Below are 57,671 nucleotides of genomic sequence, written 5' to 3' on the forward strand. Positions count from 1 at the left end.
TGTAAGGGGCTTTTTTTATACCCTAAAGTGAAAGTAACCGGGGTAATATAAGTATTACCCTATCTTCATACGGACTGTTATACTTCTAGTGCAATTATAAGTAAGTAGTTATACGTGTATCTCTTTGAATGCCTAAGGGCTAGTTCTGCGGTTTCATTTAGGTTTAAAAGATGTAATGAGCCTAATAATGAGTACAGAAAAACATCTATTATTGATATTATGAGCTAATATTTCATGAATTTGGATATTGATAAGTGAAGTGTAGCCAAATAGATAAAAAAAATCCGCAACCTTAACAGTTGCGGATTTGTAGTTTATAGGTAGTTAATAATTATACCCTAGGTAAATCACCTTCACCTTTTAATGGTAAAGCAGTTTCTCCCATTAAATATTTATCTACATTATGTGCAGCTTGTCTACCTTCTGAAATGGCCCAGACAATAAGAGATTGTCCTCTTCTTTGGTCACCAGCTGCAAAAACACCAGGAACATTTGTTTTATAATCATTTTCAGAGGCTTTTATATTGGTTCTTGCATCCATTTCTAAACCTAATTGGTTCGCAACGGTATTTTCAGAGCCGGTAAAGCCTAAAGCTAATAAGGCCAAATCACATTTCCATTCCTTCTCAGTACCTTCAACTTCTTTTAACTGTGGTCGTTGTCCTGGAGTTTTAATCCATTCTACTTCAGAAGTTATTAAGCCTGTAAGGTTACCATCTTGATCACCAATAAATTTTTTGGTGGATATACTAAAGAAACGCTCAGCTCCTTCTTTGTGAGAAGAACTAGTTCTTAAACGCATAGGCCAAAACGGCCAAGGCTGACCTTCGGGTCTTTCTGTAGTGGCCATTGGCATGATCTCGAAATTTGATACTGAAATTGCTCCATGTCTAAAAGATGTTCCAATACAATCTGATCCAGTATCACCACCACCAATAACAATTACATTTTTATTGGTTGCTTTTATTTCTTCTCCAAGTTCTTTGATACCATCTACTCTTCTGTTGTTCTGTCCAAGAAAATCCATGGCTTGAACAACCCCTTTTAAGTCAGACCCTTCAATGGGTAAATTTCTTCTGATAGTAGCCCCACCGGTTAAAACAATAGCATCAAAATTTTGTTTTAATTCATCAGCTTTTATATCTACTCCAATATGTACACCACAATTGAAGTTTATACCTTCAGCTTTCAGAATTTCTAAGCGACGATCTATGACGTTCTTTTCCATCTTAAAATCAGGAATTCCGTAACGTAAAAGTCCACCTGGTTTTTCATCTCGTTCAAAAACAGTTACGTTATGGCCTGCTCTATTCAATTGCTGTGCCGTGGCTAGACCTGCAGGTCCCGATCCAACGATAGCTACTTTTTTGCCGGTTCTGGTAAGTGGCGGTTTAGCAGATATCCAACCTTTCTCAAAGGCAGTTTCTACAATATTTTTTTCAATATTTTCAATACTTACCGGATCTTCATTAATACCCAAAACACATGCCTCTTCGCATGGTGCCGGGCACAATCTACCGGTAAATTCTGGAAAATTATTTGTTGAATGTAATATTGAACTTGCTTTTTCCCATTTACCACGGTATACAGCATCATTAAAATCTGGAATTAAATTACCCAATGGGCAACCACTATGGCAAAATGGTATTCCACAATCCATACAACGCGCACCTTGATTTTTTAATTCATTTTCTGGTAACGGTACTGTAAATTCCTTGTAATTTTTTAAACGTTCCTCAACCGGTTCGTATGCTTCAATTTTTCTGTCGAATTCCAAAAATCCTGTTGTCTTTCCCATGTTCCGATCTTAAATAGTTTGTAAATTTTCTTTTTCTAATCTAATTAGAGCTTGTCTGTATTCTTCAGGTAATACCTTAACGAATTTTGGCAGGTATGATTCCCAATTTTCAAGAATACGCTGAGCTAAAGGACTTGAGGTCGAATTATAATGGCTTTCGATTAAATCTTTAAGCTGCTTAATGTCTGGAGCTTCTGTAACTTCTAACAGGTTTAAACCTTCTAGACTACAACGTTGTTTAAAAGTTTTGTGGTTATCTAAGACATATGCAATACCACCACTCATTCCTGCTCCAAAGTTTCTTCCAACTTCACCAAGAATGACAGCAACACCACCTGTCATATACTCACAACCATGATCTCCTATACCTTCAACAACTGCTTTTGCACCTGAATTACGAACACAGAAACGCTCACCTGCTTTTCCATTAATATATGCTCTACCGGCGGTAGCACCATAAAGTGTTACATTACCGGTAATTACGTTATCTTCTGGTACAATTGTAGACTTTTCAGGTACTTTTATGACTAGTTTAGCACCAGAAAGTCCTTTACCTAGGTAATCATTAGTATTACCATTAACGACCATTGTTAGACCTCTTGTGGCAAATGCCCCGAAGCTTTGACCTGCTGATCCAGTAAAGTTCAAGCGTAATGTATTAATAGGAAGCCCTTCTGCGCCATAAGTTTTAGATATTTCGTTACTTATTATGGCACCTACCGCACGATCCGTATTGCAAATAGGATAGTCTAACGTTAATTTTTCCTTTCTAAATAAAGATGGATTCGCTTTTGCAATAATATCAAACTCTATAGATTTATCTATATCGTGTTTTTGCTTTTCAGTATTATAGAACTTAGTTCCTTTTGGTACATCAACTTGGTGAAGTATCGGTGTTAAATCGATACCAGCTGCTTTATAATGGTCAATTGCTTTTTTACGATCTAGTTTCTGTACCTGGCCTACCATTTCGTTAATAGTCTTGAAGCCTAATTGCGCCATTATTTCACGCAATTCTTGTGCAACAAAATACATGTAGTTAACCACATGTTCTGGCTTACCTTTAAACTTCTTTCTAAGTTCAGGGTTTTGGGTTGCAATACCAACTGGACAAGTGTTTAAATGGCAAACTCTCATCATTATACATCCTGAGGCTACTAAAGGTGCAGTGGCAAAACCGAATTCTTCAGCACCTAAAAGACAAGCTACGGCAACATCTCTACCAGTTTTTAATTGTCCGTCACATTCAAGAACAATTCTATTTCTTAAATCGTTTAATACAAGGGTTTGTTGGGCTTCGGCTATACCCAGTTCCCATGGTAAACCTGCATGCTTTAATGAAGTTAAAGGAGATGCTCCGGTACCTCCGTCAAAACCGGAAACCAAAACTACATCTGCTTTAGCTTTTGAAACACCTGCTGCAACAGTACCTACACCTACTTCTGAAACAAGCTTTACATTTATTCTTGCTTTTCTATTTGCTGATTTTAAATCATATATAAGTTGTGATAAATCTTCAATAGAGTAAATGTCATGATGTGGTGGTGGCGAAATTAGACCAACATAAGGTGTTGAGTTTCTTGTTTTGGCAATTTCAGGATTTACTTTAGGTCCAGGTAATTGACCACCTTCACCTGGCTTGGCCCCTTGTGCCATTTTAATTTGAATTTCTTTGGCATTGGTCAAGTAATTTGAGGTAACTCCAAATCTACCGGAAGCCACTTGCTTAATAGCACTGTTTCTCCAATCACCTGTTGCATTTTTGTAAAATCTATTTTGATCTTCACCACCTTCTCCAGAATTACTTTTTCCGCCAATACGGTTCATTGCAATTGCAAGGTTTTCGTGTGCCTCTTTGCTGATAGATCCGTAAGACATTGCCCCGGTTTTGAACCTTTTGACAATTTCTGTCCAAGGCTCAACTTCTTCTATTGGAATAGGGTCATAGTTAGAGAATTCAAAAAGACCCCTAATGGTCATTAAGTTTTTTGATTGCTCATTAACCATTTTAGAATACTCCTTATACGTATCAGGCTCATTATTACGTACTGATTTTTGAAGCTTGGCAATGGATAGTGGATTGAACATATGCTTTTCTCCATCTCTTCTCCATCTATATTCACCACCAATTTCCAAATCTAAATTGGCATCAATTTGTTTTTTGCTAAAGCTCTTGTGATGACGAAGGGCAATTTCTTTTTCAATTTGATAAAGCCCTATACCTTGAATACGTGTAGGTGTATTTGGGAAATACTTTTCAACTACCTTAGTGTTGATTCCTATACATTCAAATAATTGAGAACCACGGTAAGAGTTAAGGGTAGATATACCAATCTTGTTCATCACCTTTAAAATTCCCTTGCCAATAGCTTTATTGTAATTTTTTATTGCTTCATCAAAAGAGAATTCCGTGATGTCATGCTCTTCTATCTGCTCGGCAATAATTTCATTTACCAAGTAGGGATTTATGGCACTTGCACCAAAACCGAATAATAATGCAAAATGATGTACTTCACGAGGCTCTGCAGATTCAATGATAACACTAAGCTTAGAGCGTTTACCTAATTTTTGTAATCCGCTATTTACAAAAGAACAAGCCAATAGGGCGGGTATGGGCGCCATTTCGTCATTGACATTTCTATCTGATAGGATAATAATATTAGCACCATCATCTACTGCCGCAGAAGCTTGGTCCAATACTGATTGTAAAGCATCTTCTAGTCCGTTGTGCCCTTTTTGTATAGAATATAAAATAGGTATTGAAACCACTTTATAATCTGGACTGACGTCGTAATTTTTAATTTTATCTAAATCTTCTTTAGATATAACTGGATTCTGAATTTTTAGTTTTCTACAGTGATATTCTGAAAATTCAAATATGTTGTGATCGCTACCTAATGTTAAACTAATATCCGTAATCAACTCTTCACGTATACCATCTAACGGAGGGTTGGTAACTTGAGCGAAAAGCTGCTTGAAATAATTGTAAATTAATTGAGGACGTTGAGATAAAACGGCTATTGGAGTATCTGATCCCATTGAACCTATAGGTTCTTTACCAGACTTTGCCATTGGTAAGATAATGGTGTTGATATCTTCTATGGTATAGCCAAATACAGATTTTCTTTTTTCAAGCGTTTCTTCTCCAATAAATAAAGGACAATCATTATATGGTATATCCTTTAAATGTACCAAATTATCATCCAGCCATTTTTTATAAGGGTATTTTTGTGCGATGTTTTCTTTAATTTCTTCATCATTTACAATTCTTCCCTCTTCCATGTTTACCAAGAACATTTTACCCGGTTGTAACCTTCCATGAAAATCTACATTTTCAGGAGTGATATCTACAACACCGGTTTCAGAAGACATTACTACGTAATCATCTTTAGTTACCGTATATCTAGAAGGTCTTAGTCCATTTCTATCCAAAACGGCACCAATGTAGTTACCGTCTGTAAATGGTATTGATGCTGGACCGTCCCAAGGTTCCATCATACAAGAATGATATTCGTAAAATGCCCTTTTAGCTTCTGACATCTCAGGGTTTTTCTCCCAAGCCTCAGGTACTAGAATCATCATGACTTCAGGTAAAGATCTACCGGTCATCAATAATAGCTCAACCACCATATCCATAGTAGCGGAGTCAGATTTTCCTGGTAGAATTATTGGAAGTATGTTTTTGATTTCATCTCCGAACATATCACTTTGTAATAGTTCTTCTCTTGAAAACATACGGGTAACGTTACCTCTTAAGGTGTTTATTTCACCGTTGTGGCACATATATCTAAACGGTTGTGCCAAATCCCAAGTAGGGAAAGTGTTTGTGGAAAAACGCTGGTGTACCAAGGCTAATCTAGTTACTACTCTTGAATCCATTAGGTCTGAGTAGTATAGGCTTATATCTAAAGGCATTAAAAGTCCTTTGAATATAATTATCTTAGTGGATAGACTGGGAACATAAAAGAATTTATTCTCAGATAATTTTGAATTGATTATCGTATGCTCAGTAATCTTTCTGGCAATGAAAAGCTTTAAGTTGAAATCAAAATAATCTTGCTCATTACTTTCTTTTGCAACAAAAATCTGTTTTACAAAAGGTTCTGTTTCAGCAGCTATTCTACCAGGTATTGATCTATTAACGGGAACATCTCTCCATCCTAATAATTTTAAGCCTTGTTTTTTTATATTTTCTTCAAAAACTGAAATACAGAAATTACGTTGGTTTTCTTTTCTAGGGAAGAAAATATTACCAACTGCATATTCACCTGCTTCTGGCAGATCAAAACTACATACAGCCTGAAAAAAATCATGAGGAATATCAACTAATATTCCTGCTCCATCTCCTGTTTTACCGTCGGCACTAACAGCACCTCTATGCTCTAAACGTTCAAGTATTTCCAACGCTTTATGTATAATGTCGTTGGATTTTTTTCCTTTAAGGCTGCATATAAAACCAGCCCCACAGTTATCATGTTCAAATTCCGGTAAATATAATCCTTGCTTCTTCAGTGTCATAATTTGTGGTATTTCTTCAAAAATATCAATTTAATTGAATTATATTCAATGATTGGAATAAATTCAAATATTAAATTCAACGAAACAAATAAAAGCTTAAAAAATCTATAATTACATATTTTTAAAACCTTCAATTTATCATATTGATAAATTTAAGTTAATAATATGAAAATACAGAGGTGAAGAAGGGGTTAAGTGAGGGTTTGTGCAACTTTCTAACAATTACATCTAACTTTATTGAGAGGGTAACAAAGTGATTGTCTTATTTGTGAAACATCACCCCTATATAAAAAGGGGGTGATGTTTAAAAATGTTGTTTTTTATTTTAGAATACTTCTGGAAATTACAATTTTTTGTATTTCAGAAGTTCCTTCGTAAATCTGCGTAATCTTAGCATCTCTCATTAAACGCTCTACATGGTAATCTTTAACAAAACCGTTGCCACCGTGAATTTGCACAGCTTCAACTGTAGTTTCCATGGCAACTTTAGAAGCGTATAGCTTTGCCATGGCACCAGACAAATCATAATCCTTTCCATTATCTTTATCTAAAGCGGATTGATAAACCAATAATCTTGCTGCCTGAATTTCGGTATGCATATCTGCTAGTTTAAATGCTATGGCTTGGTGATTGCTTATCTCGGTACCAAACGCTTTACGTTCTTTAGAGTATTTTAAGGCTAGTTCATATGCCCCAGCTGCAATACCGAGCGCTTGGGCGGCAATTCCTATGCGGCCACCTGCAAGGGTTTTCATTGCGAATTTGAAGCCAAAACCATCTTCTCCAATTCTATTTTCTTTGGGTACCTTTACATCGTTAAATATTAAGGAATGTGTATCGCTACCTCTAATGCCTAATTTGTTTTCTTTGGGGCCTATTTCAAAACCAGGGGTGCCTTTTTCTATGATCAAGGCATTTATACCTCTGTGTTTTTTGTCCTTATCGGTTTGTGCAATAACTAAATAGGTACTGGCAGTACTGCCATTTGTAATCCAGTTTTTGGTGCCATTAACAATATAATGGTCTCCCATGTCAATTGCGGTTGTTTTTTGTGAGGTGGCATCGCTGCCGGCCTCAGGCTCGGAAAGACAAAAAGCGCCTATTTGTTCTCCTGTGGATAATTTGGTAAGATATTTTTCTTTTTGTTCTTCGGTTCCAAATTTTTCAAGTCCCCAACAAACCAACGAGTTGTTTACTGACATTACTACTGATGCAGAAGCGTCTATTTTGGAAATTTCTTCCATTGCCAATACATATGATAAGGTGTCCAGTCCGCTACCACCATATTTAGGGTCTACCATCATACCTAGAAACCCAAGTTCACCTAATTTTTTAATTTCCTCTTTCGGAAATCTTTGAGCATCGTCTCTTTCAATTACCTCTGCTAAAAGTTCAGTTTGTGCGAAATCTCGTGCCGCTTGCTGTATAAGTTTTTGTTCTTCATTTAATGAAAAATCCATCTAATATGTATAAAAGTTATCTTCTCAAAGATAAAGATATAGAAGTTAAATATTAAACTTTAGAGATGTGTAATGTTTGATTTTTGAAAACCAAATTGCTAGGTTAGGATTGAAAGATGATATTTAACATTTTGTTAAGCGTTAAAATAGTGATGCCGTACATGCGTATTATTTGATAATAGTTTGGTTTAAGTATTTGGATGTCAGATATCTTCGGTATTATTGTGAAATCATTAGGAATTCACAGACTATTTTGAATATATTTGGATGATTTATTTTTTTGTATTTAGAACCTATATTTGACACCTTATCAATAGATATTAAAAAAACCAACGAACATGGAAACCATAATTATTATTGTTTTTTTGGCAGGATATCTTGCCATCACATTAGAGCACAATCTTAAAATAGATAAACTTATTCCTGCATTGGCCATGATGGCTATTCTGTGGGCTTTAATAGCACTTGGAATTGATGGCTATGAAAACTGGTTCGATTCTGTTCAGCAAGGTTTGGTTTCTGGTTTCTCTGATTTAGGGCATTTGGATAAAATGCATATTATGGAAGAATCTCTTTTGCATCACCTTGGAAAGACTGCAGAGATTCTGTTCTTCTTGTTAGGGGCAATGACCATTGTTGAAATCATTGATTATTTTGATGGTTTTGCTACCATTAAAGGTTTTATAAAAACTAAAAAGAAAAGTAAGCTATTGTGGTTGTTCTCAATATTGGCATTTATTTTATCTGCTATTATAGATAACCTTACCGCAACTATTGTTTTGATCACAATTTTGCAAAAAGTAATAAAGGATCGCGAAACAAAATTATGGTTTGCGGGTATGATCGTGATTACTGCTAATGCCGGTGGGGCCTGGTCTCCTATTGGAGATGTTACAACGACCATGTTGTGGATCGCAAACAAGGTGAGTGCAGGTCAATTGGTAATACATGTATTATTGCCTTCATTGGTGTGTATGCTAGTTCCTGTTTTAATAGCTGGAAGATTTAAGATTTTTAAAGGTTTAATAGATGGTGATCTAGATGGTGAGATTTCAAAATCTAAATATGGAGGTACAATGTTGTACTTAGGTTTAGGTGCCATTTTGTTCGTTCCAATATTTAAGACAGTAACACACCTTCCTCCTTACGTTGGTATGATGTTGTCTTTGGCGGTTGTGGCAACTTTTGCTGAGATTTACAGTAACAAAAAATTCAACATTTCTAGTGTTGAAGGAGAAGATGACGATAATGCAGGGCACCATAGTCCTGTTCACCATTCACTATCCAAAATAGAATTACCTAGTATATTATTCTTCCTGGGTATTCTATTGGCAGTAGCGGCAATGGAGTCTTTAGGGATTTTATTTAATGCTGCAGGTGCATTGAACGAGGCAATTCCTAATACCGATATCGTAGTTATGTTATTTGGTGTAGGTTCTGCGGTAATTGACAACGTTCCCTTAGTTGCTGCAAGTATGGGTATGTTCAGTGAGCCGTTAGATAGTCCGTTATGGCATTTTATAGCTTATTCGGCCGGTACAGGTGGAAGTATGTTGATAATTGGTTCTGCGGCAGGTGTAGTTGCTATGGGTATGGAAAAGATTGATTTCTTCTGGTATCTGAAAAAAATTGCCTGGTTGGCTTTAATCGGTTTTGTTAGTGGTGCGATCGTATTTATATTATTGAGAGATTTTGTTCTACACGGATAATTTAATTCGCAATTCATCGTTATAAAGGCAAATTCAATATATAAAGAATACTATGTTATTATTTCAGGATTTGGCTCAAGATGCGAGCGAAGAATTATTATCTGAAGAGAAAACTCTATCGGTTATCGATTTAATATTTAACGGAGGAACGGGAAGTGTAATAATAATTACCGTATTGTTCATAATGTTAGGGGTGGCTCTGTATATCTATTTTGAACGTTTACTTGCAGTAAATGCGGCTTCAAAAATAGATAAGAATTTCATGAATCAAATTCGTGATTACGTTACTTCAGGTAAATTAGATGCGGCTAAAATTTTATGTGCACAGACAGATTCGCCTGTGGCAAGGTTAACTGAAAAAGGTGTTTCCCGAATTGGCAAGCCATTAGATGATATCAATACTGCTATAGAAAATGCCGGTACCTTAGAGGTGTATAAATTAGAAAAGAACGTAAGTATATTGGCTACTGTTGCCGGTGCGGCTCCCATGATCGGATTTTTGGGTACTGTTATTGGTATGATTCTTGCTTTTCATGAGATGGCAAGTAGTGGTGGTCAAGCGGAGATGGGTTCATTGGCGTCTGGTATTTATACAGCGATGACAACAACCGTAGCTGGATTAATTGTTGGTATTATAGCCTATGTTGGTTACAACCATTTGGTGAATAGAACCGATAAAGTGGTGCATAAAATGGAGGCTAATGCCGTTGAATTTTTAGACTTATTAAACGAACCTCTTTAATTTTTTATTATGAAATTAAAAGGAAGAAATAAGGTCAGTCCAGACTTTAGCATGTCTTCAATGACAGATATTGTATTCTTGTTATTGGTGTTTTTTATGCTAACGGCGAATTCTCCTAATGCCTTAGACTTATTATTGCCTAAAGCAAAAGGGAAGTCTACCAATACGCAAAATGTTTCTGTAAGCATAGACAAGAATCTTCAATATTTTGTTAATGACGAAAGAATTAATGGAGAATATATTGAGATAGAATTGAAAAAGGCGCTTGCAGGGCAGGATAGCCCTACAATTATACTTAGAGCCGAAGAAAGCGTAGCAATTAAAGAGGCGGTAAACGTAATGGATATTGCCAATAGAAATAATTACAAGGTAATTTTGGCGGTTCGCCCAAATTAAATGGCATTTTTAGATACTAAACATAAAAAGAAATCACTGACACTTACAACATTGTTGCTAAGTGCATTATTATTGGTTTTATTTTACATAGGTCTAACATATATGGACCCACCTGAGGAAAACGGAATATCTGTCAACTTTGGTACTACTCAGTTTGGTAGCGGAAGAATTCAGCCTAAGGAAAAAATTCAATCTGAACCTGTGGACACTCCTCCTTTAGAGCCTACAAAGCAAGAGGTTGCAGAGGCAATTGAGAATCCTGTTGAAGAAGTGGAAGAAGTTTCGGCGGAGAAAGAGTCGCCTGCAGAAAAGTTGTTAACACAGGAAAATGAGGAAGCTGTTAAAATAAATCAAGCCAAAGAAGCCAAAAGAAAGGCGGATGAAGCCGCGGCTGACGCTAAACGGAAAGCAGAAGCGGCGGAGAATAAGAAAAAAGCGGAGGCTGCCAGAATTGCACAGCAGAAGAAAGAAGCTGATGAGCGCGCACGGAAAGAGCAGGAGGCAAAGAAAAAAGCATTGGACGAGATGATGGGTGGTCTTAATAAGTCTGATGGAACGGCTACTGGAAGTGAAGGAGATGATGATAGGGCTGGTGATAAAGGTCAACCGGACGGAGATCCCTACGCAACTAGCTATTATGGAGGTCCGGGCAGTGGAAGCGGAACAGGTGGATATGGACTAAATGGTAGGTCTTTAGTGAATAAAGGAAAAGTTGCACAAGAATGTAACCAATCTGGTAGAGTTGTGGTGAGAATTACTGTAGATCGCAATGGAAAAGTTATCAGTGCTGAACCAGGAGTAAAGGGTACGACCAATAATGATCCATGTTTGCTGGAACCAGCTAGAAAAACCGCTTTTATGCACAAGTGGAACTTAGATAGTAATGCGCCTAGTAAACAAACTGGTTTTGTTGTAGTTAATTTCAAGCTGGGAGAGTGACCTATAAAGAGACTTTGGATTGGATGTTTGCTCAACTTCCAATGTATCAGAATAAGGGTAAAGTAGCCTTTAATTCAAAACTAGATGGTATAACCTTGTTTGCGTCCCATTTAGGAAATCCTCATACTAATTTTAAAAGTATTCATGTAGCAGGTACCAACGGTAAAGGTTCCAGTAGTCACTTATTGGCTTCGGTTTTGCAGGAGGCAGGCTATAAGGTAGGATTGTATACTTCACCTCATTTAAAAGATTTTAGAGAGCGTATTCGTATCAACGGTAAAAAAATCAACAAAGATTGGGTAGTTGATTTCATTGAGAACAATTCAACTTTTTTTGAACAGCGTAAACTTTCATTCTTTGAAATGACCGTTGGTATGGCATTCTCATATTTTGATAAGGAAAGTGTGGATATTGCCATTATTGAAGTTGGCTTAGGTGGGCGTTTGGATTCTACTAATATTATTCATCCAGAAGTAAGTTTAATTACAAATATAGGTCTGGATCATACCGATATTCTTGGAGATACTATACCTGAAATAGCTAGAGAAAAAGCAGGAATTATAAAACCCAATACTCCTGTTGTGGTTAGTGAGTTTAATGAGGAAACCGCTCCAATTTTCAAGGAAGTAGCGAATAAAATGAATTCTAAGATTTTATTTGCAGATAGTGGTAATTACAATAGAGATTACGAAATAGGTCTTCTAGGGTCTTATCAGAAACGAAATATTAAAGGTGTTTTGGGAACATTGAACCTGTTAAAAGGTTTTGAGATTCGTGAAGAGGATAAAGTTCATGGTTTCAAGAATGTGGTCAAAAATACGGGCTTAATGGGACGCTGGCAGAAAATTGGTGATCAACCTACTATTATTTGTGATACTGCTCATAATAAAGGTGGACTATCTTATGTATTGGAACAATTAAAAAACCAAGAGTTTGATACCCTACATATTGTTATTGGTGTAGTAAAGGATAAGAATATTACTGATATTTTACCTCTATTTCCTAAAAATGCGGTCTATTATTTCTGCAAACCAAAAATTTTTAGGGGGTTGGATGAAAATATTTTGGCGAGGCAATTTTATGACCTGAATTTTAAAGGTGATGTATATAAGTCTGTGAATAAGGCATTTAAAACAGCGAAAAAACAGGCTAAAAAATCTGATTTAATTTATGTGGGCGGTAGTAACTTTGTTGTAGCAGAAGTTCTTTAATTTTTTATTGATTTTTCTTTTGAGAATTGTAAAAGTATTATATATTTGCACACCCTTAACAAGGGCTCTTAGCTCAGTTGGTTCAGAGCACCTGCCTTACAAGCAGGGGGTCACTGGTTCGAATCCAGTAGGGCCCACATAGTAAAAGGCTTTCATGAAAATGAAAGCCTTTTTTCGTTTTTAATATTTAGGTCTTTATTCCTGTATTTAGTCAGAAAAAATGAAGTACGCTAATTAGGTGATCTTAGTGATCTTCTAGATACTTTTTATCTTCTATCATTTTTTAAATCATAATTACTTTAATTCTGTTGAACAGAAGGTACTGTTAAGAAGGTGTTTTATATTCATGCTTGTCAATTTGCTATTTTTGGCTTTTATAAATATGAATATCATAACAGATAAATGTTAAATTTTTTAAATATTGAAATTCACGCTCTGTTTTATCTTAATAGCAAGGTTATTCATATTGATAAATGTTCAACATGTATCTCAATTGCCCATAAAGACTACTATTTTAGGGGTAATGTCATTTTGATAAAGATTCTCAATAATTTTATTGATTACGTAATTTATTAATGAAAATTAGTAGTTAGTGACAAAAAAAAGGTCGATAAATTTTCAAAGTAATTTTTTTTAACAAGATAATAACATATATTTGGTAAACCAGTTTGACGAACCAATTTGGTAAACCAATTAAATGAAAACTAATAATCATCTTATTAATTAAAAAAAAGTGAAATGAGACTATAGAAAAAAGCATAAAAAAAGGACGGGTGCTCGCCCATCCTTTTTATGAAAAAAATTACTCCAAATCGATAGGGAAGTAACAAACATGTAAGTATTGCTATTTACACATTTTATGTAAAAATAAGAATTATCCTTGATTCTTATGTGAAATGTGTGTTATAGTAAATTAATGATTATGATGCGGTGGCTAATATCGCATTTTAAGTAGATCAAAAAGAGGGCTTGGCCCAATTCAATAGAACTAACTTAATATAACACAAATGAATTTTAAATTAAAAGTTTTTATGGTTGCAATGTTGCTGGTCAACATTCAATTGTTTGCACAGGACTCCTATAGTTTATCTGGTACTGTGACAGATGCTAACAATGTACCGATTCCAGGTGCTAATATTGTTGTGGCAAATACAACTAGAGGTACTCAAAGTGATTTTGACGGTAATTTTACCATACAGGTTACAAGTGGTGATTTATTGCAATTCTCTTATATAGGGTATGCTACGCAAACAGTAGCAATTGTCTCTCAAAAAACAGTTAATGTAACCCTTCAGGAAGATGCTAGTCAGTTAGATGAAGTTGTCGTTGTTGGTTACGGTACGCAAAAGAAATCAACATTAACAGGTTCAATTTCTAAAGTAACTAATGAGACCTTAGACCAAATTGCGGTTTCAAGGGTGGATGATGCACTGATCGGACAAGTTTCCGGTGTTAATATTCAGGCCACTAATGCTGAGGCCGGTGGTGCACCTACCATTACTATTAGGGGTGTAGGATCTGTAACTGCAGATTCTGGACCGGCATTGGTTGTTGATGGTATTGTAGTGAGTTCGGAGTTTCTTGCTAACATAGATATGAATGATGTTGAGTCTTTTGAGGTGCTTAAAGATGCTGCTTCAGCTGCAATTTATGGTAGTGAAGGTTCTAACGGTGTAATTTTGATTACTACAAAAAGCGGTAAGGCTGGTAAAACAAAGTTTAGCTATCAAGCCTATACGGGTTTCAAAGATGCACATGGAAGTGATGACTACAAAAAGAGTGTTGCTGAATGGGCTAAGATAGAACAAGCTGCTACCGGAACACTATCTGGTGAAACTTTATACGCACAATTGTTAGTGGCTACAACTGGTGTAGATAGAGATTGGCAAGATGTGTTTTTCGACGGTGGAACTGTAACCAGTCATTCTTTTTCTGCACGTGGTGGTACTGAAGATACTAAGTTTAGTGCATCATTAAGAGCATTGCATGATGAAGGTGTTGTAATTACTGATGATTATAAATTATATACAGGAAATATAAAGTTAGATACAAAATTAGGTGAAAAGGTAAAGTTTGGTTTAAGAGCTACACCTTCGTATACTTCACAAAGAAGGTTGCCAACTTCAATTCATAATCCTACTAGGCAATCGCCATGGTTGCCAATATATCATACGGAGGAAACATTGCAATTTATTAATAGAGATGTTTATCCAGATGTGGGTGTAGGAGACTATTTCTATGAAAACCATTTGGTTAATTTAGATTTGGATAATGATGGTAATACAGAAAGGCCAAGAACATCTGGTGATTCTAACCCGTATGCTCAATATGTGGAAAGAGAGCATTATGAGTTTAATACTAAATTATTTGGGTCTACATATGTGAGCTATGAGTTGTTAGACGGTTTAACCGCTAAAACTTCTTTAGGTGTTACTTTAGAGCATAGAAAACGTACAAGATATGATGGTACATTGCACCATGCTTCTGGTAACAGTAGAGCGGCATATTATTTGGCTAATAGATCTAGAACAAGGTTAATTAATGATAACACTCTAAATTATTCTACAAACTTTGGCGGTGATCATGATTTAAACTTGTTGGCGGGTATGACCATTCAACAAAGAAAATCTGAAGAAAGTATAATGACCGGTGGTGGATTTTCTAATGACTTGTTGAAAAATTTCCAAGGTGCTACTTTAATTGATAACCCTACTGAAATTAATACAGAGCTTAAAAAAGTAGGTTATTTTGCTAGAGTTAATTATGCGTATAAAGATAAGTATTTGGTTAATGCATCTTTTAGACGAGATGGTAGTTCTGTATTTGGTGTAGATTCTAAATACGGTAATTTCCCAGCTGTGTCTTTGGGGTGGAACGTTGCTAAAGAAAACTTCTTATTGAACAGTGACATAGTCAATAACTTAAAGTTTAGAGCTAGTTATGGTTTAACAGGAGCTGAAAATTTCAATGTTGGTGATGATAATGTAAACCTTTACCCATATTTAGCATTACTTCAAAATTCTAATGCGATAACAGATGGTAGTATAACTCCTGGTGTATCGCCAAGAAACATTGCCAATGCCTTATTACAATGGGAAGCTTCAGAAGAAATGACTTTTGGTGTTGATTTCGGATTCTTGAATAATAGAATATCTGGTTCTGTGGATTACTATAAGAGAACAAGTGATGAACTATTATTGGAAAACCCTGTTTCTTACATTACTGGTTTTACAAGCGGTATAGTAAACTTAGGAGAGGTTGAAAATAAAGGTGTGGAAGTTGAAATAAGAACCAAGAATATTGTTGGAGAGAAATTTAGATGGAACTCTACATTGATTGCTTCTACTAACCAAAACGAATTGTTGAGTTTTGGAGATTCTAACAATGCTTTAATAGAAGATGATTATGGTAGAAACTCTCAATGGATAAACAGAATTGGCGAGCCAATATCATCTTTCTGGGGGTATGTTGTTGATACGGATTTATACGATGATACACAGTTTAGAACTACCTATGTAGATAATCCTTGGAATAGAATTAACGGTCAGGCAGATGATACGATCGTTAAGGATTTAAATGGTGACGGTATCATAACAGAAGAAGATAAAACCATTTTAGGTGATCCATACCCAGACTTAGTGTACAGTTTTACTAATGAGTTTCAGATGGGGAATTTTGACTTCTCATTTATGGTACAAGGTAGCTTAGGTGCTCAAGTGAATAATATTGGTGATCAATATTTCTATAACTGGTTTGGTAATAGAACACGTAGTGGAGGAGAGGCACAAGCAGTTGCTGACGGTTTAGTACCACATACATCTTTTATTCAAGAAAAGGTATTGACCAGTGAAGTTATAGCAAATGCAGATTATTTTTCTTTAAGAAATATAAATCTTGGATACAATTTCCCTGATGATGTTACATCTAAAATTGGTATTGGAGGTCTAAGAGTTTATGCAACTGCTCAGAATTTAGTGTATATCACTGCAGATGACTATCATGGTTTTAACCCTGAGCATGTAGATGGTTCTAACCCAAGGGCTTATGGTTCTCAAAGAGCTGGTACGCCAATATTTAGAACATTGACATTGGGTCTTAACATTGATTTTTAATTTTTAAAAGATACTTATTATGAAACATATAAAATATATAGTCTTTATGATCACAGGGGTGATATTCCATTCCTGTAGTGATGATTTTTTGAACCCTTTGCCAGAAACGGCAGTTGCGGTTGAGTCATTCTTTCAATCAGATGCAGATGTTTTAGCCGGTGTAATAGGCATTTATGATGCATTACAAGGTGTAAATGAAAATACGACCACAAATATTGGAGATGCCAATAGAGGGGTTCAGTTTGAGCACTTATTAACAGAGCATAGAACTGATAACACTCGTAACGCTACATTAGAAGGGTCTAAGTCAGATTTTCACAGATATGTGGTAAATGCCAATAACGTAGAATCTGAAGATTACTATCAATCTATGTATGAAGTGATATTTAGAGCAAATAACATATTAGGCTTTATAGAAGTTGCAGATGTAGAAAATCAAGCCAAGTATGCTGCCGAGGCAAAATTTTTAAGAGCTTATGCATATTTTAACTTGGTTAGGTTGTATAGCGACGTTCCTTTGGTAACAGAAGTTGTTGGTCCAACCGATAATGAAGCTTTGTTTACCCGTATTCCTGAAGCACAGATCTATGCTCAAATAGTTGAGGATTTACAAGAAGCTGTGAACGTTTTGGATAATTCAGCTAAGGCAAGAGCTTCTAAAGCGGCGGCACAAGGTATTTTGGCTAAAGTTTACATGACTCAGCCAAACAAAAATTATTCTGGTGCTAGTCAACTTTGTGAAGCAATAATCAATAGTGGAAATTTTTCTTTGGAAAGTAACTATTCAGATGTTTTTTATGACGAGTTGAACGATGAAATTATTTTTGCGGTACAATATGTAGCTGGTAACAGTGCGGAGAGTCAAAGTTTTTCTTCAGAATTCACTTCAACTTTCCGTCAAGGAAGAGAAGATGGGCAGAATATTGTGAATGATAATTTAGTAGCCGATTTCGTTGCCTATGGAGGTAACAGAACAGAGGTTTCTTATGTAACATTCAATACAACTTCAGAAGTTGCAAAATTTCTACCTGAAGGTACAGATCTTAGTGTAACACCGCCAGATTATGGTTTAAGTGCAAGAGATGCAGGTAACGATTATATAGCATTGAGATATGCTGATGTATTATTAATGCATGTAGAAGCGGCAATAGGTGATGGTACTAGTACAACTGATATTGGCGCTTTGGAATCTTTTCAAAAAATCAGGGATAGAGCTTTTCCTGATACAGCTCCAAACACTGTTTCAAGTGTTTCAAAAACAGAACTTTTAAGAGAAAGACGTGTTGAATTGGCATTTGAAAACCAACGTTGGTTCGATTTACTTAGGTTCGGTGTAGCTGATCAAGTATTGAGTGCACATGCTGAGGAAATGGGATACGTTTTTTCTTCTAGAGCTTTATTGCTGCCAATTCCTGCAAGGGAAATAAATATTAGTGGTGGTTTATTAACACAAAATCCAGGATATTAATATAAAAACTATGAGACAGAAAGTAAATATATTTAGTAAGACAAAACTATTGCTTATGGCTATAGTTTCGGCTGGCATGGTAGCTAGTTGTGTAAATGATGAACTTTTTAGGGATGATTTACCAGATACTAATTCAAAGGTAGACACGGTATTTCCAGCGGCTAATTTTTCTTATGCAGCTTCCTCAGATGATTTTAGGATCATCAATTTTACCAACCTAGCTACAGAAGCTACTGTTTTTGAATGGGATTTTGGTAATGGAAACACTTCAACGGAGCAGGATCCAACATTTACTTTTGACGGTGAAGGTACATATCCTGTAACGTTAACCGCAATAGACGGTAATGGTGTTACTGGTTCTACTACTATAGAGGTAATGGTTGTAGAAGGACCCTTTCAACCTATTATTCTTGAAGCTGGCTTTGAAGATGATACCTTGCCAGAAGGAGGAGGAGACGGTCGTGATTCTTGGAGAAATAGTGATTTGGGTGGTGTAATACAAATTACAGGTAGTCCGGTTACTTTTGGAGATCAAGGAGCAAAATTACCGGTACCGGCAGGTGATCGTGTAGGTTATCAGGAAATTACTGTAGAGCCAGATACTAATTATGATTTAAGTTTTTGGTATACTATGTTAAGTGGATCTTCTGATCCTTCATTAACTGTTGCTGTATTGGGTGTTACGGAGAATGGACCTTTTGCAAATAAAGAAGAGGCAAATGATGCAATTATAGCATCTGTAACCGTAACGGACGATTCTGAACCAGATGTTTATGTACAGCAAAAACTTTCGTTCAACTCAGGTATAAATAATACTGTTGCAATTTACTTTACAAACGGAGAGGTTGAGGCTAGACTTGATGATTTTACAATAGAAGTTGGAATACCAGGAGCTGTACCGCCATCGGCAGGATTTGATATAGCACAGAGCGAAACAAACTTCTTAGAGTATACTTTTACGAACTCTTCTGTTAACGCTTCTACTTACGAGTGGGATTTTGGAGATGGTAATACTTCAACAGATGAGTCTCCTACACATGTATATGAAACTGCTGCAGATTATGTTGTGACATTAAATGCTACCAATGATTCTGGTTTATCAACGGAGTTGACTAAAAACATTACCATCTTGGCACCGGTATCAGCAGCCTTTTCTTTCGAAGTAGATGCAGATGATTATAGAACATATTCGTTTACCGATGAATCTGTGGATGCGGTAATGCTTTTATGGGAGTTTGGAGATGGTTACCAATTTACGGGTATGAATCCTACTCACACTTATGAAGAAGATGGTATATATGTAGTTACTTTAACAGCATATAGTCAAACAGGAAATACTTCCGAAGCAACGGAACAGATTACGATAGCAGATGGTTTTATTGTTGAGGTTGTAAACGGTGATTTCTCTGATGGTTCTTCTAGTTGGAAGCCATCTAGTTTTGATGGCAGTAATTCAAATGCCTTTAATACAAGTTCAGACGGAGATTCATTTGACTATACGGGAGCGGATACAGGTTCTAAAACACCTGGAGCAAAGTATACAAGTAGTACTACAATGGTAGGTCCACTTGAAAGTTTGTCAAGAACATCTTCTTCTAGAGCTGCATATCAAGAGATTACCGTAGAACCTAATAAAGAATATACGATAGAGTTTAGCGCAGCTATTACAAATAGTGGTGACGCTGTTTATGTAGAGATATTGGATGGTTGGTTCGATGGCGATGGCGCTGCTGCCTTTGCTAGTTCAACAGGAGCGGGTCCTTTAGGAAGAGCTGTAGTTGATGTTGCTAACGGTAAGGGTAACTTTACAATGGGTACCGATACATTTACTTCTAATGCAAGTGGACAGGTGACTATTTGGATGTATTCTTTGACCACTGCAGATGCATGGGTTGATAATATTAAGGTTTATGAAGCACCATAATTTATTTGATTCTAATGTATAGGATATCACATCTTTTGATATTGTCATTAATGTTTCTCTCTGTAGAGGCTGCCTCCCAAACTATGGGAGGTGACCTCACAGAGTCAGAAACAAAAACGGAGAAACGTAGTAAAAAAAAGAAAAGGAAAAAAACCAAACTTCCAGACATAGATTTATCACATTGGAAGGTTACAATTCCAGAGGGTTCTGGCAAGGGAGGTGCTATTAGTGTTGAACCTCCAGAAATTCTGGACTATGCAAATAATGATATCTTAAAACCATATATGTTTAATGATTCCACTAAAGGGGCGTTAACATTTTATGCATATCCTACTTCGGCTACTACGGCAAACACCAAGTATTCTAGGTCAGAACTTAGAGAACAAATGGTGCCCGGTGATGACAATATAAACTGGACGTTTAAACAAGGTGGAAGCTTAAAGGCAAAACTTTCGGTCGATGAAGTGTCAAGAGATAAAAATGGAAAGTACCACAAGGTTATTATTTTACAGATTCATGGCAGGTTAACCAATGAGCAAAAAGAACTAATAGGGCAAAGAGATAATAATGCCCCACCAGTTTTGAAAATTTACTGGCAGAACGGCAAAATAAGGGTAAAGACGAAAAAGCTAAAATTTGCTGATGTTAATTCAGTTGGAATATTACATGAAGAAGCTTGGACAGATGATGAAGGATTTAATTTTGAACAAGAGGTAGGCTTTGGAAAGTTTCAAATTGAAGTAAAAGTAACAGATGGTAAAATGGTAGTTTCATTGAATAATACTGAGTTTGCTGTTTATGATGATTTTAATATGAAACGTTGGGGAGTATTTGAGAACTATTTTAAAGCAGGTAATTACTTTCAAAGTAGAGATGAAGGTTCTTTTGCTAAAGTTAGCTTCTATGATTTAGAAGTAAAACATTAATATGTATAGATGAAATTAAGGAATAGTCTAGTGATTACGAAGCATTTTGCAATTAGCTGTCTTTTCATGTCTTGGTTGTCACTTTGTTTTTTGAGTTGTGATAGTTCTTCAGATGAAATTGAAAGTGAAGTAGAGCAAGAGGTAATTGAAGAGGAAGAGATTATTGAGGAGGAACAAGAAGTTGAAGAAGAAATAGAGGAAGTGAAAGTAGAAGGAGTGGACTATTTTTTGCCTAATATTGATTTAGGAAATTGGAAAGTGACATTGCCTATTGGTAGTCCAGACGAGGTAAATCCACCAGAAATAATAGATTATGCTACTGATGAAAGGTTATTGCCGTTCATGTATAATGATTCTACAGATGGCGCTTTGGTTTTTTATACATCACCTGGATCATCAACAGCAAACTCTTCTTATTCAAGAACAGAGTTGAGAGAGCAAATAGTTCCGGGTAGTAATAGTACAAATTAGACTTTTGCACAGGGCGGACGTATGAAAGGTACATTGTCTGTGCCTGAAATATCTGTAGATGATGGCGGAGATTTTCATAGAACATTGGTTATGCAAATTCATGGTAGGTTAACTAATGAGCAAAGAGATTTAATAGGTGAGAATGATAATAATGCACCGCCGATGTTGAAGATATATTGGCAGAAAGAAAGGGTTAGGGTGCTTACTAAAAAGCTTAAGAATATAAATGCCACTGACGAGGAAATACTACATACTGATGCTTGGGAGGATAATGAAAGTCATACATTTTCAGAAGTTGTAGGTAATGATAAGTTTACTTTAGAAGTTGTAGTTTCAGAAGGAAGAATGGAAATTATATTGAATGATTCTGAATCTGTTGTCTATAACGACATTCATATTGAAAAATGGGGTGTATTTGAAAACTATTTTAAAGCTGGTAATTATTTACAGACCATAGAAAACAATGCATTTGCGTACGTAAAATATTATGAATTAGAGGTTATGCATTAATTTTAAAAGAAAAATATACCTAGTATAACAAAGAAAGTTGTTTGAGTTAGATTTGTTGAAATGAATTTACTGGCCTGTTTTAGGCCAGTAAATTTTAAATTAAACCAGTAGTTGTTCATTGTATATTAATTTTGCAAATTAATGACTAAGAATTACTAACGATTTTCTCTTAAAGCAAGTTATAAATGAAATTAGAAATCCTCACAAGGAATGAGAGCAATGAAATACAGAATGAGATAATATTACAGCTCAGAGATTTAATGAATAATAAAAATCTGGAGCCAGGTGATAAATTACCTTCAGAAAGAACATTGTCAGAGAAATTTGGTGTAAGTAGAAGTAGTGTTCGTGAAGCGATTCAGAAACTGGAATTTTACGGAATCTTAGTTTCTAAGCCTCAGAGCGGTACATTCGTTGCTGAAATAGGTCAAGTGGCCATGAATGGAATGGTTAACGACATTCTAAGGTTAGATGAGCCGGATTTTAAATCATTGGTAGAAACTAGAATTTTGTTGGAGCTTAAAACTGTACGTTTGGCAGCTAGAAGAAGAACCGGTGATGATTTGGAGCTAATGAAAAATGCCTTGGAAGCTTATAGGGAAAAAGTTGAAAATGGAGAAGATGCAGTTCAAGAAGATTTGTTGTTTCATTTAGCTATAGCCAAAGCTAGTGGTAATAGTACAATGAATACTTTTATGTTGATTATAACACCTGAAATTCTTACCAATTTTGAAAAGTACCATGTTTGCGATAAGAATATGGCTTTCAGAGGTATTCAGGAGCATCAAGATATTTTTGATGCCATCAAGGAGCAAAATCCTCAATTGGCCAAAGAGAAGATGAAAGTACATTTTAAAAATCTTTATCAATTCTGCTATAATATATAGGGTTGAGGTTGACACTCTTATTGAAATACTTTTATAAATAATCCAATTTTGATTTTGAATTAGGTCAAAATAACTACTAAAAGAAGAACATGCCTAAATCATCTATTTGGAAAAAGCTTTTAGCTCTAGTTTTAGCCTTTGGACCAGGAATTTTTGCGATTGGTTATACCATTGGTACTGGAAGTGTTACCTCTATGATCGTGGCAGGGAGTACTTATGGAATGCAACTTTTGTGGGTGTTGTTATTAAGTTGTGTTTTTTCGGGTTTGCTAATGTATGCCTATGGAAATTTTGCGTTGGTAACGGGTGAAACAGCATTGTTTGCTTTTAAAAAGCATTTAAAGTGGGGCAAACTTATTGCAATTCTTATAATCTTAGGTATTTCATTTGGTCAATGGAATTCGCTAATGGGTATTCTGGGTATTTCTGCGAATATAATTTATGAAATCTTTCTTTTTTATTATCCTGGATTGGTCAATGCCAAATATGAGACAGTTCTAGCAATAGCCATTGCTGTAATAATTGTGTTTTATGGTTTATTGCTTGTAGGTAAATACGCTTTTTTTGAGAAAATTCTTGTGATTTTCGTTACAATAATGGGGCTTTCTTTCATCATTTCTTTATTTATGGTATATCCATTACCATTGGAAGTGGTAAAAGGTTTGGTGCCAACAATTCCAAAAGTTGAAGGTGGTCAAATGATGGTGGCTGCATTTGTGGGTACAACAATGGCTGCGGCCACATTCTTGTCAAGGCCATTATTTGTAAAAGGAAAAGGATGGACCATTAAAAATAGAAATCAACAAAAAAAAGATGCAATAATAGCGGCTTCATTGGTTTTCTTTATTAGTGCCTCCGTTATGGCAGTGGCTTGTGGAGCTCTTTTTCATCAAGGGCAGCCGGTAACCAAAGTATTGGACATGGTAAATACGCTTGAGCCCGTTGCTGGTAAATTTGCATTAACATTATTCTTCTTTGGAACTTTAAGTGCAGGGCTATCTTCAATATTTCCATGTTTATTGATAGCGCCAATATTATTGGCAGATTATCAATCTGGGGAGTTGGATACAAATTCAAAACAATTTAGAGTCATTACCGCAATAGCGTGTTTGTTCGCTTTAATAGTGCCGGTATACGGAGCAAACCCTATAGAAATGCAAATACTTTCTCAAGTATTTAATGTTTTTGTATTACCATTGGTTATACTAGGAATTATTTTGCTGATTAATAGCAAAAAACTTATGGCTCAATATAAAGCAGGTTTATTGCTAAACATTGGTCTTTTTGCTGCCTTATTCTTCTCTTGTGTAATTTCCTATAATGGTATAGTGGCATTGCTTGGTTATTTTTAAAATAATAGCGGTCAATTAATTTAAATGCTTTCCAACATTTTATTATAAAATGGTATAGATGTATCTTTATCCCCTATTATTCAAATTATATGGGATATTAGCTCAGTTGGTTTAGAGCGCTGCCTTGACAGGGCAGAGGTCACCGGTTCGAATCCAGTATATCCCACTTAATTGTAAAACATAAATAGTAGTCAATATTATTTTATTTTTGCCACTCTGCTTGTCCATATTTACAATCTATAATCATTTTCTGCGTTTATTTTCAAAAGCTTATTGTTTATTTAAAACATTTAAGTTCACATGATTTATGTTAAAAGGAATAATTAAATATTTTGTGCAGAATAAACTAATAGCATTTACTATGTTGTTGGTTTTGTTGTTGTGGGGGTTAATGACAGTTCCTTTTAAAAATGATAATTTTTTTTTAGGATCATATCCTGTTTCTGTAGACGCGATTCCTAACCTGGGAGATAATCAGCAAATTGTGTTTACTGAATGGGAAGGGCAGTCTCCACAGGATATAGAAGATCAAATTACTTACCCTCTAACTTCAAATCTATTAGGACTACCTGGAGTAAAATCTGTTCGAAGTTCGTCTATGTTTGGTTTTTCCACAATATACTTAATTTTTGATGATGATACGGACTTTTATTGGGCTAGAAATAGGGTGTTAGAGAAGATTAGTAGTTTGCCTATTAACACATTGCCACAGGGTGTTGCTCCAAAATTGGGTCCAGATGCCAACGCGCTAGGTCAGCTTTTTTGGTATACTATTGAAGGTAGGGACAAAAATGGTAAAATCACAGGAGGATGGGATTTACATGAGCTTAGAAAAGTACAAGATTTTTATGTCAAGAATATATTGGCATCTGCAGAAAACGTAGCTGAGGTTGCGTCAATTGGGGGGCATATTCAAGAGTATCAAATAGAAGTAAAACCTCAATTAATGAGGCAATATAAAATATCATTAAATGATGTAATTGAGGCTGTTAAAGAAACGAATAAAAATATTGGCGCAAAAACCATTGAAATTAATAGCGCTGAATACATTATTAGAGGCTTAGGACTAGTCGATAAAATCGATGATTTAGAAAAGACAATAGTTGTTACAAATGATTTTGCGCCTATAAAAATTAAAGATTTAGCTATAGTAACCTTGGGTCCAAAGGATCGAAAAGGAATTTTGGATAAAGAAGGAGCTGAAGTTGTTGGTGGTGTTGTTGTTGGTAGAAATGGATCAAATCCTCAAAAAGTAATTAAGTCCATTAAATTAAAAATAAAAGAATTAAGCGAGGGAATGCCTTCAAAGCGGTTGAGTGATGGGTCAGTTTCTAAATTGACCATTGTGCCATTTTATGATAGAACTGAGCTTATAGAAAGTACGCTTGGAACTTTAAGCACGGCGCTATATCTTGAAATATTAATTGCAGCGCTAGTTATTCTTATTTTGTTACGTAGGCTCAGGGTGTCTATTATAATTTCTGCATTATTGCCAATGGCAGTACTTACAGTGTTCATTGCAATGAAATTATTTAAAGTTGATGCTAATATCGTAGCGCTATCTGGTATTGCAATCGCAATAGGTACAATGGTTGATATGGGAATTATTCTGACTGAAAATATAATTCTTAAATTAGATCAAAGTAATGGGGATAAGTCAATTGATGAATTAGTTGTTGAAGGAGCAAGTGAGGTTACTAGTGCAATACTTACAGCAGGTTTGACAACAATTTTAAGTTTTATACCAGTTTTTATTTTAACAGGCGAAGAGGGCAGAATGTTTACCCCACTTGCATTTACAAAAACTGCAGCTTTATTGTCGGCAATGCTTTTATCATTGTTGGTCATACCTCCGGCAATTGCTAAATGGTACAGGTTAGGTACAAATAATTTTAAAATAAAAGATATTGGTTCTTATTTATTAGCCTTTGTTGGTTTTGTGTTAGTGTTATTTAAGTTCTGGGCTGGTTTAGTCTTAATTGGTTTTTTTGTACTGACGTTGTTGAAGAAAATCAATGTACTAAAAGGTAAAGACTTTGGGTCAATCTTGAATATATATCTCGTTATATCAATTGTATTGATTTTGACTCATTACTGGAATCCCTTGGGAGTTGATAATAACTATTTTTTCAACCTACTGTTTGTTGTAATTGTAGCAGGCTCGGTTTTGGCGATACTCTATTTATTTTATGTGTTTTATGATAGAATTTTACTTTGGGCAATGGCCAATAAGTTTAAGTTCTTTTGTATTCCCATGGTTTTACTGACTTTAGGGATACTTATATATATATCTATCGGAAAAGAGTTTATGCCTAAATTAAATGAGGGTTCGTTTTTATTAATGCCTACGACTACAGCTCATTCTGGTATTTCTGAAAATAAAAAACTATTACGACAATTAGACATGGCTGTTGCCTCTATACCGGAAATTGAGACGGTCATTGGTAAAGCTGGTCGTGTTAATTCTGCTTTAGATCCGGCACCACTATCAATGTTCGAAAATTTAATTAGTTATAAAACAGAATTTATATTAGATGAAAATGGAAAACCAATGTCTTTTAAAATTTCGGATAACGGTGAGTTCTATACAAAGGATGGGCGGGTAGTTTCTGCAGGGTCAGGGGTTTCAAAAGATGAATTGATTACTGATGTCAATGGGGAGTATTATAGAAACTGGCGTAAACATATTAACAGTCCAGATGATATCTGGAATGAAATAATAGCTGTTACAAATATCCCTGGGGTTACTTCCGCACCAAAATTACAACCTATTGAAACAAGGTTAATAATGTTGCAAACAGGGATGCGTTCACCAATGGGAATTAAAATATTTGGCACTAATTTAGAGTCTATTGAAAGGTTTGGCTCTGATTTAGAAAAGGAGATAAAACAAATAGATCAAGTAAATACAACATCCGTATTTTCTAATAGAATTGTTGCAAAACCGTATATAAATGTTGTTTTAGATAGAGATAAGGCAGCAAGATATGGTCTTTCTGTAAATGAACTACAAGAGATTTTAGAGACGGCTATTGGAGGTAAGTTGTTAACGGAAGTTATTGAAGAAAGAGAAAGGTTTGATGTAATTATTAGATATCCAAAAGAATTAAGGGCAGAACCTCAAGACTTAAAAAACATAGTTATACAATTACCCAAGGGTGGTTCAGTTCCGTTTTCTGAAATGGTCAATATAAAGTATGCAAAGGGGCCTCAAGTAATTAAAAGTGAGGACGGGTTTTTGACAGGTTATGTATTGTTCGATAAGAATGAAGGTTTTGCTGAGATAACAGTGGTCGAAGAGGTGAAAAAAATCTTAGAAGCAAAAGTGAAAAATGGAGAGTTGATGGTACCCGAAGGTATCAGATACAGGTTTGAAGGAAATTATGAAAATAATCAACATGCGGAGAAATCATTAGCGGTGATAATTCCTTTAATTCTAATCGCAATATTGTTTGTGTTATATTTTCAATTTAAGTCCCTAACTGTTTCATTTATAATATTTTCAGGGGTATTAGTTGCTTTTGCAGGAGGTTTTATAATGATTTGGTTGTATAATCAACATTGGTTTTTAAATTTTAGTTTTTTAGGTAATGAATTGCGAAATGTTTTTAATGTTCAAACTGTAAATTTAAGTATTGCCGTTTGGGTTGGTTTTATAGCTTTATTCGGAATAGCAACAGATGATGGTGTGCTAATTGCTACTTATTTAAAAAATAGTTTTAATGATAAACAGCCAGATTCCATTAAGGAAATAAGAATGGCAGTATTAAGTGCCGGAAATAAGAGAATTCGCCCTTGTTTAATGACAACCGCTACAACTTTATTGGCATTATTGCCAGTGCTTACAGCAAAAGGACATGGTAAGGACATATTGATACCTATGGCGATACCAGGTTTTGGGGGAATGTTAGTTGCGTTAATTACCTTGCTGGTAGTGCCGGTTTTATATTGTTTTTGGCAAGAATTAAAATTAAAACAACGAAATTTAACATATGAAAAGCTCTAATAAGTATATGAAATATGTAGGCTATTTGGCAGTGTTGTTTTTCGGTCTATTAATGGGTTTTTTGCTTTTTGATGAATCAGATCATGTTGATGGTAATAGTGAAAAAGTATCTTATACATGTTCTATGCACCCAGATGTCATAGTGAATGAAGAAGGAAAGTGCCCTGTTTGTGGAATGGATTTGGTAAAAAAGGTTGGGGAGGAAAATTCGGTAAATGACTATCGTATTAGAATGAGTAATCGAGCACTTGCTTTAGCGGATATTCAAACAAGCATTGTGAGTTTTGGTGAAGTTAGTGATCAATTGACTTTATCTGGTGAAATTTCATTGAATAGAGAGTCAAGTGCAACTCAAGTTACTTTATTTGATGGTCGTATAGACGAGTTGAAAATAAATATTATAGGTCAGTATGTTAATAAAGGACAAGAAATAGGTACTATATATAGTCCAGAGTTATACTTAGCTCAAGATAAATTATTAACATCGGCTTCATATAAAGAATCGCATGAAAAATTATTTTCCGCAGCACGAAACACGTTAGGTCTTTGGAAGTTAACAGACAAACAAATCGGTAAATTATTAGAAACGGGGAAACCTATTAAAAATTTCCCTCTAAGGGCCGATGTTTCTGGAACCGTTGTGGAGATTATTGCTACAGAAGGTAATTATTTTAAACAAGGAGACCCATTGTTTAAGGTAGCTGAACTGTCTACGGTTTGGGCGGAATTTCAAGCTTACGAAAATCAACTGTCAAAGTTGAAAGAGGGTCAGGAAATTGAAATAAGTGCAAATGCATTGGGTGTTGATCCTGTGGTTGCAAAAATATCTTTTATTGAACCAATTATGGATAGAAATAAAAGAATAGTTTCAGTAATAGCGGCTATTCCAAATAAGGAAAAAATATGGAAACCTGGTATGTTCATTTCAGGTAAAGTGAACATTGAAATTGCTGATAAACGGTTGTTGATATTGCCTAAAAGTGCTGTTCTGTGGACGGGTGAGCAGTCTGTGGTCTATAAAAAAATTGATGGAGATAAACCTGAATTTGAAATGCTTAATATCTCGTTGGGAGAGTCTGTAGGGGGTAATTACGTGGTTTTGAATGGTTTGCAGGAAGGGGATGAAATTGTTACGAATGGCACTTTTGTTATAGATGCAGCAGCTCAATTGCAAGGCAAGAGATCTATGATGTATTCTAGTGGAACATTATCAAGTTCAAACGGGTCGTCTAAAGATATTCCTATTGAATTATCCCAAGAACAAAATTTGATTTTAAAAGAAGCTTTAAATATTTATTTTGACTTAAAGAACCATTTTGTGAAATCTAACACTGATAGTTGTAAAGTGCTATCTAAAGAACTTGGCAATATTTTAGTTTCTTTAAAAAAAACAGATTTAGAAGGCGGTTTTAAAAAAAATACCAGCAATGCAATATCCTCTTTAGAGCTAATTGCAGAGGGAGAAAGTTTGGATAAAAATCGTTTGGAGTTTAAAAAATTGTCAATGTCGTTTGTATATTTTTCTTCTTATATAAAAGACTATCAAAATACTATTTATATACAGCATTGTCCAATGGCAGATAATAATAAGGGTGCAGATTGGCTCAGCTTAAATAAAGCCATTAAAAATCCATATTTTGGGGATAAAATGTTACACTGTGGGAGTGTAATCAAAGTTGTAGAGTAAAGACTATAAGCATTCTAACACACGTTCTAGGGCCATGCCTCTAGATCCCTTAATTAAAATAGTGGATTTTTCTGGTAAATCATATTTATCCAAATAAGTTTTTAACGCATTGAAATTAGTTAAGTTGATTGCGTTAGAATCGGTTAATTGAAAATTTTCCCCAACTAGGATTACTTCTTCAAAATTTAAGCTAGAAGCAAGATTTGCAATAATTTGATGTTCTTCACGAGATGAATTTCCTAACTCGAACATATCTCCCAAAATTAAAATTTTATTCGGCTTTTCTAATGTATGGAAATTTTCAAGTGCCACTTTCATACTTGAGGGATTGGCATTATAAGCATCTAAAATAATATAGTGTCCCTTGGTGTTTATAATTTGCGACCTGTTGTTATCTGGTATATATTTTTCAATAGCATATTTTATTTTGGGTAGTTCTATATTAAAATATTTGCCAATAATGATCGCAGCGCAACAGTTAGTGAAATTATATGTGCCAATAAGGTTACTGTTTATTTCAACATCTTCTACCTTTAGGTTTACAAATGGTTGTGCGTTGATAAGTTCAATATTGAAATACTTTGCTTGTGTAGTGCTGAAGCCATATTTCTTGGTGAAACCTTTTAGTTTTTCTAATTGAATGGGGTCGTCTGCATTTAGAAATACGGACTTATTACTGCTAATTAAATAATCATATAGTTCACTTTTCCCTTTTATAACTCCTTCTACGCCACCAAAACCTTCTAAATGTGCTTTTCCAAAGTTGGTTATATAACCAAAATCAGGTTCGGCAATTTCACAAAGAAATTCAATTTCATTAAGGTGGTTGGCACCCATTTCAACTATGGCAATTTCTGTATCAGGTTTAATGGTCAGTAGTGTTAAAGGTACTCCAATATGATTGTTTAGATTACCTTTTGTGGCTATTGTTCTGTATGAAGTGCTTAAAACAGCGTTTATTAATTCTTTTGTAGTTGTTTTTCCATTACTGCCGGTTAAACTAATTACCTGTGCTTTACACTTTTTTCTATGGTAGTTAGCTAGGTCCTGCAATGTTTTAAGAACATTATCAACTAGAATTGTTTTGTTATTTGAAACATATTTTTCTTCATCAATCACCACATAACTGGCTCCGCTATCAAGAGCCTTTTGTGTATAAGTATTGCCGTTGAAATTCTCTCCTTTCAGAGCAAAGAAAATGTCATTTTCCTTAATCTTTCGAGTGTCTGTACTAATTGAAGGGTTTGCTAAAAAGATAGCATGTAAGTCGTGAATTTTCATAAAATCGAAGATAAAAAAAAGCCCTTTAAGAAAAGGGCTTTTTTAATTCGTTAGATAAAAATTATTTTGCTTTTTTACCTCTTACTGTTTTGTTTTTTGTTTTTGATTTAGAACCAACTCTAGACATTGCACATCTAAATCCTATATAGTCCGTAGCCATATATTGTGGTAAATATCTTCTTTGTGCTGGGTCTAACCAGTATGCTCTATCTCTCCAAGATCCACCTTTGTAAACTCTTACTTCATCATTGATCAAAGTAGTTCTGTTGTTAGATGAGTCATAACCTTTTATAAGGTTGCCTAAAGAATCTCTTTCAACTGAATGCTTAGGAGAGTTGTACATTTTTTTCTTGGAATCCTCTTCGTCTCCATCGTTGAATCTATCATAGAATCTTGAAGAACCTGGATCTCCATCTCTATATCCTCTGTTGTCACTTGATGAGAAATTAGTTCTTAAGTATGTTTCTTCTTCATCTACGGGAACCATTTTAATTTCTCCCGGTAAATTTACGGCAACTACTTTTCCGTTAGGTAATGTATCGTAGACGATTGAATCTCTTAAAATATTTACTTTACCATCTTCGCCAATGGCTGTTTTCATGTAAATATTACCTCTGTAGTAGTTAAAGTCACTTACCTCATCATCAACTATTGGTCTATATACATCCGCTACCCACTCGGCAACGTTACCGGCCATATCGTATAAACCTAAATCATTAGGCTTGTAAGACATTACTTCGGCAGTAATATCTGCTCCGTCATCGGACCAACCTGCAATTCCGCCGTAATCACCTTTTGCTTGCTTAAAGTTGGCTAATTGATCACCACGACCTACACGTTGTCCGTTTCTAGTGTAATCGCCTTCCCAAGGATATTTTTTTCTACCTCTGTAATTGTTGTATTCTCTTTGTCCAACTTGTGCTTGCGCTGCATATTCCCATTCTGTTTCAGTTGGTAATCTATATTCGGGCATAATGATACCGCTGCTTCTCTTGGCAAAAGTTGAAACGCTATCCTTTTTCTTTTTACCTTGTAATGAATCAATTTGTCCATTATATACAGATTCGGGTCTATTTAAATAGGCCTCAGTGCTAAAAGTGCCTTGTACTTCACCTGTAGCTGCTTGATATTTGGCATCTTCAGATAAGTAACCTTCTCTTTCTAGCATAACTTCGTTTACACGATCTGTTCTCCATTCGGCAAATTGTGTTGCTTGAATCCAGTTTACACCAACTACAGGGTATTCTGCATATGCAGGGTGTCTTAAGTAGTTGTTGGTCATGGTTTCATTAAAACCTAATCTATTTCTCCATACCAATGTATCTGGTAATGCACCTACGTAGATATTTGTGTATTTAGGGTTTTCTGGTGGATATACGCTTTTTAAATAGTCAAGGTATTCCAAATACATTACGTTGGTTACCTCTGTCTCGTCCATATAAAAAGACTGTACATGTTGTGAAGTCGGAGTATTGTTCCAATCATGCATAACGTCATCTTGAACCTTACCTTTGGTAAACGTTCCACCTTCAACGAATACTAATCCAGGAGCGGTTTCTTGCTCTTTAAAATCGGTATTGTATTGAAAACCACCTTCCTTGGCATTTATTTTCCAACCTGTAGCTCTAGAGGTGTTTTTAGAAGAAGATGAAGATTTTGAACAGCTACTAGCTGTTAAGCCTCCTACTATAACCGTGCACGAGAGTACAACTTTTACTAAATGTTTTTTCATAATTAGGACTTGAGTTCAATTGTCATATTAAATAGTAGTTTGGTTCCTATTTCAATATGATACTGTAATTTCTTTTAATTTGTTTGTCACTTTCGCTCAATAGAACGGTGTTTTAATAAGATTATTTTATAATTAAAAATAATTTTGAAAATCTCAAAAATAACCGTTTGTAAAATTGGGCTTACTTTAAAGGTTAAACGGTTAAATCAGTTAAATAGTATGAATATGTTTATTTCTTTTGAAATCTAAATTAACTATTTAAAACCCCTTTGAATTATGTGTATAAAGAATGCGAATAATGTTTAAAAGTAATTTCTTACAAAAAAACTTAGGCTTGATGCAAGATTAAGTGAAAATCAACGTTTACAATTGAAATAATAAGCAAATATATTTTAATGGTATATTTCATTTTTTTTATTAATTAATGATTTCATTCTGATGAGAAAAATCTCAATAGTTTTCTTTGTTTTGGTTGTCGGTAAAATATTTGCACAAGACGACCAACGTGTAATTACAACGGCGGTGCCATTTCTGACAATAGCTGCTGATGCTAGGTCTGCTGGTATGGGTGATATGGGTGTGGCAACATCTACAGATGCTTTTTCTCAACAATGGAACCCTGCTAAATTTGCATTTGCTGAGCGTAAGATGGGCATTGGTGTGAGTTATACACCATATTTGGAAAGTATTATCACGGATATTTCTTTGCTAAATGCTAGTTTTTATAACAAAATTAACGAACAAAGCGCATTTGCGGTCAGTTTGCGATATTTTACTTTAGGTGAAATTGAGTTAAGACAGTTTGCCAATGATCCAGGTACTATTGCGAAACCGAATGAATTGGCATTGGATGGGTCATACTCATTAAAGTTAAGTCCTACTTTTTCAATGGCAGTTGGTGGACGATATATAAGGTCTAATTTGAAATTACCACAGAACGGTAGTGAAGATTCACAAGCCGCAGGTTCATTTGCGGTAGATGTAGCCGGTTATTACAGGTCCAGAGAAATAGCCTATAATAATTTTGACGGTAGATGGAGAGGTGGCTTCAATCTTTCTAATATCGGTGGTAAAATTCAATATGATGAAGGTGGACAGGAAAACTTCTTGCCAAGTAAATTAAGTGTTGGTGGTGGTTTTGATTTCATTTTAGATCAAGATAATGTAATAGGTATTACTACGGAGTTTACTAAATTGCTGGTGCCAACACCTCAAGATTTCGATGGTGATGGTGATGTTGATGCGGCAGATAACGATATCTATCAAAATGAAAGTGGTTTCAGTGGAATATTTAATTCTTTTACAGATGCACCAGATGGTTTTAGTGAAGAGCTAAAGGAGTTTACTTGGGCATTAGGTGCTGAATACGTTTATCAGGATGCCTTTATGATTAGAACCGGTTACTTCAACGAGAGTGAGGAAAAAGGATCAAGAAAGTTCTTTACGTTGGGTGCAGGGTTCAAGTTTAAGGCAGCTCAAGTAGATCTTTCTTATTTGTTTTCAACGTCTCAGGTGCGTAATCCACTAGAGAACACACTACGTTTTTCTCTTACTTTTAATTTAGGGGAAGAGTATTATAATGATTAAAGTTCAAAAAGTTTAATAATAGAAAAAACCTGCTAATTTGCAGGTTTTTTTATGCGACATTCTCTCAGGTACAATTAATATATGTAGATTGAAAATAAAAAAATATGATCAACCATAAGAAGATAAGCTTTGATATCACTATATATGATTCATTTGATGAATTAAAGGCTGAAGACCAAAGTTTAATGACCGCAGCTTTACAGGCAAGACAACGGGCTTATGCACCATACTCTAGTTTTAATGTAGGTGCTTCTATTTTATTGGATAATGGGGAGATTGTTGAAGGTAACAATCAAGAAAATGCCTCTTACCCATCAGGTTTATGTGCGGAAAGGGTGGCTATATTTTATGCAGGAGCCAATTATCCTGGTGTAAAAATAAAAGCAATAGCCATTACTGCAGCATCTTTAAATCATGAAGTTAATGAGCCGGCAGCCCCATGTGGTAATTGTAGGCAGGCAATATCTGAATACGAATTTAAACAGGGCGAGCCTATTAAAATACTGATGATGGGTGAGACAGGTAGTGTCATTGAATGTAGTTCTTTGGCAGATTTATTACCGTTAGGGTTCAATAATACATTTCTCAATTAAAATGACATTATAAATATACACGTTATGAGCTTTATTTGTTAAGCTTGTAATTTCTTAATGGATTTGCTTCTTTAATTTTTATCGATTCATTTATATGTGTATTTTTGCTGTTCTTGGATACCTAGGTTGTACTGCCTCTGTTATCAATAAAGAAATTTAAACCTTTAGTTAAAATTGATGGAAAAAATCACCAAGGAAACGTATTTGAAATGGTATGAGGACATGCTGTTTTGGAGGAAATTTGAGGATAAATTGGCTGCTGTATACATTCAGCAGAAGGTAAGAGGGTTTTTGCATTTGTATAATGGGCAAGAGGCAGTTTTGGCTGGTGCACTACATGCAATGGATTTAACCAAAGACCGAATGATAACTGCGTATAGAAACCATGTTCAGCCAATTGGTATGGGTGTTGACCCTAAAAAAGTTATGGCAGAGCTATATGGTAAAGTGACCGGTACTTCAAAAGGTATGGGTGGTTCTATGCATATTTTTTCAAAAGAACATCGTTTTCATGGTGGACATGGTATCGTTGGGGGGCAAATTCCATTAGGTGCAGGTATGGCTTTTGGTGATAAGTACGCTGGAAGAGATAACGTAACCCTTTGTTATATGGGTGATGGTGCTGTAAGACAAGGTTCGTTACATGAAACTTTTAATTTAGCAATGTTATGGCAATTACCCGTTGTTTTTATTTGTGAAAATAATGGCTACGCTATGGGTACTTCAGTGGCAAGAACATCGTTCTCTACCGAAATTTGGAAATTAGGTTTAGGTTATGAAATGCCTTGTGGACCTGTTGATGGTATGAACCCGGTAACGGTTGCTCAAGAAATGAGTAAGGCGATCGAAAGAGCACGTAGTGGTGGTGGACCAACTTTTCTTGAAATGAAAACATATAGATATAGAGGTCATTCTATGTCAGATGCACAACATTACAGAACCAAAGATGAGGTTGAAGAGTATAAAAAAATAGATCCAATTACTCAGGTGTTGGATATTATTAAGGAAAATAAATATGCGACCGACGCTGAAATTAAGGATATTGACAAAAAAGTGAAATCCTTGGTTAAGGAATGTGAGAAGTTCGCGGAAGAATCAGATTATCCACCAGTAAACCAATTATATGATATGGTTTACGAACAAGAGGATTTTCCATTTGTTCAACATAAAATATAATTAAATGGCAGTAGTAGTAAATATGCCCCGTTTGAGCGATACCATGGAAGAAGGTACCGTTGCAAAGTGGTTAAAAAGCGTTGGAGATAAAATAGAGGAAGGAGATATATTAGCCGAAATTGAAACTGATAAGGCAACAATGGAATTCGAGTCCTTCAATGAAGGTACTCTTTTGCATATCGGTATTCAAGAAGGAGATACAGCTCCGGTAGATAGCCTTTTAGCAATTATTGGGGATGAAGGTGAAGATATTTCTTCCTTGGTAAGTGGAGGAGGTGAGTCCTCTGAAGAATCATCAAGTGAGGAGTCGTCATCGGATGAGGCTTCTTCAAGTGATGAAGAAACTTCAGGAGGTGCTGAAATTCCAGAAGGGGTTGAGATTGTTAAAATGCCTCGATTGAGTGATACCATGGAAGAGGGTACCGTTGCTAGCTGGTTGAAGAAAGTAGGTGATGATGTTGAAGAAGGTGATATTCTTGCTGAAATTGAAACGGATAAGGCTACAATGGAATTTGAGTCTTTCTATAATGGTAAGTTATTGTATATAGGGATACAAGAAGGTGAATCTTCACCGGTAGATGCTGTTTTGGCAATAATTGGACCTGAAGGCACAGATGTTGACGCTGTATTAAATAGTAAAACCGGTGGAAGCAAAAAAAGTGCTCCTGCTCAATATGAAAAAGAGGAAAAATCTTCAGGCACATCAGAGAAGAAAGATGAGGTTAAACCTGCATCTGACGGAGCTCGGATTTTTGCATCTCCATTAGCCAAAAAGATAGCTGCTGATAAAGGAATTGATTTGTCAACTGTTTCCGGATCAGGAGATAATGGTAGAATAATAAAGAAAGATGTGGAGAATTATACTCCAAGTACATCTGCTGCTCCAGCGGCTACTGCCGGAGCTAAAGCTGAAAATGCAATTTCATCACAACCTGTATCAATGGCATTGCCTTCAGGAGAGGAAGGAACTGAAGAGGTTAAGAATTCTAACATGCGTAAGGCTATAGCTAAAGCATTAGGTAATTCAAAATTCAACGCTCCTCACTTCTATCTTACGATTGAGGTTGATATGGATAACGCTAAGGCATCAAGGGCGCAGATCAATAGTCTACCTGATACTAAAGTGTCGTTTAATGATATGGTTTTGAAAGCCTGTGCAATGGCGCTGAAAAAGCATCCACAAGTAAACACGTCATGGAACGGAGATACTACAAAGTATCATAGGCATATACATATGGGTGTTGCTGTAGCGGTTGATGAAGGTTTGGTTGTACCAGTAGTGAAGCATGCTGATTTGCTGGGCTTAACTCAAATAGGTAGTGCTGTTAAGGATTTGGCCGGTAAAGCTAGAAATAAGAAAATTGCACCTTCTGAAATGGAAGGAAGTACATTTACGGTTTCTAATCTAGGTATGTTCGGTATTCTTGAATTTACAAGTATTATCAATCAGCCAAATTCAGCTATTTTATCCGTAGGTGCTATAGTTGAAAAGCCAGTAGTGAAAAATGGAGCAATAGTGGTAGGTAATACAATGAAGTTGACACTAGCTTGCGATCATAGAACGGTTGATGGTGCAGTTGGTGCTCAGTTTTTACAGACTTTGAAGTACTTTGTGGAAAACCCGGTTACTATGTTGGCATAGATAATTAATTTTATAAATAGAATAAGAAAAGCATCCTTTCATCGGGATGCTTTTTTTTATCTTTAGATTTTAAAAATAAGATGTTATGAGGCATATAATAATTGTATTTCTTGGTGGTCTGTTAGTAGCCTGTGGAGGTACAAAGGTGGATCAATCAACAGTTTTAAATCCCAATAATCCAAAAGGAGTCAAAGGTTCGGTTGTAAAGAACAAGGTGACAATGGCTGAGGGTTCCGTTATGAACGCTGTAGATACAACCCCAAAAGATATTGAAGCGTTGATGACTTTTTTGACTTCAGATGATTTGCAAGGAAGAGATACTGGGAGTGATGGTATAACTAAGGCAGCTGATTTTATAGAGAATATATTCTCTAGGAATAATATTCAACCTTATTTTAATTCATATAAAGACACTTTAGAAAATTACAGTAACGGTATAGCGTATAACGTAGTGGGGTTTCTGCCAGGCACAGATTCGGATTTAAAAAATGAGTATGTAATAATAGGTGCCCACTATGATCACATTGGGATAATTAGTGGAGATGATAGCGATACTATAGCTAATGGAGCAAATGATAACGCCTCTGGTACAACTGCGGTAATAGAATTCGCAAAATATTTTGCTCAAACTAAAAATAATAAACGCAGTATTATTTTTGCATTGTTTTCTGCGGAAGAAAAGGGATTGTTGGGGTCTAAACATTTGGCAGACAAATTATTGACCCAGAATTTAGATTTATACGTTATGTTGAATTTTGAAATGATAGGTGTACCTATGGTGAACAAAGACCATAGTCTCTATTTAACTGGTTATGAATTGTCAAATCTTGCGGAAGTAAGTAATAAATATGCGCAAAAGAATTTGGTAGGTTTTTTGCCAAAGGCAAAAGAGTTTAATTTATTTAGACGTTCAGATAATGCACCGTTTCATGATAAATTTAACGTTCCTTCTCAAACCTATAGTTCGTTCGACTTTACTAATTTTGGTGAATATCATAAAGTAGGAGACGAAGCCTCTTTAATGGATTACAACTTTATGTCCAATATGGTAAATGAAGTAAAGCCAATGTTGGAGGGTATTATTAATGCTCCTTTAAAAGAAGTAAAATATAACTAATGGATTATATAGTTGTAACGGGTACTAGTAGAGGAATTGGCTTTGAATTAAGTAAATTATTGGCAGATGCAGGTTATGCGGTCTTGGCACTTTCAAGAAATGACAGTCCCATAAAGAATATTGGTCATAAAAACATTACCGCATTTCCATTTGATGTTTCATCGGCAAAAGACAGAGAAAAGGTTAATGAATTTTTAAAGGCCAATAACGCAAAAGTTCTAGCTCTAATAAATAATGCTGGTAAATTGGTGAATAAACCTTTTATGGAAATTACCGAAGAAGAATTTAAATCGGTTTATGATGTCAATGTTTTTGGGGTAGCTTCAATGACAAAATTAATTGTGCCATTTATGGACATAGATGGTCATGTGCTTACTATTAGCTCTATGGGAGGTGTTCAAGGTAGTGCAAAATTCCCTGGTCTTTCTGCATATAGCTCTAGTAAAGGAGCTGTACTGACATTAACGGAATTATTGGCCGAGGAATTTAAGGAAACCGGTCCCTCGTTCAATGCGTTGGCCTTAGGTGCTGTACAAACCGAAATGTTAGAAGAGGCATTTCCAGGTTATCAAGCACCTGTAAGTGCAAAAGAAATGGCAGAGTATATAATGGATTTTGCCTTAAAAGGACAAAAAATGTACAACGGTAAAATTTTGCAAGTAAGCAGTAGTACACCATAAAATGCAGCAAACCTTAGCTAAATATCTTCCAGAACTAGCCGTTAGTCCATGTTTTGAACTAATAAAGAATAGTCAGGTGCATTTAAAAATAGTAAATGAGCGCGTTACTAGGCATGGGGATTATAGACGGGGGAAAGACGGCAAACATCAGATTACCGTTAATGCGTCCTTAAATAAATATAGGTTTTTAATAACCTTAATTCATGAAATTGCACATTTATTGGCATTTGAGAAATATGGTAGAAATATTAAACCTCATGGTGTTGAATGGAAGAAAACATTTCAGTTTTTAATGCTTCCGTTTATTCGTCCAGAGGTATTTCCATCGCAACTGTTGCCCTTATTGGCAAATCATTTTAAAAATCCAAAAGCAAGCAGTAGTACAGATGCTCGTTTGTCAATAGCTTTAAAACAGTTTGACGAACAACAATCGAATAAATCTTACGTTTACGAATTACCCATAGGATGCGTTTTTCGTATTTACAATGGTAAACTATTTAAAAAAGGAAACAAACGAACCAAGCGTTATGAGTGTATTGAAATATCATCTGGTAGAATATTTCTTTTTCAACCAAATGCTGAAGTAGAATTAATAAAAAGCTGACATGAATAAAAATTATTATGCCGTTTTAATGGCAGGCGGAGTAGGATCAAGATTTTGGCCAATTAGCACAAGTGATAATCCAAAGCAGTTCCACGATATGTTGGGTACAGGTGATACACTTATACAGAAGACATTTCAAAGACTTAATAAATTTGTGCCAACAGAAAATATACTCATTTTAACCAATGAGAGGTATAATGATTTAGTGCTAGAACAATTACCAATGGTTAAACAAGAACAAGTAGTTCTTGAACCGGCTATGAGAAATACTGCGCCATGTATACTATATGCTGCCTTAAAAATTCAGAAAATGAATGAAGATGCAGTTATGATCGTTGCGCCAAGTGATCATTGGATCGAAGATGAAGATGCATTTGCAAAAGATGTTACAGCTTGTTTTGAAAAATGTGAAACTGAAGATGTTTTGTGTACGTTAGGTATTAAACCATCCTTTCCAAATACCGGATTTGGTTATATAGAATACAATAAAGAAGATACGGCTCCGATAAAAAAGGTAAATCAGTTTAGGGAAAAACCAGACTATGAAACGGCAAAAGATTTTTTAGCTCAAGGAAATTTTTTGTGGAATGCCGGTATATTTATGTGGAGTGCAAAAACAATAGTGAATGCATTTCAGAATTTTCAGCCAAAACAATACGCTTTATTCAGAGATGGGTTAGTGTGTTATAATACGGAAGACGAGAAGAAGTTCATATCTGAAAACTACCCAAAAGCGGAGAATATTTCTATTGATTATGCAATTTTAGAAAACTCAAATGCTATTTATGTTAAAGAAGCTACTTTTGACTGGAATGATTTAGGTACTTGGGGTTCTTTGTATGATAAATTAGATAAGGAAGAAAATAATAACGCCGTTGTGAATGCAAAAGTTTTGGTGCAAGATGCAAGTGGTAATATGATCCGATCTAAGGCTGGTAAAGTTGTTGTCGTGGATGGCTTAAATGATTATATCATTGTTGATAAAGATGAAGTACTTTTGATCTATCCGAAAACAAAAGAACAGGACATTAAACAGGTTTTAAACAAGGTAAAAGATACCTTTGGTGATGAATTCGCTTAAATATGGAGAACAATCTTAATCAAGACAATATTACCCCCACTAGTAATGAAGGTGGAGGTAGTGAAGAAGTAAAAAAAGATTTTCAAGGTCTTTTAGGTAGTGTAAAAAAGTTTCTTTCTGAGTTATTGGATATTAGAACCAATACGGACCAGCAGGCAACTAAAGAAGCTATAATTGCCGATATACCTTTTAAGGGCCATACTTCTTGGATTTTGATTTGTTCAATATTTATAGCATCTATAGGATTAAACGCGAATTCTACAGCTGTTGTAATCGGTGCCATGTTAATATCTCCATTAATGGGACCTATTCTAGGAATAGGTATGTCAGTTGCAATCAACGATATTGATACTTTAAAAAGGTCGCTTAAGAATTTTGCCGTAATGGTAGTTTTGAGCGTTATTACCGCTTATTTATTTTATCGCTTTTTTCCGCTTAGAGATGAGTCTTCTGAGCTGTTGGCAAGGACCGAACCAGATATTAGAGATGTATTGATAGCCTTTTTTGGTGGTTTGGCATTGGTAATAGCCCGTGCTAAAAAGGGGACTATAGCCAGTGTTATTTTTGGGGTTGCGATTGCTACTGCATTAATGCCGCCTTTGTGTACCGTTGGTTTTGGACTGGCCATTGGTAATTGGGGTTATGCATCTGGTGCAATGTATCTCTTTATTATAAACACTATTTTTATTGCGCTAGCGACTTTCTTGGTTATTAAATTGTTGCGTTTTCCAATGGTGCGCTATGTGAATTCACAACGAAGAAAATTAATTGGAAGATTAGCCTCGTTGTTGGCGGTATTGGTCATGATACCAGCTGGATTTACGTTTTACAATGTATTTAAAAAGTCTCTTTTCAACAGGGATGCTGAAGCTTTTATAACTGAAAAAATTGAGCCTTATCAGTTTGCAGGTGAGGGTAAATTTTTAAAAGATTTTAGTGAGGTGGTTTATAATGACGAGGGGAAATCTAAAATAGAATTGTTCTTTATGGGCAATGATGGTATCCCTGATAATGTTATTGCAACATGGCGTACCCAAATGGCGGAATATAAACAATTAAGTGAGACTGAGCTTGCTGTGGTGCAGGGTTCAAGGAGTGAAGAAGCTACTCAGTTAAAATATGTAAACGAGTTATATGAATCTCAGAAAAGTATTTTAACCAGCAAGGATGAGAAAATACAGCTTTTAGAAAATGAGCTCATGCGTTTAAATCAAATTTCATCTAATCAAATTCCTTTTAATGAAATAAGTCTTGAGGCAAAAACCAATTATGAGAATTTAGATCGTATAGGGTATGCTTATTTGATTTCAACAGATTTTACTAAGACTGATAGTATACCATTGTTTGAGGTAACTTGGAAAAAAGAAGCCAAAAGGGCAGAAACGGTTAAAGACATGAACAAGCTTCAAGAATGGTTAAGACTACGTTTAAATAATAAGAGGATTCAAATAAAGGAAATGCCTAAAGATTAATTTTGCTCTTGAATATACATTTGGCGTACTTTCTTGAAGAGATCGGATGAATACACAAAATTGGTAACAGCTTCGTTATCGGTTTTAAAGATTTCGTTTTTGGTGCCTTCCCATTCCAAAAGCCCATCTTTTAAGAAAATAATTTTCTCGCCAATTTGCATCACTGAGTTCATGTCATGAGTGTTAATGACCGTGGTGATATTATATTCTTCAGTAATTTCTTTGATCAAGTTGTCTATAAGAATTGCCGTCTTGGGGTCTAACCCAGAGTTGGGTTCATCGCAAAAAAGATATTTTGGATTCATGACAATAGCACGAGCAATGGCAACACGTTTTTGCATACCTCCAGATATCTCAGAGGGAAATTTATGGTGGGCATCAACAAGGTTTACCCTTTTTAAAACAGTGTCTACACGTTCTTGCATTTCAGCTTTTGATTGTTTGGTGAACATTTCTAGTGGAAACATTACGTTGCCTTCAACCGTCATGCTATCAAATAGGGCGCTTCCTTGAAATACCATGCCCATTTCTTGTCGTAAATCTCGCTTTTCGTCGTCAGAATGCTCGGAATACAACTTGCCGTCATATGCTATACCACCCTTTTCAGGTTCAAATAGTCCCAATAGGCATTTTAGAAAAACAGTTTTACCGGATCCACTTTGACCAATGATCAAATTAGTTTTTCCTTTTTCAAAGGTGGTGGAAATCCCTTTTAGGATATGAGCTTCGCCAAAAGATTTATGTATGTCTCGTACGTCTATCATTATCCTAGTAAAAGTTGGGTTAAAATATAATTAAGTATAATTATAACAACACTCGTCCACACGAACGAGGTTGTACTTGCTTTACCTACCTCCAATGCACCACCCTTCATGTAAAACCCATGAAATGAAGGTACTGTTGCAATTACAAAAGCAAAAATTAAAGTTTTTACAAATGCATAAGCAATATGAAAAGGAACAAAATCAGATTGTAAACCTGTAATGAAATCCTCACTAGTAAGAAATCCGCCAAAAACACCGGCCATCCATCCTCCAAAAATTCCTACATACATAGAAATAGCAATCGCAAAGGGGTAGAACAACATGGCTATAATTTTAGGAAATACCAAGTAGTTCAATGAGTTAACACCCATAACCTCCAAAGCATCTATTTGTTCTGTAACCCGCATAGTACCTATGCTAGAGGTAATGTAAGATCCTACCTTACCGGCCATAATTATAGATACAAAAGTTGGGGCAAATTCTAATATTACCGATTGTCTGGTGGCAAAACCAATTAAATTTCTGGGTATTAACGGGTTTGTTAAGTTAAGTGCTGTTTGTATGGCAACAACGGCACCTATAAAAAAGGAGATAAATATGATAATACCCAATGAACTAAAGATAAGTTCATCTATTTCTTTAAATATAAGGGACTTCATTATTCTCCATTTTGTAGGTTTTTTAAAAACCTCACGGATCATAATGGCATAGCTTCCTACAGATGCTAAATAGTTCATTTATTAAAAATAAAAATCTTACTGTAAAAATAACAATAATGCACCTGATTTAACCTGCGATTAATCTTTAAAGGTGTAAATTATTTACTTTTGCGCTTCAATCTTATACGTATGAAAATGAAAAGATATTTTATTGCTTCGTTGTTTATTGGAACATTGTTGGCAGCCAGTGGTTTAACTGCCCAAAAGAAAAATAAGAACAATGTAAGTGATGAATTGCTGAGGTCAAAACCTAAATTGGTCGTTGGTATCGTAGTTGACCAAATGAGATATGATTATTTAACCCGTTTTTATGATCAATATGGACAAGACGGATTTAAAAGATTGGTTGAACAGGGTTTTAACTGTAAAAACAATCATTTTAATTATGCGCCAACCAGTACTGGACCGGGGCATACTTCAGTGTATACAGGTACAACTCCTTCTGTACACGGTATAATTGGCAATAACTGGTATGATAAGCAATTAGATGCAAGTGTATATTGTGCTAGTGATGATACTTATGTTTCTGTAGGTACTACTTCAGATGCGGGTAAAATGTCTCCACATAGAATGTCAGTAACAACTATTACGGATGAGCTTAGATTGCATACACAAATGCAAGGAAAGACCATAGCAATTGCCTTGAAGGATAGAGGTGCCGTATTACCTGGCGGACATACTGCTAATGCGGCATATTGGTTTCATGGCGGTGATGAAGGTAAGTGGGTTACGAGCTCGTATTATATGAGTCAATTACCAAAATGGGTGAACGATTTTAATACCTCTGGTACCGCTCAATCGTATAAAAGAGAATGGAATACTCTTAGAGATATTAAAGGATACAGAGAAAGCGGAATTGATAATAATCTTTTTGAAGGAAAATTTGAAGGTGAAACCTCTACTTCTTTCCCTCACAAACCTGTTGAGCTTTTAGATAAAACCAAAAAATTTGATATAATAAAAGCAACCCCGTTTGGTAATTCTTTGACCGCAGATTTTGCAATAGAAGCACTGCAACAGGAAAACTTGGGTAAAGACAATATTACCGATTTTTTGGCAGTAAGCTTTTCAAGTACAGACTATGTGGGGCATATGTTTGGGGTTAATTCTAAGGAAATTGAAGATACTTATTTAAGGTTAGATGAAGATTTAGCTAGGCTGTTCAAAGCATTGGACAAAAATGTAGGTGAAGGAGAATATACTTTGTTTCTTACGGCAGATCATGGAGCTGTTGAAGTGCCTACCTATTTAAAAAGCGAAAAAATACCATCTGGTTATGTTGATACGGCTGCAAATAAAAAGAGATTGAAAGAGTTTTTACAATATAAATATGGTACGGAAGATATTATTAAAAATTACTCTAATGATCAAATATTCTTAGATCATAAAATTGTAAAAAACTTAGATTTGAGTTTGGCAGAAGTGCAAATCGAAATAGCACAAGAGGTTTTGGAATATGATGCAATTGATAGGGTGTATACCGCAAATCAAATGTGGAGTAATGATTATACATCTGGTATACCTTATATTTTACAAAATGGATATAATCAAAAAAGATCTGGTGATGTATTGATCGTTTTAAAGCCAGGGTATATTTCCTATAGCACTACAGGGTCTACTCATGGGTCTCCTCAAATATATGACACACATGCCCCATTATTATTTTATGGAAAAGGTATACAGCCAGGTTCAACCGTAAATAGAACTGAAATACCGGATATTGCACCAACTATATCGGCGCTATTGGGTATTTCTTTTCCGAACGGTACTACAGGTAAACCTATAACCGAGGTATTAAAATAATATGGATGACAGGCCTATAGGTATTTTTGATTCGGGTATTGGTGGTACGTCCATATGGGGTGAAATTCAAGAATTAATGCCATATGAAAATTGTATTTACTTGGCTGATAGTAAATATGCTCCTTATGGAGAAAAATCTCAGGAACGTATTCTAGAGCTGAGCATTAAGAATGCTGAATATTTATTGAATCAAAATTGTAAATTAATTGTCGTTGCCTGTAATACGGCAACGACTAATGCAATTAGCTATTTAAGGTCCAATTATAACCTACCTTTTATTGGTATAGAGCCTGCTATAAAACCAGCGGCTATCAATACCAAATCCAAAATTATCGGAATCTTGGCAACAAAGGGTACATTGTCCAGTAGTTTGTTTCATAGCACCACCAAAAATCACGCTGCAGGAATTACCGTTCTAGAACAACGTGGTACCGGTCTAGTGGAAATGATAGAGAATGGTCAGTTAAGAAGTAAAGAACTTTATCGACTCTTAGAAAGTTATATAAAGCCTATGCTTGATCAAGGTATGGATTATCTTGTTTTAGGTTGCACCCATTACCCATATCTTATTCCACTTTTGAAAAAAATGTTGCCAGAGCATGTCACAATTATAGATTCTGGAGAAGCTGTGGCCAGACAGACCAAAATCGTATTGGAAAAGAACGGTTTGTTGTCGAATGCCACTAAATTGGGTTCCCACCAATTTTATACTAATGGAGATGAAACAGTACTGTCATCAATAATAGAAAGTACAACAGTTAAATACACTGTTCAATCTAAAGATTTTTAAGTACGTTGTCTTTTTTTACATATGTCAAATAGGTAAAAGAAAGTTTGTGTTTTTCGTCAGCCGGATGAAACTCTTGTGTGGTTAGCATCCAATAGTTTTCATCAATTTCAGGGAAATACGTATCTGCATCTTCAAAAACACCATGTACACGTGTAAGCTCTATCTTGTCTGATTTCTTTTCGCCTTGTTTATAAATTTCACCACCGCCAATAATGAAGGCAATTTCATTTTTTACGAGGTCAATAGCTTCATCCAAGGAATGGACTACTATACATTCATCATAATCAGTAGTGTAATTTTTATCTCTTGTGATGATTATATGGGTTCTGTTTGGTAGTGGTTTAGGAAAACTTTCAAACGTTTTTCTTCCCATAATAATTTTATGTCCGGTGGTTAGTTTTTTAAAACGTTTAAAGTCATCTGGTAGATGCCAAAGCAGATCGTTGTCTTTGCCCAAGGCATTATTTTCCGCTGCTGCGGCAATCATTATAAGTGTTTTCAAAGCAGTTTTTTTTTAGGTTCAATTTCTAAGGCTTCAGGTAATGGCAATTCTTCTTCAACTTCTTTTTGTAATTTAGAAATTCGCTGTTTTTGTTTTTCCACTAATTTTTCGCGCTGCGATCGTTCCCAGTCCTGGCCCATGAACTTATTGGTGATAAAGACATTGAAAACATGCAAAACAAATAGAAAGCCCCAAAAGGTAATTGCCCAAACAAACCAATTGTACTCTTGCCCGTATTTTAAGATTTTATTGATCAGTACCAAAAAGACACTGCCTACAAGAAAGATTACAAAATGAGTATAGAGTCGTTTTTTTTGTCGTACTCTTTTTTGAGCATTCTCTAACAATTCATGTTGCTCTATGTCTAATTTGGATGTGTTTTTATTCTTGGAAAACATACTCTTGCTATCTTTGATATAAAGATACACGAATTGTATTATACGCTATAACCTATGGATAAATTTAGAAAAGAATTCCCTGTGCTAAGAAAAGGAATTTACGCAAATACCGCTGTGTACGGCCCGTTGTATGATTCGTTATTGGATTGGCGTCAAGAGCATGATTTAGATTTTTTACTTTCCGGTAGTGATATGCGAGGAGAGGCGCTAAAGGTAATATCGAACACGCGTTCTGCGGTAGGTACGTTTTTTAATTGCAAAAGAGAAAACGTAGCATTGGTCAATAATTTTTCTTCTGGACTAAATGTTCTTTTAGAAGGTTTAGATGTTAAAAAGAAAATATTACTTGTAGAAGATGATTACCCTTCATTGAACTGGAGTTTTGAAAAAAGAGGGTATGATATTGAGTATGTAAAACTTTCCGAACATGTAGAAGAGGAGATTCAGGAAAAAATAGAAAACAACAAGATAGATGTCTTGGCCTTGAGCCTTGTACAATGGTTAGATGGGTTTTCAATTGACCTCGAGTTTCTGAAAAAAATAAAAATACTGTATCCTCGTGTACTTATTATAGCAGATGGAACCCAGTTCTGTGGTAGTACCAATTTTGATTTTAACAACTCTGGTATAGATGTGTTGGGGGCTAGCGCATACAAATGGTTATTGGCAGGCTATGGTAATGGATTTATGCTTTTTTCTGATCAAGTTAAAAATGAATTTGATTTGAATACTATTGGATTTAATGCTGCTGATGGAAATTTTGATAAGAAGAATTCAATTCGGTTTGCAAAACAGTTTGAACCTGGCCACCTTTCATCCATGAATTTTGGAAGTTTAAAATTCTCCATTGATTTTTTTGGAAGAATTGGTATGGAAAGGATAGCGGAGCATAACGGTAATTTGTCGTTAATGGCGAAAACCGAATTTAAAAAATTAGGGCTTTTGACTGATAGGGTTGTAAACAGAAAAAGCCATAGTACTATATTTAATATTAAAGCCAATGATGCGATGTATCAAAAATTATTGGAGAACGATGTCTTTTGCGCTCAGCGAGGTGATGGTGTTAGGTTAAGTTTTCATTTTTATAATACTGAATCGGAAATAGATGCCATTGTAAAAATCTTGAAAACAGGCAGATAGCTTTCGTGATTAAGTAATTTTGTAGGATAAAATTTCATTGTCCTTCTATAAAGGATTTAAATTTTGAGAATTTGATAAAAATGTCTTATCCATTGTAAATGAGTGTTTTAATATGCTAATTTTGCCTAAAATATTAAATTCTGTATCATGGCAATTGCAAAGAAGTATTTAAAAACTAAGCCAGTATGTAAGGTTACTTTTACGGTATCTCCAGAAGATGCAAAAAAGGTGGCTGTAGTAGGTGATTTCAATAATTGGAATGCAAAAAAGAGTGAATTAAAGAAACAAAAGAATGGTTCTTTTAAAGGGACTTTTGATTTACCTAAAGAGAACTCTTTTGAATTTAAGTACCTTGTTGATGGCGAGTACATAAACGATGCGCAGGCAGATCGTTACCAATGGAATGATTATGCTGGTTCTGAAAATGCAGTTTTAGAGTTGTAGAATAATAGCGAGTGTACAATATAAGAGCCCTTCAATTTTTGAAGGGCTCTATTGTTTTTATATTTAGATAAATGCTAAGCTATTTTAAATACACAATTTTTGTAGCTATGTGTTTTGGATTGGAAAGCTGTGGTTAACTGTAATCCAGATTCTTTGGCTAGCCAGTCAATAATTTGGTCATCATATTTTTGGGAAATTTCTGTGTGTATGGTTTCCCATTGTTTAAAATGAACTGTATGATCTAAAGATTCAATTCTCACGGTTTGCTCAGTTTTAGACACCAAAAAGCTTTTTGCGGTTCCGGTTTCGGGGTCGTAAACTTCCCAATGTAAAAACTGTTCTAAATCAAAATTGCCTTCGAGCTCACTATTGATTCTTGCTAGTATATTTTTATTGAATGCAGCTGTAATTCCTTCTTGGTCATTGTAGGCATCTAAAATGGTCTGTGGATTCTTTTTTTGGTCAAAACCCATTAAAAGTAAATCGTTAGGCTGCATGAGTTGCTGAATTTTTTCCATAAACCCAACGGCTTGGTCATGCATAAGATTGCCAATATTTGAGCCGAGAAATAGAATGACCTTTCTGTTTTTTCTAGTATTTATCTCTTTCAGTGCTTCAAAATAAGTTCCTTGAAAAGGCTGTACGTTAACTTCTGGCAATTCTATTTTGCAGGAGTCATGTAGTTGATTTAAGGCGTTGTTGCTTATATCTATAGGCACGTAGGTAAAATCTATTTTTTTATCACTGAATTCTTTTAAAAGAATTTTTGTTTTTTTACCATCACCAGCCCCTAACTCTATTAGGTCAAAGGTGCCAGAACCGGAAAATAGTGCTGTAATTTCGTGTTTGTTTTGTTCAAGAATCTCATATTCGCAATTGGTCAAGTAATAGGTTGGCATTGCCATGATATCCTGAAAAAGCTTATCTCCTTTTTTGTCATAAATATATTTTGACGATAGGTGTTTAGGGTAATCGATTAAACCGGAATACACCTCTTTTTCGAATTCAGTTGTAACGGTTGGTGCTATGTTAGTGTCTTGCATAATTAGTATGTCGTAATTATTTGGCTAACCTTATACCGGTGAACTGCCATTTTAAATCTGTTTGAAAAAAATTGCGATATGTATGTCTTGCGTGTTTATTGGGTGTAGCTACAGAACTACCTCTAAGCACTTTTTGGTTTACCATGAATTTGCCGTTGTATTCGCCCAAAGCACCGTCTACTTTTTTGTAATTAGGGTAGGGTAGGTATGCACTTTCTGTCCATTCCCAGCGTTGTCCCCATTTGAACAAATGTTGTGCGGCTTCCCATTCAAATTCAGTGGGTACTCTGCAGTCTTTAAATTGGGCATATGCAAATGCCTCAAAGTAGGAAATATGTGTAACGGGAGCGTTTAAGTCAATTTCGGTTAGTCCGTTAAGACTATAATAGTGCCATTTTCCATCAATTTCATGCCAATATAAGGGTGAGTTTACATTGTTTTGTTGCACCCAGTCCCAACCGGCTGCATGCCACAGGTCAAAACGTTTATAGCCATCTTCTTTTATAAAATCAATATATTCTGCATTGGTAACTAGTCTGTTAGAGATTTGATAGTCATGTAGGTATACTTTATGTCTTCCTAATTCATTATCAAAACAAAAATCTGTGGAATTATGACCTATTTCATAAATACCTTCTTTCATATGAAGCCAACGTTGTTCATCTTTATCAGCAGTGTATTCTATAAATGAGTCTGAATATTTAGGTAATAAAGGATTGTTTCCTAAAATGTATTTTATATCTGTAAGTAATAATTCTTGATGCTGTTTTTCATGATGAATTCCAATTTCAAGAACTTCTAACAATGTTCCGTTTGTGTCAGATTCTAGCAATTTTATCATTGCCTTGGTAACATAATCTCTATATTCATACACCTTTTTAACGGAAGGTCTAGATAAATTACCACGATCGGCACGTACAACGCGTTTGCCTACGGTTTCGTAATAACTATTGAACACGAACGAAAAATCTTCATCGAATATTTGATACGAAGAATCGTAAGATTTTAGTATAAATTCTTCAAAAAACCAAGTGGTGTGACCTAGGTGCCATTTTGGGGGAGAAACGTCAATTATGGGTTGTACCACATAATCTTCAATTTCTAGGGGCTTACAAATAGCCTCGGTGTGCTCTCTAGTTTCAATAAAGAAATCTAAGAACGTATCAGTGCTGACCATGAAAACAATTTTATTGTAAGTTAAATAAAATTGCTCAATGGGTTTTGACCTTATAAATTAAGAAATTGATACTAAACAGCTACTATCCCTTTTATATGGGGATGCGGGTTATAGTCTTCTAGTGAAAAATCTTCGAATTTAAAATCGAAAATATCTTTAACATCAGGATTTATTTTCATTTTCGGTAATGGTCTAGGGTCTCTGCTGAGTTGTAGTTCAACCTGCTCCATATGATTATTGTAGATATGGGCATCACCAAAAGTGTGTATAAAATCGCCCGCTTCGTATCCACAAACCTGTGCCATCATCATGGTGAACAAAGCGTAGGAAGCAATGTTAAAAGGTACACCCAAGAATATATCTGCACTACGTTGGTATAATTGACATGAAAGTTTGCCATCTGCAACGTAAAACTGAAAGAAGGCATGGCATGGTGGTAATGCTGCTTTACCGTTAGCTACATTTTCAGAAAAAGATTTAGAAGTATCTGGCAGTACGCTTGGGTTCCATGCAGAAACTAACATTCTTCTACTATTGGGGTTTGTTTTTAAGGAATGTACAACCTCTTTGATCTGATCAATTTCATCATTGTTCCAATTGCGCCATTGATGACCGTATACAGGTCCAAGATCACCGTTTTCATCTGCCCATTCGTTCCAAATACGAACGCCGTTTTCTTGTAAATATTTAATATTGGTATCACCTTTTAAAAACCACAATAGTTCATGTACAATTGATTTTAAATGCAGTTTTTTGGTAGTTACCATTGGGAAGCCTTCGCTGAGGTCAAAACGCATTTGATATCCAAAAACACTTTTAGTTCCGGTTCCTGTACGGTCACCTTTTTGGTTTCCTTCTTTAAGAACATGTTTTAAAAGGTCGTGATACTGTTTCATAGCAATAGAATTAAATATAACGCCGAATATATTTATGGGCGGAATACAAAAATACTATTTAGATGAATTTTTGAAGTGAGAATAAAGTACGGGTTATAAAATCTTATTAACTAAAATTATTATGGCAAGATCGCTTATCCTAAAATCATACCCGCAATTGTTGCAGAAAGTAAAGAAGCCAATGACCCGCCCAAAACAGCTTTCATTCCAAATTCAGATAAAGTCTTTCTTTGCCCTGGTGCTAAGGATCCAATACCACCGATTTGAATACCTATTGATGCAAAATTTGCAAAACCACATAACATATACGTAGCCATTATTACAGACTTGTTATACGTTAAATTGGCACCTGTGGTAATATCTTTTAATTCTGCTAATTGAATGTAGCCTACAAATTCGCTCGCTACTAGCTTTATGCCCAGTAACTGCCCCATTAGCATAATATCCTCATTGGCAACACCTATGAGCCACATTAAAGGAGCGAAAATAGTACCAAGTATAGCTTCTAGTGAAAACTTTGAATATGAGGTGTTATTAGCAATCCAACCATTAAGATGGGTCAAGTCCCCAGTCCATTCCAATATACCGTTGACCATGGCGATAATAGCAACAAATACCAAAAGCATGGCGCCTACATTGACAGCAAGTTTTAAGCCTTCTGTTGTGCCGTTTGCAATAGCGTCAAGAACATTGGCACCAATTTTTTCTGAAGAAACGTGTACATCACTGTTAACTTCTTCGGTTTGCGGATATAACATTTTGGAGATGACAATAGCGCCAGGAGCTGCCATAACGGATGCTGCCAACAAATGTTTGGCAAAAACTAATTGTAATATTTCGTCTTCGCCACCTAAAAAACCTATATATGCTGCCAATACTGCACCGGCAACTGTAGCCATGCCACCGATCATAACCAGTAGAATTTCTGAACGTGTCATCTTTTCTAAATAGGCCTTTATTAGAAGTGGGGCTTCGGTTTGACCAAGAAAAATATTTCCTGCGACCGAAAGACTTTCCGGTCCAGATATGCCCAATGTTTTTGAAAGTGCCCAAGCAAGCCACTTTACCACTTTTTGTATAAGTCCTAAGTAGAACAATAGCGATGTTAATGCAGAGAAAAATATAATTGTTGGTAATACTTGAAAAGCAAAAATATATCCAAAAGTACCAGTGTCTACTACAAGCCCCTCAAAAAGAAACTTGCTGCCGGCACGTGTGAATTCTAAAATACTTACGAAAATTTTACCTATTTGTTCAAAAACTAACTGTACAAAAGGCACTTTTAAAACTCCAATAGCAATGACCAATTGTAATACCAGACCAATACCTACCGTTTTCCAATTAATTGCCTTTCTGTTTGAACTGAATAAAAAAGCTAATAGTAAAAGAACCAGCATACCTAAAATGCCTCTTCCCAGACTGTTGAGGCTAAATCCTTCGTTGATTTCCATGTCCATTACATTGTTAGCGGAAACGTCTTCAACCAAAGTAGTATCGGTTGCGTTTTCTACTGGTATGGTTACGTCTACGTCTTGAGCAAATGTAATTGTGGTAAGAATTAGTGCAAAAAATAGCAGCCATTTGCCCTTTTTCATAAACTATAATTTAATGTTTAATTGCGTTTAGAGATTTCATCTCTCAGTTTTGCCGCTTTTTCGTAGTCTTCGTTGGTGACCGCCTTTTTTAATTCAGCCTCAAGTTCTTCAATGGTTAGTTCAGTGTAGCCATCGGTAGCACCAGAATCTATCTCAACCGTTTCACCTTCCTGTAGTATTTCATCTACCATAATGCTGTCGTCACTTTCTTTCTGGTCTTTCTCTTTAGAGGAAAACTTCAAGAATATACCTGCCTTGTCCAAAATGGTTTTATAGGTGAAAATCGGGGCGTTAAAGCGTAGTGCCAAGGCAATGGCATCACTGGTTCTTGCATCAATAATTTCTTCTATACCATCTCTTTCGCAAATTATGCTAGAATAGAATACCCCATCTACCAATTTATGGATAATGACTTGTTTGATTACAATATCAAACCTATCTGAAAAGTTTTTAAACAAGTCGTGTGTAAGCGGTCTTGGGGGTTTTATTTCTTTCTCTAGGGCTATGGCTATAGACTGTGCTTCAAAAGCACCAATAACAATTGGTAACTTTCTGTCACCCTCAACCTCGTTCAAAATAAGTGCGTATGCACCATTTTGGGTTTGACTGTAAGAGATTCCTTTTATTTTTAATCGTACTAGACTCATAGATTTTAAACTAAAAAAGGCTGTTCGAATACTTGGGCTCCAATTATCCGAACAGCCCTTTAAGGGGCACAAAATAACAAAAATTTAGCCGTTTTGTGCTTTAAAATCCTTTAATTTTTCAATCAATTGAGGAACTACTTCAAAGGCATCTCCAACAATTCCATAATCTGCAGCTTTAAAGAAAGGAGCTTCAGGGTCGTTGTTGATGACAACTTTGGTTTTAGAGGCACTTACACCGGCTAAATGTTGAATGGCTCCAGATATACCAATGGCAATGTACAAGTTACTGGCAACCGGCTTTCCTGTTTGTCCAACGTGTTCACCATGAGGTCTCCAGCCAAGATCTGAAACAGGTTTGGAGCAAGCTGTAGCGGCACCTAGTACATCTGCCAATTCTTCTATCATTCCCCAGTTTTCCGGTCCTTTAAGACCTCTACCTGCAGAAACTACGATATCGGCATCGGCAATGGTTGCTTTACCAACAACCTTATCTACTTCAATGGATTTTGTGTCATTGGTAATGCCATCGGTAGCGGCGCTAAATTCTTCGACCGAAACATCTGTACTGTTTTCGTGAGCGCCAAACGCATTATTTGATACACCAACAATTTTAATATCGGTATCTATTTGTGTGTGTGCAAAGCCTTTATTACTGAAAGCTGTTCTTTTGACCATAAATGGTGAAGTGCTTTCTGGAGCTTGAACTACATTAGGTGCGTAGCCTGCAGATAATTTAGCGGACAATAGTGGCGCTAAATACTTGGTATCTGTGCTAGAACTTAAGATGACCACTTTGGCATCTGTACTTTTTACGGCTTCGGCTATGGTTGTTGCGTAAGCGCCTGCGTTAAATGTTGCAAGTGCCTCGTCTTTCACGTTCAACACCTTGGAAACCCCGTAGTTTCCTAAACTATCGTTTTCTTCGCTGTTGAATGATATTGCCGTGACGGTAGTGCCCATCATTTTGGCAACTTCAGCGGCGTAAGAAGCTACTTCGAACGCATTCTTCTTAAATTTTCCTTTTTCTGATTCTGTATATACTAAAACTGACATCTTTTCTTTTGTTTTTAATGTTTACCTAATAAAAAGGTGATTAAATGACTTTTGCTTCATTGTGCAATAAATCAACCAATTGATCTACACTATCGGCTAGTTTAACTTGACCTTTAGGAGCTGGTTTGTCGAATTTTTTATCCTCGGTTGCTTTAAGAGCATCAACAGGCTCAACCACGGTAAGGCTCTTTTTTCTTGCCATCATGATACCTCTCATATTAGGTATACGAAGATCACTTTCCTCTACAAGTCCTTTTTGGCCACCAACTACTAATGGTAAACTACTTGTCAATTTTTCTTTTCCACCATCAATTTCCCTAACTGCGGTAACATTGTCACCATCAATTTCAAGGCTAATACAAGAGTTGATGAAATTCATGTTCGTTAACGATGCCAAAATCCCAGGCACCATTCCGCCATTGTAATCAATAGATTCTCTACCGCCGATTACTAGATCGTAACCACCGTTCTTAACCACTTCGGCTAATTGTTGGGCTACCGAGAAACCATCTGTAGGTTCGGTATTTATTCTAAAAGCTTCATCTGCTCCAATAGCCAGTGCTTTACGCATTGTAGGTTCAACACTTGGTCCTCCAACAGTTGCAATATGTACTGATGCACCTTGTTTTTCTTTGAACCACATAGCTCTGGTCAGTCCAAATTCATCATTTGGGTTAATTACGAACTGTACACCATTGGTGTCAAATTTAGTATCGCCATCCGTAAAATTAATTTTGGACGTCGTATCTGGAACATTACTTATACAAACTAATATCTTCATGAGTAAAAACTTTATATCTAATGGTGACGAAGATAGCTAATAAAATCCAAATTTACTATGCATGCATAGTAAATTTTATAACTTTTTTTAAATCTGGCATTCTATTTTTTGATATTATATTTCCTATTTTTGCTTGCTTTCTAGCATTTAACAAAGAATAATTTTACCATACATGAAAACACTACAATTTAGGCAAGCAATAGCCGAGGCCATGTCCGAAGAAATGAGGAGGGATGAATCTATCTATTTGATGGGTGAAGAAGTAGCGGAATATAATGGCGCATACAAGGCTTCTAAAGGAATGTTGGATGAATTTGGCCCAAAAAGGGTAATTGATACTCCAATCTCCGAGCTTGGTTTTGCTGGTATAGGGGTTGGTTCCACCATGACGGGGAACAGACCTATTATAGAATTCATGACCTTCAATTTTGCTTTGGTAGGTATTGATCAAATAATCAACAATGCTGCCAAGATCAGACAAATGTCCGGTGGTCAGTTTCCTTGCCCTATTGTATTTAGAGGGCCAACTGCATCTGCAGGTCAATTAGCGGCAACGCATTCACAAGCGTTTGAAAGTTGGTATGCTAATTGTCCAGGGCTTAAAGTGGTTGTACCATCTAACCCTGCCGATGCAAAAGGATTATTAAAAGCTGCCATTAGAGATGATGATCCGGTTATTTTTATGGAGTCTGAGCAAATGTATGGTGATAAAGGTGAAGTTCCAGAAGGTGATTATACCATTCCATTAGGTGTTGCGGATATTCGTAGAGAAGGTAAAGATGTTACCATAGTTTCTTTTGGTAAGATCATTAAAGAGGCGGATAAGGCTGCCGATGAA

General features: G+C 35.5%; 43 protein-coding genes, 2 tRNA genes and 1 pseudogene (1 of these 46 running past the window's edge). 30 read left to right on the forward strand and 16 right to left on the reverse strand.

The features are described 5' to 3' along the window. Positions 1–331 precede the first annotated feature (331 nt). The 3 genes from B2Z27_RS12535 to B2Z27_RS12545 all read right to left on the reverse strand — a co-directional run bounded on the left by B2Z27_RS12535 (position 332) and on the right by B2Z27_RS12545 (position 7,776). A complete protein-coding gene (locus B2Z27_RS12535; RefSeq protein ID WP_286813911.1) occupies positions 332–1,798 on the reverse strand; it encodes a glutamate synthase subunit beta in 1,467 nt (488 codons plus the stop codon). A 9-nt stretch (positions 1,799–1,807) separates the two neighbouring features. Beyond that, positions 1,808–6,316, reverse strand: coding sequence for a glutamate synthase large subunit (gene gltB, locus B2Z27_RS12540; RefSeq protein WP_099193420.1), 4,509 nt, complete (start codon positions 6,314–6,316; stop codon positions 1,808–1,810). A 320-nt stretch (positions 6,317–6,636) separates the two neighbouring features. Beyond that, entirely contained in the window at positions 6,637–7,776 is a 1,140-nt protein-coding gene (locus tag B2Z27_RS12545; protein WP_286813912.1) for an acyl-CoA dehydrogenase, read from the reverse strand. 338 nt (positions 7,777–8,114) lie between these two features. Between B2Z27_RS12545 and nhaD the strand changes: the two genes are divergently transcribed. The 16 genes and pseudogenes from nhaD (at position 8,115) to B2Z27_RS12625 (ending at position 30,116) form a co-directional block, all read left to right on the forward strand. Beyond that, the gene (gene nhaD, locus B2Z27_RS12550) at positions 8,115–9,485 is read left to right on the forward strand and encodes a sodium:proton antiporter NhaD (protein ID WP_058105259.1); all 1,371 of its coding nucleotides are present in this window, start codon (positions 8,115–8,117) and stop codon (positions 9,483–9,485) included. 52 nt (positions 9,486–9,537) lie between these two features. Then, on the forward strand, positions 9,538–10,227 hold the full coding sequence (locus B2Z27_RS12555) for a MotA/TolQ/ExbB proton channel family protein (RefSeq protein ID WP_058105260.1): 690 nt from the start codon (positions 9,538–9,540) through the stop codon (positions 10,225–10,227). Positions 10,228–10,236: 9 nt separating this feature from the next. Continuing rightward, positions 10,237–10,623: an ExbD/TolR family protein gene (locus tag B2Z27_RS12560; protein WP_027068115.1), complete on the forward strand. Its 387-nt coding sequence runs from the start codon at positions 10,237–10,239 to the stop codon at positions 10,621–10,623. Beyond that, a complete protein-coding gene (locus B2Z27_RS12565) occupies positions 10,624–11,562 on the forward strand; it encodes an energy transducer TonB (RefSeq protein ID WP_286813913.1) in 939 nt (312 codons plus the stop codon). It begins immediately after the preceding gene. After that, entirely contained in the window at positions 11,559–12,773 is a 1,215-nt protein-coding gene (locus B2Z27_RS12570; protein ID WP_286813914.1) for a bifunctional folylpolyglutamate synthase/dihydrofolate synthase, read from the forward strand. Before B2Z27_RS12565 ends, B2Z27_RS12570 begins: the two co-directional genes overlap by 4 nt. A gap of 62 nt (positions 12,774–12,835) precedes the next feature. Next, a tRNA-Val gene (locus B2Z27_RS12575) sits at positions 12,836–12,910 on the forward strand. A gap of 870 nt (positions 12,911–13,780) precedes the next feature. After that, complete coding sequence (locus B2Z27_RS12580; protein WP_286813915.1) at positions 13,781–16,885, forward strand: SusC/RagA family TonB-linked outer membrane protein; 3,105 nt, start codon at positions 13,781–13,783, stop codon at positions 16,883–16,885. 19 nt (positions 16,886–16,904) lie between these two features. After that, the gene (locus B2Z27_RS12585) at positions 16,905–18,353 is read left to right on the forward strand and encodes a RagB/SusD family nutrient uptake outer membrane protein (RefSeq protein WP_071340228.1); all 1,449 of its coding nucleotides are present in this window, start codon (positions 16,905–16,907) and stop codon (positions 18,351–18,353) included. A 55-nt stretch (positions 18,354–18,408) separates the two neighbouring features. Beyond that, positions 18,409–20,277, forward strand: coding sequence for a PKD domain-containing protein (locus B2Z27_RS12590; protein ID WP_232231312.1), 1,869 nt, complete (start codon positions 18,409–18,411; stop codon positions 20,275–20,277). A gap of 50 nt (positions 20,278–20,327) precedes the next feature. Further along, positions 20,328–21,203: a polysaccharide lyase family 7 protein gene (locus tag B2Z27_RS12595; protein ID WP_244745189.1), complete on the forward strand. Its 876-nt coding sequence runs from the start codon at positions 20,328–20,330 to the stop codon at positions 21,201–21,203. Between the two features lie 66 nt (positions 21,204–21,269). Further along, positions 21,270–22,184, forward strand: a pseudogene (locus tag B2Z27_RS12600) (polysaccharide lyase family 7 protein). A gap of 185 nt (positions 22,185–22,369) precedes the next feature. Next, positions 22,370–23,071 (forward strand): FadR/GntR family transcriptional regulator, encoded by a 702-nt coding sequence (locus B2Z27_RS12605; RefSeq protein WP_210707583.1) that lies wholly within the window; start codon positions 22,370–22,372, stop codon positions 23,069–23,071. An 89-nt stretch (positions 23,072–23,160) separates the two neighbouring features. Then, complete coding sequence (locus B2Z27_RS12610; RefSeq protein ID WP_286813917.1) at positions 23,161–24,423, forward strand: Nramp family divalent metal transporter; 1,263 nt, start codon at positions 23,161–23,163, stop codon at positions 24,421–24,423. 91 nt (positions 24,424–24,514) lie between these two features. Continuing rightward, positions 24,515–24,589: transfer RNA gene (locus B2Z27_RS12615), tRNA-Val, on the forward strand. A 141-nt stretch (positions 24,590–24,730) separates the two neighbouring features. Further along, the gene (locus B2Z27_RS12620; protein ID WP_286813918.1) at positions 24,731–28,429 is read left to right on the forward strand and encodes an efflux RND transporter permease subunit; all 3,699 of its coding nucleotides are present in this window, start codon (positions 24,731–24,733) and stop codon (positions 28,427–28,429) included. Beyond that, on the forward strand, positions 28,416–30,116 hold the full coding sequence (locus tag B2Z27_RS12625) for an efflux RND transporter periplasmic adaptor subunit (protein ID WP_286813920.1): 1,701 nt from the start codon (positions 28,416–28,418) through the stop codon (positions 30,114–30,116). The genes B2Z27_RS12620 and B2Z27_RS12625 overlap by 14 nt, the downstream gene beginning before the upstream one ends. A gap of 3 nt (positions 30,117–30,119) precedes the next feature. Here the strand turns inward: B2Z27_RS12625 and B2Z27_RS12630 are convergent, their stop codons facing one another. Together B2Z27_RS12630 and gldJ are read right to left on the reverse strand one after the other, a co-directional pair. Next, the gene (locus B2Z27_RS12630; RefSeq protein ID WP_286813921.1) at positions 30,120–31,397 is read right to left on the reverse strand and encodes a UDP-N-acetylmuramoyl-tripeptide--D-alanyl-D-alanine ligase; all 1,278 of its coding nucleotides are present in this window, start codon (positions 31,395–31,397) and stop codon (positions 30,120–30,122) included. A 61-nt stretch (positions 31,398–31,458) separates the two neighbouring features. Beyond that, on the reverse strand, positions 31,459–33,129 hold the full coding sequence (gene gldJ, locus B2Z27_RS12635) for a gliding motility lipoprotein GldJ (RefSeq protein WP_058105270.1): 1,671 nt from the start codon (positions 33,127–33,129) through the stop codon (positions 31,459–31,461). Positions 33,130–33,567: 438 nt separating this feature from the next. Here gldJ and porV point away from each other — a divergent pair, with 438 nt between their 5' ends. The 9 genes from porV (at position 33,568) to B2Z27_RS12680 (ending at position 43,081) form a co-directional block, all read left to right on the forward strand. Further along, a complete protein-coding gene (gene porV / locus B2Z27_RS12640) occupies positions 33,568–34,716 on the forward strand; it encodes a type IX secretion system outer membrane channel protein PorV (protein WP_286813922.1) in 1,149 nt (382 codons plus the stop codon). A gap of 107 nt (positions 34,717–34,823) precedes the next feature. Further along, a complete protein-coding gene (gene cdd, locus B2Z27_RS12645) occupies positions 34,824–35,309 on the forward strand; it encodes a cytidine deaminase (protein ID WP_286813975.1) in 486 nt (161 codons plus the stop codon). 177 nt (positions 35,310–35,486) lie between these two features. Next, the gene (gene pdhA / locus B2Z27_RS12650) at positions 35,487–36,485 is read left to right on the forward strand and encodes a pyruvate dehydrogenase (acetyl-transferring) E1 component subunit alpha (protein WP_071340220.1); all 999 of its coding nucleotides are present in this window, start codon (positions 35,487–35,489) and stop codon (positions 36,483–36,485) included. Between the two features lie 4 nt (positions 36,486–36,489). Further along, positions 36,490–38,127, forward strand: a complete 1,638-nt coding sequence (locus tag B2Z27_RS12655) for a pyruvate dehydrogenase complex dihydrolipoamide acetyltransferase (RefSeq protein WP_286813923.1) — start codon at positions 36,490–36,492, stop codon at positions 38,125–38,127. A gap of 85 nt (positions 38,128–38,212) precedes the next feature. Further along, the gene (locus B2Z27_RS12660) at positions 38,213–39,244 is read left to right on the forward strand and encodes a M28 family metallopeptidase (protein WP_286813924.1); all 1,032 of its coding nucleotides are present in this window, start codon (positions 38,213–38,215) and stop codon (positions 39,242–39,244) included. After that, a complete protein-coding gene (locus tag B2Z27_RS12665; protein WP_286813925.1) occupies positions 39,244–39,924 on the forward strand; it encodes an SDR family NAD(P)-dependent oxidoreductase in 681 nt (226 codons plus the stop codon). The genes B2Z27_RS12660 and B2Z27_RS12665 overlap by 1 nt, the downstream gene beginning before the upstream one ends. Position 39,925: 1 nt before the next feature. Continuing rightward, positions 39,926–40,528, forward strand: a complete 603-nt coding sequence (locus B2Z27_RS12670) for a SprT-like domain-containing protein (RefSeq protein WP_286813926.1) — start codon at positions 39,926–39,928, stop codon at positions 40,526–40,528. Between the two features lies 1 nt (position 40,529). Continuing rightward, a complete protein-coding gene (locus B2Z27_RS12675; RefSeq protein ID WP_286813927.1) occupies positions 40,530–41,609 on the forward strand; it encodes a mannose-1-phosphate guanylyltransferase in 1,080 nt (359 codons plus the stop codon). A 2-nt stretch (positions 41,610–41,611) separates the two neighbouring features. Next, on the forward strand, positions 41,612–43,081 hold the full coding sequence (locus tag B2Z27_RS12680) for a DUF389 domain-containing protein (protein ID WP_286813928.1): 1,470 nt from the start codon (positions 41,612–41,614) through the stop codon (positions 43,079–43,081). On the opposite strand, the gene B2Z27_RS12685 is transcribed toward B2Z27_RS12680, so the two are convergent. Then, positions 43,078–43,845, reverse strand: coding sequence for an ABC transporter ATP-binding protein (locus B2Z27_RS12685; protein WP_058105279.1), 768 nt, complete (start codon positions 43,843–43,845; stop codon positions 43,078–43,080). The two genes, B2Z27_RS12680 and B2Z27_RS12685, sit on opposite strands and share 4 nt — an antisense overlap. Beyond that, the gene (locus B2Z27_RS12690) at positions 43,845–44,582 is read right to left on the reverse strand and encodes an MlaE family ABC transporter permease (protein WP_058105280.1); all 738 of its coding nucleotides are present in this window, start codon (positions 44,580–44,582) and stop codon (positions 43,845–43,847) included. Before B2Z27_RS12690 ends, B2Z27_RS12685 begins: the two co-directional genes overlap by 1 nt. 117 nt (positions 44,583–44,699) lie before the next feature. On the opposite strand from B2Z27_RS12690, the gene pafA reads away from it, so the two are divergent. Together pafA and murI are read left to right on the forward strand one after the other, a co-directional pair. After that, positions 44,700–46,367 (forward strand): alkaline phosphatase PafA, encoded by a 1,668-nt coding sequence (pafA, locus tag B2Z27_RS12695; protein WP_286813929.1) that lies wholly within the window; start codon positions 44,700–44,702, stop codon positions 46,365–46,367. 1 nt (position 46,368) lies between these two features. Then, complete coding sequence (gene murI, locus B2Z27_RS12700) at positions 46,369–47,157, forward strand: glutamate racemase (RefSeq protein WP_286813930.1); 789 nt, start codon at positions 46,369–46,371, stop codon at positions 47,155–47,157. Here the strand turns inward: murI and B2Z27_RS12705 are convergent. Both B2Z27_RS12705 and B2Z27_RS12710 read right to left on the reverse strand, forming a co-directional pair. Continuing rightward, the gene (locus B2Z27_RS12705) at positions 47,144–47,644 is read right to left on the reverse strand and encodes a dihydrofolate reductase (RefSeq protein ID WP_286813976.1); all 501 of its coding nucleotides are present in this window, start codon (positions 47,642–47,644) and stop codon (positions 47,144–47,146) included. The genes murI and B2Z27_RS12705 overlap by 14 nt on opposite strands. 11 nt (positions 47,645–47,655) lie before the next feature. Next, positions 47,656–48,057: a 2TM domain-containing protein gene (locus tag B2Z27_RS12710; protein ID WP_071340210.1), complete on the reverse strand. Its 402-nt coding sequence runs from the start codon at positions 48,055–48,057 to the stop codon at positions 47,656–47,658. Between the two features lie 54 nt (positions 48,058–48,111). Between B2Z27_RS12710 and B2Z27_RS12715 the strand changes: the two genes are divergently transcribed. Together B2Z27_RS12715 and B2Z27_RS12720 are read left to right on the forward strand one after the other, a co-directional pair. Continuing rightward, positions 48,112–49,197, forward strand: coding sequence for an aminotransferase class V-fold PLP-dependent enzyme (locus tag B2Z27_RS12715; protein ID WP_286813931.1), 1,086 nt, complete (start codon positions 48,112–48,114; stop codon positions 49,195–49,197). Between the two features lie 147 nt (positions 49,198–49,344). Further along, positions 49,345–49,641, forward strand: coding sequence for an isoamylase early set domain-containing protein (locus B2Z27_RS12720; RefSeq protein ID WP_058105286.1), 297 nt, complete (start codon positions 49,345–49,347; stop codon positions 49,639–49,641). 74 nt (positions 49,642–49,715) lie between these two features. On the opposite strand, the gene egtD is transcribed toward B2Z27_RS12720, so the two are convergent. The 7 genes from egtD to B2Z27_RS12755 all read right to left on the reverse strand — a co-directional run bounded on the left by egtD (position 49,716) and on the right by B2Z27_RS12755 (position 56,833). After that, positions 49,716–50,684 (reverse strand): L-histidine N(alpha)-methyltransferase, encoded by a 969-nt coding sequence (egtD, locus tag B2Z27_RS12725; RefSeq protein ID WP_286813932.1) that lies wholly within the window; start codon positions 50,682–50,684, stop codon positions 49,716–49,718. A gap of 16 nt (positions 50,685–50,700) precedes the next feature. Next, the gene (gene egtB / locus B2Z27_RS12730) at positions 50,701–51,861 is read right to left on the reverse strand and encodes an ergothioneine biosynthesis protein EgtB (protein ID WP_286813933.1); all 1,161 of its coding nucleotides are present in this window, start codon (positions 51,859–51,861) and stop codon (positions 50,701–50,703) included. Positions 51,862–51,932: 71 nt separating this feature from the next. Further along, the gene (locus B2Z27_RS12735; protein ID WP_074669894.1) at positions 51,933–52,757 is read right to left on the reverse strand and encodes a thymidylate synthase; all 825 of its coding nucleotides are present in this window, start codon (positions 52,755–52,757) and stop codon (positions 51,933–51,935) included. Between the two features lie 134 nt (positions 52,758–52,891). Next, entirely contained in the window at positions 52,892–54,214 is a 1,323-nt protein-coding gene (locus B2Z27_RS12740) for a NupC/NupG family nucleoside CNT transporter (protein ID WP_286813977.1), read from the reverse strand. A gap of 155 nt (positions 54,215–54,369) precedes the next feature. After that, positions 54,370–54,999, reverse strand: a complete 630-nt coding sequence (locus B2Z27_RS12745) for a bifunctional nuclease family protein (RefSeq protein ID WP_058105291.1) — start codon at positions 54,997–54,999, stop codon at positions 54,370–54,372. 84 nt (positions 55,000–55,083) lie between these two features. Continuing rightward, a complete protein-coding gene (locus B2Z27_RS12750) occupies positions 55,084–56,052 on the reverse strand; it encodes an electron transfer flavoprotein subunit alpha/FixB family protein (protein WP_058105292.1) in 969 nt (322 codons plus the stop codon). A 40-nt stretch (positions 56,053–56,092) separates the two neighbouring features. Then, positions 56,093–56,833 (reverse strand): electron transfer flavoprotein subunit beta/FixA family protein, encoded by a 741-nt coding sequence (locus B2Z27_RS12755; protein ID WP_058105293.1) that lies wholly within the window; start codon positions 56,831–56,833, stop codon positions 56,093–56,095. Between the two features lie 172 nt (positions 56,834–57,005). Here B2Z27_RS12755 and B2Z27_RS12760 point away from each other — a divergent pair, with 172 nt between their 5' ends. Further along, positions 57,006–57,671, forward strand: partial view of a pyruvate dehydrogenase complex E1 component subunit beta gene (locus B2Z27_RS12760; RefSeq protein WP_058105294.1) — the 5' portion only. Its footprint extends 312 nt past the window's final position; 666 of the gene's 978 nt are visible here — the first part of the coding sequence; its start codon is at positions 57,006–57,008; the stop codon falls past the right edge of the window.

Source organism: Maribacter sp. UBA3344 (genome assembly GCF_002362375.1).
Lineage (GTDB): Bacteria > Bacteroidota > Bacteroidia > Flavobacteriales > Flavobacteriaceae > Maribacter > Maribacter dokdonensis.

What these genes read in the sequence shown, in the direction of transcription:
- B2Z27_RS12535 (WP_286813911.1), bottom strand. Translation starts at nt 1,798, where the DNA reads ATGGGAAAGACAACAGGATTTTTGGAATTCGACAGAAAAATTGAAGCA.
- gltB (WP_099193420.1), bottom strand. Translation starts at nt 6,316, where the DNA reads ATGACACTGAAGAAGCAAGGATTATATTTACCGGAATTTGAACATGAT.
- B2Z27_RS12545 (WP_286813912.1), bottom strand. Translation starts at nt 7,776, where the DNA reads ATGGATTTTTCATTAAATGAAGAACAAAAACTTATACAGCAAGCGGCA.
- nhaD (WP_058105259.1), top strand. Translation starts at nt 8,115, where the DNA reads ATGGAAACCATAATTATTATTGTTTTTTTGGCAGGATATCTTGCCATC.
- B2Z27_RS12555 (WP_058105260.1), top strand. Translation starts at nt 9,538, where the DNA reads ATGTTATTATTTCAGGATTTGGCTCAAGATGCGAGCGAAGAATTATTA.
- B2Z27_RS12560 (WP_027068115.1), top strand. Translation starts at nt 10,237, where the DNA reads ATGAAATTAAAAGGAAGAAATAAGGTCAGTCCAGACTTTAGCATGTCT.
- B2Z27_RS12565 (WP_286813913.1), top strand. Translation starts at nt 10,624, where the DNA reads ATGGCATTTTTAGATACTAAACATAAAAAGAAATCACTGACACTTACA.
- B2Z27_RS12580 (WP_286813915.1), top strand. Translation starts at nt 13,781, where the DNA reads ATGAATTTTAAATTAAAAGTTTTTATGGTTGCAATGTTGCTGGTCAAC.
- B2Z27_RS12585 (WP_071340228.1), top strand. Translation starts at nt 16,905, where the DNA reads ATGAAACATATAAAATATATAGTCTTTATGATCACAGGGGTGATATTC.
- B2Z27_RS12590 (WP_232231312.1), top strand. Translation starts at nt 18,409, where the DNA reads ATGGCTATAGTTTCGGCTGGCATGGTAGCTAGTTGTGTAAATGATGAA.
- B2Z27_RS12595 (WP_244745189.1), top strand. Translation starts at nt 20,328, where the DNA reads ATGTTTCTCTCTGTAGAGGCTGCCTCCCAAACTATGGGAGGTGACCTC.
- B2Z27_RS12605 (WP_210707583.1), top strand. Translation starts at nt 22,370, where the DNA reads ATGAAATTAGAAATCCTCACAAGGAATGAGAGCAATGAAATACAGAAT.
- B2Z27_RS12610 (WP_286813917.1), top strand. Translation starts at nt 23,161, where the DNA reads ATGCCTAAATCATCTATTTGGAAAAAGCTTTTAGCTCTAGTTTTAGCC.
- B2Z27_RS12620 (WP_286813918.1), top strand. Translation starts at nt 24,731, where the DNA reads ATGTTAAAAGGAATAATTAAATATTTTGTGCAGAATAAACTAATAGCA.
- B2Z27_RS12625 (WP_286813920.1), top strand. Translation starts at nt 28,416, where the DNA reads ATGAAAAGCTCTAATAAGTATATGAAATATGTAGGCTATTTGGCAGTG.
- B2Z27_RS12630 (WP_286813921.1), bottom strand. Translation starts at nt 31,397, where the DNA reads ATGAAAATTCACGACTTACATGCTATCTTTTTAGCAAACCCTTCAATT.
- gldJ (WP_058105270.1), bottom strand. Translation starts at nt 33,129, where the DNA reads ATGAAAAAACATTTAGTAAAAGTTGTACTCTCGTGCACGGTTATAGTA.
- porV (WP_286813922.1), top strand. Translation starts at nt 33,568, where the DNA reads ATGAGAAAAATCTCAATAGTTTTCTTTGTTTTGGTTGTCGGTAAAATA.
- pdhA (WP_071340220.1), top strand. Translation starts at nt 35,487, where the DNA reads ATGGAAAAAATCACCAAGGAAACGTATTTGAAATGGTATGAGGACATG.
- B2Z27_RS12655 (WP_286813923.1), top strand. Translation starts at nt 36,490, where the DNA reads ATGGCAGTAGTAGTAAATATGCCCCGTTTGAGCGATACCATGGAAGAA.
- B2Z27_RS12660 (WP_286813924.1), top strand. Translation starts at nt 38,213, where the DNA reads ATGAGGCATATAATAATTGTATTTCTTGGTGGTCTGTTAGTAGCCTGT.
- B2Z27_RS12665 (WP_286813925.1), top strand. Translation starts at nt 39,244, where the DNA reads ATGGATTATATAGTTGTAACGGGTACTAGTAGAGGAATTGGCTTTGAA.
- B2Z27_RS12670 (WP_286813926.1), top strand. Translation starts at nt 39,926, where the DNA reads ATGCAGCAAACCTTAGCTAAATATCTTCCAGAACTAGCCGTTAGTCCA.
- B2Z27_RS12675 (WP_286813927.1), top strand. Translation starts at nt 40,530, where the DNA reads ATGAATAAAAATTATTATGCCGTTTTAATGGCAGGCGGAGTAGGATCA.
- B2Z27_RS12680 (WP_286813928.1), top strand. Translation starts at nt 41,612, where the DNA reads ATGGAGAACAATCTTAATCAAGACAATATTACCCCCACTAGTAATGAA.
- B2Z27_RS12685 (WP_058105279.1), bottom strand. Translation starts at nt 43,845, where the DNA reads ATGATAGACGTACGAGACATACATAAATCTTTTGGCGAAGCTCATATC.
- B2Z27_RS12690 (WP_058105280.1), bottom strand. Translation starts at nt 44,582, where the DNA reads ATGAACTATTTAGCATCTGTAGGAAGCTATGCCATTATGATCCGTGAG.
- pafA (WP_286813929.1), top strand. Translation starts at nt 44,700, where the DNA reads ATGAAAAGATATTTTATTGCTTCGTTGTTTATTGGAACATTGTTGGCA.
- murI (WP_286813930.1), top strand. Translation starts at nt 46,369, where the DNA reads ATGGATGACAGGCCTATAGGTATTTTTGATTCGGGTATTGGTGGTACG.
- B2Z27_RS12705 (WP_286813976.1), bottom strand. Translation starts at nt 47,644, where the DNA reads ATGATTGCCGCAGCAGCGGAAAATAATGCCTTGGGCAAAGACAACGAT.
- B2Z27_RS12710 (WP_071340210.1), bottom strand. Translation starts at nt 48,057, where the DNA reads ATGTTTTCCAAGAATAAAAACACATCCAAATTAGACATAGAGCAACAT.
- B2Z27_RS12715 (WP_286813931.1), top strand. Translation starts at nt 48,112, where the DNA reads ATGGATAAATTTAGAAAAGAATTCCCTGTGCTAAGAAAAGGAATTTAC.
- B2Z27_RS12720 (WP_058105286.1), top strand. Translation starts at nt 49,345, where the DNA reads ATGGCAATTGCAAAGAAGTATTTAAAAACTAAGCCAGTATGTAAGGTT.
- egtD (WP_286813932.1), bottom strand. Translation starts at nt 50,684, where the DNA reads ATGCAAGACACTAACATAGCACCAACCGTTACAACTGAATTCGAAAAA.
- egtB (WP_286813933.1), bottom strand. Translation starts at nt 51,861, where the DNA reads ATGGTCAGCACTGATACGTTCTTAGATTTCTTTATTGAAACTAGAGAG.
- B2Z27_RS12735 (WP_074669894.1), bottom strand. Translation starts at nt 52,757, where the DNA reads ATGAAACAGTATCACGACCTTTTAAAACATGTTCTTAAAGAAGGAAAC.
- B2Z27_RS12740 (WP_286813977.1), bottom strand. Translation starts at nt 54,214, where the DNA reads ATGGACATGGAAATCAACGAAGGATTTAGCCTCAACAGTCTGGGAAGA.
- B2Z27_RS12745 (WP_058105291.1), bottom strand. Translation starts at nt 54,999, where the DNA reads ATGAGTCTAGTACGATTAAAAATAAAAGGAATCTCTTACAGTCAAACC.
- B2Z27_RS12750 (WP_058105292.1), bottom strand. Translation starts at nt 56,052, where the DNA reads ATGTCAGTTTTAGTATATACAGAATCAGAAAAAGGAAAATTTAAGAAG.
- B2Z27_RS12755 (WP_058105293.1), bottom strand. Translation starts at nt 56,833, where the DNA reads ATGAAGATATTAGTTTGTATAAGTAATGTTCCAGATACGACGTCCAAA.